Source organism: Halobellus ordinarius (assembly GCF_031823395.1).
Lineage (GTDB): Archaea > Halobacteriota > Halobacteria > Halobacteriales > Haloferacaceae > Haloquadratum > Haloquadratum ordinarius.
Window position 1 is genome coordinate 171,516 of record NZ_JAVQKJ010000006.1, and the last position, 57,523, is coordinate 229,038.

At 58.8% G+C, this 57,523-nt stretch carries 50 protein-coding genes and 8 pseudogenes (2 of these 58 only partly in view); 35 read left to right on the top strand and 23 right to left on the bottom strand.

Going from position 1 to position 57,523, the window contains the following annotated elements; all coding sequences use genetic code 11:
• Positions 1-151, top strand: partial view of a HalOD1 output domain-containing protein gene (locus RJT48_RS20780; RefSeq protein WP_425604711.1) — the 3' portion only. Its footprint begins 107 nt before the window's first position; only the last 151 of its 258 coding nucleotides appear in the window; its start codon lies off the left edge, out of view; it ends in the stop codon at positions 149-151.
• An 18-nt stretch (positions 152-169) separates the two neighbouring features.
• Here RJT48_RS20780 and RJT48_RS09955 read toward each other — a convergent pair whose 3' ends face one another.
• The 6 genes and pseudogenes from RJT48_RS09955 to RJT48_RS09980 all read right to left on the bottom strand — a co-directional run bounded on the left by RJT48_RS09955 (position 170) and on the right by RJT48_RS09980 (position 7,603).
• Positions 170-829 (bottom strand): DUF7344 domain-containing protein, encoded by a 660-nt coding sequence (locus tag RJT48_RS09955; RefSeq protein ID WP_311172131.1) that lies wholly within the window; start codon positions 827-829, stop codon positions 170-172.
• A 70-nt stretch (positions 830-899) separates the two neighbouring features.
• Entirely contained in the window at positions 900-3,878 is a 2,979-nt protein-coding gene (locus RJT48_RS09960; RefSeq protein WP_311172132.1) for a PAS domain S-box protein, read from the bottom strand.
• Between the two features lie 472 nt (positions 3,879-4,350).
• Positions 4,351-4,548: pseudogene (locus RJT48_RS09965) on the bottom strand (P-loop NTPase); the annotation flags it as partial.
• Positions 4,542-6,197, bottom strand: a complete 1,656-nt coding sequence (locus RJT48_RS09970; protein WP_311172133.1) for a GMC family oxidoreductase — start codon at positions 6,195-6,197, stop codon at positions 4,542-4,544. The gene RJT48_RS09970 and the pseudogene RJT48_RS09965, both read right to left, overlap by 7 nt.
• Positions 6,194-6,706 (bottom strand): gluconate 2-dehydrogenase subunit 3 family protein, encoded by a 513-nt coding sequence (locus RJT48_RS09975; RefSeq protein WP_311172134.1) that lies wholly within the window; start codon positions 6,704-6,706, stop codon positions 6,194-6,196. Before RJT48_RS09975 ends, RJT48_RS09970 begins: the two co-directional genes overlap by 4 nt.
• Before the next feature lie 54 nt (positions 6,707-6,760).
• A complete protein-coding gene (locus tag RJT48_RS09980) occupies positions 6,761-7,603 on the bottom strand; it encodes a hypothetical protein (protein WP_311172135.1) in 843 nt (280 codons plus the stop codon).
• A 2,006-nt stretch (positions 7,604-9,609) separates the two neighbouring features.
• Between RJT48_RS09980 and serS the strand changes: the two genes are divergently transcribed.
• Positions 9,610-10,992, top strand: a complete 1,383-nt coding sequence (serS, locus tag RJT48_RS09985; RefSeq protein ID WP_311172136.1) for a serine--tRNA ligase — start codon at positions 9,610-9,612, stop codon at positions 10,990-10,992.
• Between the two features lie 81 nt (positions 10,993-11,073).
• On the opposite strand, the pseudogene RJT48_RS20785 reads toward serS, so the two are convergent.
• Positions 11,074-11,465: pseudogene (locus RJT48_RS20785) on the bottom strand (transposase domain-containing protein); the annotation flags it as partial.
• 531 nt (positions 11,466-11,996) lie between these two features.
• Between RJT48_RS20785 and RJT48_RS09990 the strand changes: the two are divergent.
• A pseudogene (locus RJT48_RS09990) lies at positions 11,997-12,299 on the top strand (threonine synthase); the annotation flags it as partial.
• Here RJT48_RS09990 and RJT48_RS09995 read toward each other — a convergent pair.
• Positions 12,265-12,621, bottom strand: a pseudogene (locus tag RJT48_RS09995) (hypothetical protein); the annotation flags it as partial. The pseudogenes RJT48_RS09990 and RJT48_RS09995 overlap by 35 nt on opposite strands.
• 1,097 nt (positions 12,622-13,718) lie before the next feature.
• On the opposite strand from RJT48_RS09995, the gene RJT48_RS10000 reads away from it, so the two are divergent.
• Positions 13,719-14,594 carry a ParA family protein gene (locus RJT48_RS10000; protein WP_311172137.1) on the top strand — a complete coding sequence of 292 codons (876 nt, stop codon included), beginning with the start codon at positions 13,719-13,721 and terminating at the stop codon, positions 14,592-14,594.
• Entirely contained in the window at positions 14,591-14,992 is a 402-nt protein-coding gene (locus tag RJT48_RS10005; protein ID WP_311172138.1) for a DUF7970 domain-containing protein, read from the top strand. The genes RJT48_RS10000 and RJT48_RS10005 overlap by 4 nt, the downstream gene beginning before the upstream one ends.
• Before the next feature lie 58 nt (positions 14,993-15,050).
• On the opposite strand, the pseudogene RJT48_RS10010 reads toward RJT48_RS10005, so the two are convergent.
• Positions 15,051-15,402 (bottom strand): annotated as a pseudogene (locus RJT48_RS10010) (transposase); the annotation flags it as partial.
• Between the two features lie 271 nt (positions 15,403-15,673).
• Between RJT48_RS10010 and RJT48_RS10015 the strand changes: the two are divergent.
• Positions 15,674-16,999 (top strand): putative ATP-dependent zinc protease, encoded by a 1,326-nt coding sequence (locus RJT48_RS10015; protein WP_311172139.1) that lies wholly within the window; start codon positions 15,674-15,676, stop codon positions 16,997-16,999.
• A gap of 52 nt (positions 17,000-17,051) precedes the next feature.
• Here the strand turns inward: RJT48_RS10015 and RJT48_RS10020 are convergent, their stop codons facing one another.
• The gene (locus RJT48_RS10020; protein ID WP_311172140.1) at positions 17,052-17,510 is read right to left on the bottom strand and encodes a dCTP deaminase/dUTPase family protein; all 459 of its coding nucleotides are present in this window, start codon (positions 17,508-17,510) and stop codon (positions 17,052-17,054) included.
• Between the two features lie 226 nt (positions 17,511-17,736).
• Between RJT48_RS10020 and RJT48_RS10025 the strand changes: the two genes are divergently transcribed.
• A complete protein-coding gene (locus RJT48_RS10025; protein ID WP_311172141.1) occupies positions 17,737-18,675 on the top strand; it encodes a ketopantoate reductase family protein in 939 nt (312 codons plus the stop codon).
• A 548-nt stretch (positions 18,676-19,223) separates the two neighbouring features.
• Here the strand turns inward: RJT48_RS10025 and RJT48_RS10030 are convergent.
• Positions 19,224-20,405, bottom strand: coding sequence for an aminotransferase class I/II-fold pyridoxal phosphate-dependent enzyme (locus RJT48_RS10030; protein ID WP_311172142.1), 1,182 nt, complete (start codon positions 20,403-20,405; stop codon positions 19,224-19,226).
• A 154-nt stretch (positions 20,406-20,559) separates the two neighbouring features.
• Entirely contained in the window at positions 20,560-21,507 is a 948-nt protein-coding gene (locus RJT48_RS10035) for an NAD-dependent epimerase/dehydratase family protein (protein WP_311172143.1), read from the bottom strand.
• A 282-nt stretch (positions 21,508-21,789) separates the two neighbouring features.
• Here RJT48_RS10035 and RJT48_RS10040 point away from each other — a divergent pair, with 282 nt between their 5' ends.
• From RJT48_RS10040 to RJT48_RS10050, 3 genes are all read left to right on the top strand, one after another.
• Positions 21,790-22,155 carry a VOC family protein gene (locus RJT48_RS10040; protein ID WP_311172144.1) on the top strand — a complete coding sequence of 122 codons (366 nt, stop codon included), beginning with the start codon at positions 21,790-21,792 and terminating at the stop codon, positions 22,153-22,155.
• Between the two features lie 92 nt (positions 22,156-22,247).
• Positions 22,248-23,030: an HpcH/HpaI aldolase family protein gene (locus tag RJT48_RS10045; RefSeq protein ID WP_311172145.1), complete on the top strand. Its 783-nt coding sequence runs from the start codon at positions 22,248-22,250 to the stop codon at positions 23,028-23,030.
• A gap of 56 nt (positions 23,031-23,086) precedes the next feature.
• Positions 23,087-24,028 carry a VOC family protein gene (locus tag RJT48_RS10050; RefSeq protein WP_311172146.1) on the top strand — a complete coding sequence of 314 codons (942 nt, stop codon included), beginning with the start codon at positions 23,087-23,089 and terminating at the stop codon, positions 24,026-24,028.
• A gap of 99 nt (positions 24,029-24,127) precedes the next feature.
• Here RJT48_RS10050 and RJT48_RS10055 read toward each other — a convergent pair whose 3' ends face one another.
• From RJT48_RS10055 to RJT48_RS20790, 3 genes and pseudogenes are all read right to left on the bottom strand, one after another.
• Positions 24,128-25,480, bottom strand: coding sequence for a hypothetical protein (locus RJT48_RS10055; RefSeq protein WP_311172147.1), 1,353 nt, complete (start codon positions 25,478-25,480; stop codon positions 24,128-24,130).
• Positions 25,481-26,176: 696 nt separating this feature from the next.
• Positions 26,177-26,704 (bottom strand): IclR family transcriptional regulator, encoded by a 528-nt coding sequence (locus RJT48_RS10060; RefSeq protein WP_311172148.1) that lies wholly within the window; start codon positions 26,702-26,704, stop codon positions 26,177-26,179.
• A gap of 78 nt (positions 26,705-26,782) precedes the next feature.
• A pseudogene (locus RJT48_RS20790) lies at positions 26,783-26,947 on the bottom strand (helix-turn-helix domain-containing protein); the annotation flags it as partial.
• 166 nt (positions 26,948-27,113) lie between these two features.
• Here RJT48_RS20790 and RJT48_RS10065 point away from each other — a divergent pair.
• The 6 genes from RJT48_RS10065 (at position 27,114) to RJT48_RS10090 (ending at position 33,958) form a co-directional block, all read left to right on the top strand.
• Positions 27,114-28,301: an ABC transporter substrate-binding protein gene (locus tag RJT48_RS10065; RefSeq protein WP_311172149.1), complete on the top strand. Its 1,188-nt coding sequence runs from the start codon at positions 27,114-27,116 to the stop codon at positions 28,299-28,301.
• A gap of 238 nt (positions 28,302-28,539) precedes the next feature.
• Positions 28,540-29,589 carry an ABC transporter ATP-binding protein gene (locus tag RJT48_RS10070; protein ID WP_311172150.1) on the top strand — a complete coding sequence of 350 codons (1,050 nt, stop codon included), beginning with the start codon at positions 28,540-28,542 and terminating at the stop codon, positions 29,587-29,589.
• Positions 29,531-30,481: an ABC transporter permease gene (locus RJT48_RS10075; RefSeq protein ID WP_311172151.1), complete on the top strand. Its 951-nt coding sequence runs from the start codon at positions 29,531-29,533 to the stop codon at positions 30,479-30,481. The genes RJT48_RS10070 and RJT48_RS10075 overlap by 59 nt, the downstream gene beginning before the upstream one ends.
• The gene (locus tag RJT48_RS10080) at positions 30,472-31,347 is read left to right on the top strand and encodes an ABC transporter permease (protein WP_311172152.1); all 876 of its coding nucleotides are present in this window, start codon (positions 30,472-30,474) and stop codon (positions 31,345-31,347) included. Before RJT48_RS10075 ends, RJT48_RS10080 begins: the two co-directional genes overlap by 10 nt.
• Positions 31,348-31,519: 172 nt before the next feature.
• Entirely contained in the window at positions 31,520-32,962 is a 1,443-nt protein-coding gene (aldA, locus tag RJT48_RS10085; protein ID WP_311172153.1) for an aldehyde dehydrogenase, read from the top strand.
• A gap of 96 nt (positions 32,963-33,058) precedes the next feature.
• Positions 33,059-33,958 (top strand): NAD(P)-dependent oxidoreductase, encoded by a 900-nt coding sequence (locus RJT48_RS10090; protein ID WP_311172154.1) that lies wholly within the window; start codon positions 33,059-33,061, stop codon positions 33,956-33,958.
• A gap of 114 nt (positions 33,959-34,072) precedes the next feature.
• Here RJT48_RS10090 and RJT48_RS10095 read toward each other — a convergent pair whose 3' ends face one another.
• On the bottom strand, positions 34,073-34,867 hold the full coding sequence (locus RJT48_RS10095; RefSeq protein WP_311172155.1) for an MBL fold metallo-hydrolase: 795 nt from the start codon (positions 34,865-34,867) through the stop codon (positions 34,073-34,075).
• A 181-nt stretch (positions 34,868-35,048) separates the two neighbouring features.
• Between RJT48_RS10095 and RJT48_RS10100 the strand changes: the two genes are divergently transcribed.
• The 5 genes from RJT48_RS10100 (at position 35,049) to RJT48_RS10120 (ending at position 40,400) form a co-directional block, all read left to right on the top strand.
• Positions 35,049-36,050, top strand: coding sequence for an ester cyclase (locus RJT48_RS10100; protein ID WP_311172156.1), 1,002 nt, complete (start codon positions 35,049-35,051; stop codon positions 36,048-36,050).
• A 171-nt stretch (positions 36,051-36,221) separates the two neighbouring features.
• Positions 36,222-37,241, top strand: a complete 1,020-nt coding sequence (locus tag RJT48_RS10105; RefSeq protein ID WP_311172157.1) for an ester cyclase — start codon at positions 36,222-36,224, stop codon at positions 37,239-37,241.
• A 213-nt stretch (positions 37,242-37,454) separates the two neighbouring features.
• Entirely contained in the window at positions 37,455-38,444 is a 990-nt protein-coding gene (locus RJT48_RS10110; RefSeq protein WP_311172158.1) for an ester cyclase, read from the top strand.
• A gap of 203 nt (positions 38,445-38,647) precedes the next feature.
• Positions 38,648-39,127, top strand: a complete 480-nt coding sequence (locus tag RJT48_RS10115) for an ester cyclase (RefSeq protein WP_311172159.1) — start codon at positions 38,648-38,650, stop codon at positions 39,125-39,127.
• A gap of 115 nt (positions 39,128-39,242) precedes the next feature.
• Positions 39,243-40,400, top strand: coding sequence for a cobalamin-independent methionine synthase II family protein (locus RJT48_RS10120; protein WP_311172160.1), 1,158 nt, complete (start codon positions 39,243-39,245; stop codon positions 40,398-40,400).
• Between the two features lie 69 nt (positions 40,401-40,469).
• Here the strand turns inward: RJT48_RS10120 and RJT48_RS10125 are convergent, their stop codons facing one another.
• Entirely contained in the window at positions 40,470-41,216 is a 747-nt protein-coding gene (locus tag RJT48_RS10125) for an IclR family transcriptional regulator (protein WP_311172161.1), read from the bottom strand.
• Positions 41,217-41,681: 465 nt separating this feature from the next.
• On the opposite strand from RJT48_RS10125, the gene gcvT reads away from it, so the two are divergent.
• The 6 genes and pseudogenes from gcvT to RJT48_RS10155 all read left to right on the top strand — a co-directional run.
• Complete coding sequence (gene gcvT / locus RJT48_RS10130) at positions 41,682-42,779, top strand: glycine cleavage system aminomethyltransferase GcvT (RefSeq protein ID WP_311172162.1); 1,098 nt, start codon at positions 41,682-41,684, stop codon at positions 42,777-42,779.
• Between the two features lie 61 nt (positions 42,780-42,840).
• Positions 42,841-43,215, top strand: a complete 375-nt coding sequence (gcvH, locus tag RJT48_RS10135) for a glycine cleavage system protein GcvH (RefSeq protein WP_311172163.1) — start codon at positions 42,841-42,843, stop codon at positions 43,213-43,215.
• 5 nt (positions 43,216-43,220) lie between these two features.
• Positions 43,221-44,588: an aminomethyl-transferring glycine dehydrogenase subunit GcvPA gene (gene gcvPA, locus RJT48_RS10140; protein WP_311172164.1), complete on the top strand. Its 1,368-nt coding sequence runs from the start codon at positions 43,221-43,223 to the stop codon at positions 44,586-44,588.
• Complete coding sequence (gcvPB, locus tag RJT48_RS10145; RefSeq protein ID WP_311172165.1) at positions 44,585-46,027, top strand: aminomethyl-transferring glycine dehydrogenase subunit GcvPB; 1,443 nt, start codon at positions 44,585-44,587, stop codon at positions 46,025-46,027. Before gcvPA ends, gcvPB begins: the two co-directional genes overlap by 4 nt.
• Before the next feature lie 168 nt (positions 46,028-46,195).
• Positions 46,196-46,420, top strand: a complete 225-nt coding sequence (locus tag RJT48_RS10150) for a hypothetical protein (protein ID WP_311172166.1) — start codon at positions 46,196-46,198, stop codon at positions 46,418-46,420.
• A 188-nt stretch (positions 46,421-46,608) separates the two neighbouring features.
• Positions 46,609-47,214, top strand: a pseudogene (locus RJT48_RS10155) (aldehyde ferredoxin oxidoreductase C-terminal domain-containing protein); the annotation flags it as partial.
• Between the two features lie 209 nt (positions 47,215-47,423).
• On the opposite strand, the pseudogene RJT48_RS10160 reads toward RJT48_RS10155, so the two are convergent.
• Positions 47,424-47,643, bottom strand: a pseudogene (locus RJT48_RS10160) (IS5/IS1182 family transposase); the annotation flags it as partial.
• Between the two features lie 113 nt (positions 47,644-47,756).
• Here RJT48_RS10160 and RJT48_RS10165 point away from each other — a divergent pair.
• The 4 genes from RJT48_RS10165 to RJT48_RS10180 all read left to right on the top strand — a co-directional run bounded on the left by RJT48_RS10165 (position 47,757) and on the right by RJT48_RS10180 (position 50,310).
• Positions 47,757-47,960, top strand: coding sequence for a hypothetical protein (locus RJT48_RS10165; protein WP_311172167.1), 204 nt, complete (start codon positions 47,757-47,759; stop codon positions 47,958-47,960).
• A gap of 270 nt (positions 47,961-48,230) precedes the next feature.
• A complete protein-coding gene (locus tag RJT48_RS10170) occupies positions 48,231-48,806 on the top strand; it encodes a TlpA family protein disulfide reductase (protein WP_311172168.1) in 576 nt (191 codons plus the stop codon).
• A 2-nt stretch (positions 48,807-48,808) separates the two neighbouring features.
• The gene (locus RJT48_RS10175; protein ID WP_311172169.1) at positions 48,809-49,573 is read left to right on the top strand and encodes a cytochrome c biogenesis CcdA family protein; all 765 of its coding nucleotides are present in this window, start codon (positions 48,809-48,811) and stop codon (positions 49,571-49,573) included.
• A complete protein-coding gene (locus RJT48_RS10180) occupies positions 49,570-50,310 on the top strand; it encodes a hypothetical protein (RefSeq protein WP_311172170.1) in 741 nt (246 codons plus the stop codon). The genes RJT48_RS10175 and RJT48_RS10180 overlap by 4 nt, the downstream gene beginning before the upstream one ends.
• Before the next feature lie 493 nt (positions 50,311-50,803).
• Here the strand turns inward: RJT48_RS10180 and RJT48_RS10185 are convergent, their stop codons facing one another.
• Positions 50,804-51,151: a DUF5694 domain-containing protein gene (locus RJT48_RS10185; protein WP_311172171.1), complete on the bottom strand. Its 348-nt coding sequence runs from the start codon at positions 51,149-51,151 to the stop codon at positions 50,804-50,806.
• A 514-nt stretch (positions 51,152-51,665) separates the two neighbouring features.
• Between RJT48_RS10185 and RJT48_RS10190 the strand changes: the two genes are divergently transcribed.
• Positions 51,666-52,523: an SDR family oxidoreductase gene (locus RJT48_RS10190; protein ID WP_311172172.1), complete on the top strand. Its 858-nt coding sequence runs from the start codon at positions 51,666-51,668 to the stop codon at positions 52,521-52,523.
• Positions 52,524-52,603: 80 nt separating this feature from the next.
• Here RJT48_RS10190 and RJT48_RS10195 read toward each other — a convergent pair whose 3' ends face one another.
• The 4 genes from RJT48_RS10195 to RJT48_RS10205 form a co-directional block, all read right to left on the bottom strand.
• Complete coding sequence (locus RJT48_RS10195) at positions 52,604-53,887, bottom strand: DUF6498-containing protein (RefSeq protein ID WP_311172173.1); 1,284 nt, start codon at positions 53,885-53,887, stop codon at positions 52,604-52,606.
• 169 nt (positions 53,888-54,056) lie between these two features.
• Positions 54,057-54,353: a DUF7521 family protein gene (locus RJT48_RS20630; protein WP_345784746.1), complete on the bottom strand. Its 297-nt coding sequence runs from the start codon at positions 54,351-54,353 to the stop codon at positions 54,057-54,059.
• The gene (locus tag RJT48_RS10200) at positions 54,350-54,673 is read right to left on the bottom strand and encodes a hypothetical protein (RefSeq protein ID WP_311172174.1); all 324 of its coding nucleotides are present in this window, start codon (positions 54,671-54,673) and stop codon (positions 54,350-54,352) included. The genes RJT48_RS20630 and RJT48_RS10200 overlap by 4 nt, the downstream gene beginning before the upstream one ends.
• Position 54,674: 1 nt before the next feature.
• Complete coding sequence (locus RJT48_RS10205; protein WP_311172175.1) at positions 54,675-55,016, bottom strand: helix-turn-helix domain-containing protein; 342 nt, start codon at positions 55,014-55,016, stop codon at positions 54,675-54,677.
• A gap of 99 nt (positions 55,017-55,115) precedes the next feature.
• On the opposite strand from RJT48_RS10205, the gene RJT48_RS10210 reads away from it, so the two are divergent.
• The 3 genes from RJT48_RS10210 to RJT48_RS10220 form a co-directional block, all read left to right on the top strand.
• The gene (locus tag RJT48_RS10210) at positions 55,116-56,075 is read left to right on the top strand and encodes a CPBP family intramembrane glutamic endopeptidase (protein WP_311172176.1); all 960 of its coding nucleotides are present in this window, start codon (positions 55,116-55,118) and stop codon (positions 56,073-56,075) included.
• A 19-nt stretch (positions 56,076-56,094) separates the two neighbouring features.
• The gene (locus tag RJT48_RS10215; protein WP_311172177.1) at positions 56,095-56,430 is read left to right on the top strand and encodes an ArsR/SmtB family transcription factor; all 336 of its coding nucleotides are present in this window, start codon (positions 56,095-56,097) and stop codon (positions 56,428-56,430) included.
• Positions 56,431-56,723: 293 nt separating this feature from the next.
• A protein-coding gene (locus tag RJT48_RS10220) for a hypothetical protein (protein ID WP_311172178.1) crosses the window boundary here: on the top strand, positions 56,724-57,523 show its 5' portion. Its footprint extends 136 nt past the window's final position; the window shows 800 of its 936 coding nt (coding positions 1-800); it begins with the start codon at positions 56,724-56,726; its stop codon lies off the right edge, out of view.

Sequence of the window (57,523 nt, forward strand, 5' to 3'; positions counted from 1 at the left end):
CGATTTACCGCCATTGCAGGAGTCCATAGACGTAGATTCGTTAGATCGGTTATTCGAGACCTCGGAATCGATCGATCAGCTACAGTTTGAGTATGTGGAATACGAAGTGACGATTGAACCAGAGTCCGTACGGGTCAGTGGACCCTATTAATCGGTATCTCTCTTTTGACTACCCGTCGTTGAGATCACTCTGATTTAGGAGCGTCGTTAGGGTGGGCGTACGGGTGATCGTTTTTTCATCGTGATCATATTCAATCAGTCCAGCCTCCGCTAACTTCGGCAGATCAAGGTGATGAAGCGTACTGAGAAGGGTGGATTCGCTCTCAGGTTGCTCATCTGTCCGAGAGTCAGGGCCCCACTCCTCAAGTTCGGTGGCCAATTCCTCCAGAGAGAGGTTGGGGGGTTGGTCGGCAATGATTGAAACCAATTCCATTCTGCGGGGGCGTGCAAAAAGCGTGCTAACCGCCTCCCAGAACGGATGTTCAGGGTTCTGTAGATCGGGAGCCGACGAGTCTTCATCCCAGGACACAAGCGACTCAGTAGTGATCACTCCTTCCGGAGACCGCTCGATCCACCCGGCAGCCTCTAACTTCGGAAGACACCGGTGATACAGATCTACTTGGATCGTCTCGTGTTCCTCGTCAGCCACCTCCGCCGGTTCCTTACTCGTCTCTTGAGCCGCAACTTGGAGGCTAAGATCACGCTCCGTCAGTGGATGCGTCTGATCCAATAAGATAGAAAGTATCTGTCGCTGGCGCGGATCCGCGAGGACCGAGAAGGGCCCACAATCTTCGTCGCCCTCTGACAGCAGTTGTCCGTCGCTGTCCATAGTTCGAAAAACTCGCGGATGAGTATAATATAGTCGCCGAAAATTTGTGACTGTGTGGTCGCACTCCGGTTCAGGTGAATACCACGTCAAGGAGTTTCTTCTCGGCCTTTCGGATGTGCTGATGGAACGTTGATGCGCCAATGTCGAGCGACTCAGCGACTTCCTCGCCAGATCGGTCACGGGGCCACTCGAAAAAGCCCCCGTGGTACCCTGCTTCGAGTGCCGCCCGCTGGCGCTGGGTCAGCTTTTCGGTGAGGAGACTCAGTGTCTGGTGTGACGAGGAGTCTTCACGAGTCACCTGTCGCTGGCTGAGGGATTCAACACTCGGGTATATCTCCCGAATATCGGCGATAATCTGCCGGACATCAGCCCCCGGTGGGAGATGGACGGTTAGGGTGTACTCCCCGTCTTCGATCCGCCCTTTCTCAAAGTGTCCCCCTTGATCTGCGATAATCGAGGTCACCGGTGGACTTGAGAGCCGCTGTTCGAATCGGACCTCGCCGTCCGTCTCGCCGAACGTACGTACGGATTTCCAGTCCGGGAACCGCTCGCCCATCGCGTGTATCATATCGATAGAATCTGCGGTCGCCGTGCCATATACGAGGTACTCGTCGTCGCCCAGCGGCACCGTCCGCTTGATCGTAACCGCCTCGTCGGCCGCGACTGAAACGTCTCGCGACTCCAGCAATTGTGGAATCCGAAGCTTGAGTTCGATGACCTCGTCGCTCATCAGCGCACGTTTCCTATCGAGTGCGGCGATTGTGTGGCCAATCACCTCACCGAGTTGCCCGAGTACCTCTCGTTCCTCCCTGGCAAACGCATCGGTGCGTTCCGAGTAGACACTGATCACTCCGTACAGTCTGGCCCCGTGAACGATAGGAATCGCCGCCGCCGATTTGAACCCGTACTCATCTGCGTATTGGTGCCACGGTTCGGAGTCCGGGCCCTCGGAGGGGTTCTGTGCGATCTGTATCTCCTGTGTTCGCACGGCTTTCCCGGTCGGTCCCTGACCCGCCTGGTCGTCCGAGCTGAGCGAGAGCGGAATGTCAGCGAACGCAGCAAATTGATACGACTCGGATTCGGCCAGCCGGTCACACACCGCGCGCTCGATCTCTTCTCGGGTCGACTGCTCGATTACTGCCTCGGTGATTTCGCGAACAACTCCGTTGAGGTCGTTGAGGGCCTCGAGTTGCTCCTGCTGCCGTTCCAGTTCCCGTTCGTACTGTCTGTGATCCGAGATGTCGGTGGCCATCAGGATCCCACCGTCGAACTCGCCGCCTCGATACAGCGGGACCCCACGCCCGGTGAAGTATGCCTCTTTGCCATAGATCGATTCGAATGGGAATTCGAATTCGATCGTTTCGCCGTCTTGCAGACGGGCAAATAGATCCGCTTTGCCGGTCTCGACGATCGATGGAAGCTCTCGGATGTCTACTCCGATTGCCGCCGAGGAGTCCCTGTCCTCGGGGAGACCGACGATCTCCTGTGCCCGCGGATTTTCGTACCTGACCTGTAAGTCCTCGTCGAGTCGGAACATCCCGAAGGGAGCGTTTTCGACCAGTTCCTCGTTGAATCGGCGGGCGGCACGGAGTTCCCGTTCGCGCTCCTTACGGCCAGAGATATCACGAACGACACACACAATGCCGTCGTCGTCGGTCACCGACAGCGAGAGTTCCTGCGGGAAGGTCGTACCGTCTTTGCGCTGCCCGCGTACCTCCCCACGCCACGCTCCTTGATCGTAGAGTGTCGGCATTATGTCGGTCTCGAACCTGGCAATTTCATCCTCGTCGTAGCACATCTGCCACGTCTCACCGAGGAATGCATCCTGGTCGTCGTAGCCATAAATATCAATATGGGCCTGGTTTACGAAGGCGTATTCGCCGTTTGCGTCGAGGATTGCCATCCCGTCGATGGACGATTCCATCGCTGTTGAGCGGGCCTGTAATTTCTGCTCGCGATCCTTCCGATCGGTAATGTCGGTCGAGACAGCGCAGACGCCGGCCAGTTCCCCGTCACCGTCGAATAGTGGTGACTTCAGCGTCAGATTGGTCTGTACTCCCTCCGACATCGGGAATGATTCCTCGACTCTGATCGTCTCACCCTGCTCGAGGACGCGCTTGTCGTCCGAGTGATACTGCTCAGCTGTCTTCGGTGGGAACAGATCTTCGTCAGTCAGGCCAACGATGTCCTTCTCTGGGTCAAGCCCAAGCTGTTTTTTACACTCACCGTTCATCAGCTGATATCGTCCCTCAGTATCCTTAATGAAGATCGCCGCCTCGACGGTATCTAGCACCGCCTGCAGCTGCTGATTCGTCTCTTCGCGTTTTCGCTTGCGTTCCTTGCGGTCGGTGATATCGCGGACAACTGCGAGGATTTTCTCCCCATCATCGAGTGTTGTCCGTCGGAGGTGGACCTCAACCGGCAACTGCTCTCCCTCTTTTGTCTGGTCGGGCCACTCGAAAGTTTGGGGGCCGTCAGTTGCCGCCTGTCGGATATATTGATCCGCTTTAGCAGTAGTATATGGCGGCACGTCGGCGTGCGCTCTCTCGAAGTCGGGTGCCAAAAGTTCCTCGCGGCTGTACCCGAGCATCTCGCAATACTGCTGGTTTACGTCAATGAGTGTGCCATCGGATGCATCGCGGAGGGTAACGCCAACGGGAATTGCTTCGAAAATCTCCCGATAGCTCTGAGAGCCGTTCAGCCCCTTGTCCGACTGCGTTGACACTCGGTCGGTTGTGTCGACTTCCGGTGGGGTACTCTCATCAGGAGAATCGCCTTCGGAACGGGGTTTTCGGTCAGTGCTAACGTCAGGGTCCGTCGTAGATGGAGGAGTCGGTGGCCGCCACCAGACCCGAGAATTAGAGCCTGTTTCCTTTGTCTCGAGTTCTCCACGATCGACGAGTTTCTGCAGCCGTTTGTACACAGTCCGACGTTTAGCGCCGAGCACGTCCGCTACTTCCGGGGTGGTGAGCGGTTCGTACTGCTGGTCGTTCTGATCGAAGACAGCCAAGGTTTCGGCGTAAATGTCCTGTGACGGGTGAGAATCCATAGTCGGACATTAATGTCAAGGAGTATAGTTCCGTCGACGGTACCGGGTGCTGTACATATCATCTGTAGCCCGCACGGTGTTCCCGATAAATATCTCGCAGTTCCCGACTTACTTGCTGAACTCAGAGTGCGAATTCATCGGACCAGTGTTCACAGCGGAAGAATTCGTCAGAGGGCAAGAACTGGCCTTTCTCAATGTATCTTCAGCAGCCCTCCCGCTCGCAATCTATCTTGGCGAGTGTGTTAGCTGTGTAAGCGGACACGGCTATAGTAGCGTTTGCAAGTCTTCACTCACACGATCGCATGACTGCGCGCAATCGAATGAGCAATAAGTTGCAAACGCTACTATAATGGTTGTTTCATCGAAGCCCCCTTTGCGCCCAATTTACTACCGCTGGGTCGCCGAAGACCCTGCGAACGACCTCGACTACGAGACCTGCTCGATGCGGTCGGGGCCACGTAACTGTTCCAGTCAGATCTCCCAGGTGGACGTCGTCGTTCCGCCACGCCGTGTTCCCGAAGAGATCAGAGAGCGCGTCGTGAGCCATCGCTCCGCGCCAGGCGAGCGGAGCGCCAGTTTCCATCAGGCCGACGCTCAGTACGTCCATACTACCCGAACGGATCGGTAATGGATCACCCTCCTCGCTGGAGTGTACCGGTCCGCTCACCCGTCGGAGAGTCTCCCGTGGATGTGGTCGGCGAGCCGGAGCGTCAGCGCGGCGATAGTCAGTGTGGGATTGGCCGCGCCGCAGGTGGGGAACACGCCGCTCGAACTCACGAAGAGGTTCGACAGGTCGTGCGTTCGCAGATCCGCGTTCACGACGCTCTCCGCCGGATCACGTCCCATACGGATTCCTCCCATATGGTGGGAGCCGACGAAGGGGTTGTCCGGAGACCTGGTCACACGGATATCTGTGGCCTCGCACTCCTCGAGGATCTTCACAAAGAGGTGCTGGACCCGTTCGAGGACCGCTCTCTCCGGTCCGTCGAATGACAGCGTCAGGTCCGGCACGGGATTACCGTGATCGTCGGTCTTCGAGCGGTCGAGTGAGACCCTGTTCTCCCGACGCGGGGGTTGCTCCACCCAGCCGTTACAGCGGAGATAGCCGCCGTACTCCTCGGAGAGGCGCTCCTGAAGCGCGTCTCCCCACCGGTCTCCCTCGAAGGGAGCGATGACGTCGCCAGCGATGATCCGTCCAGAGTCGGACAGTTGGTCGAGGGCGAGGTCGACCGGTTCCGGCCCGGCGTTGTTGTCGAAATCGATGAGGAACGATCCCTCCGGGCCGCTGTCGTGATCGTAGAACTGCTCGCACATACTCGTCCCGTACCCGACGAGGTGCTGTCGCGTCGGTTCGTCCACTCGTCCTGTCAGGCTGACCCCAGCGTGCTCCATAAAGTACTCGCCCAGCACGCCGCTTGAGTTAGCCAGCCCGTCGGGATACTGTGGCGACGTCGAGAGCAACAGGAGCCTGATCGACTCGACGGCCCCGCAGGCGACGACGAACTGGCGCGCGCGCTGTCGCCGCGTCCCCCCGTCGGGCGTCGCGTGAACGGCCGCGACGACCCGCTCGCCGCTGTCGTCGTGTTCCAGCCGCTGGACCGGCGCCCGGGTGACGACGCGTGCACCCCGCTCTTCGGCCTTGCGAATGTGGACGGATGCGTCGTACTTGGCGCCGGACGGGCAGACCGGGCTACAGGTCCCGTACCCGACACACTGGCTCCGGCCGTCGTAGGGTTCGGTGTTTATTGCGAGCGGCTTCGGAACCAGTTCGATCCCGAGCGAGGAACAGGCCTCCTCGAAGATTTCATCGGAGTAACTTGATTCCGCCGACGCCAGCGGATATGGCCCACTCCGCGGACCACTGAACCGGTTTGGCTCGCCCGCGACACCCATCGCCTCCTCGGCCCGCAGGTAGTACGGTTCGAGATCCTCATAAGAGATGGGCCAGTCCCGCCCGACTCCGTGGCGGGTCTCCATCTCGAAGTCCTCCGGGTGGAGTCGCGGCGTCATTCCGCCCCAGTGCAGTGTCGTCCCACCGATCCCCTTGACGCGAGCGCGGTTGAGGTCGTACTCGTAGGTCCCCGAGGACGTGTACCTGTCCCGCGGTCCACCCATATCCCAGACGTCGAGGTCGTCGTGTTCCGGCCGCAAGGCTCGGTCCATCCGTGCCGTGCGCGACTCGAACGCAAACCGCGGGCCGGCCTCGAGGACGACGACGTCGTGGCCGCGGCCGGCCAGCGACGCGGCGAGGATGGCTCCAGCCGGCCCCGACCCCACGATGCAGACGTCCGCCTCTCCAGCAGTACCAGTCGCCGTCATCGCTCGGCCCCTCGTTGGTACGCTTCGGTCCCGCCCGGGTGTCCGGGTGGGTTCTCGACACCGAGCAACCGCCCGCCCACGGGCGTCGCGTACAGGGCATACAGCAGGTCGTTGACGACGTAGTACCTGAACTGCTGTTCGAAGGTTCCGTCGGGCGCGGACTTCGCGCGGCCCACGCCCATCCGCCGGAGCACCGTCTCCCTGCGCCGGATCGGCAGCGAGCGGAACGCGGACCCGTAGCGGTCCCGTGCGTTCGCGTCCAGGACCGAGCACAGATCGACGACCCGTCGTTCGTAGTTGTCCTGTAATTGCGTCCGCCCGGCAACGTAGTTGCGGACGTACTCGTCGGTGACATCGACGGCCGAGGGGTAGACGACCGACGCCACCGCCGCGACGGTCGGAATGACGTCCTGAAGGTCGCCGTCGGGTTCGCGAACCTCGCCGGCGACTGCGCTACCGACGCCAAGCGTCGCCAGGGCCGCGAGCGCGTCTCTCCGTGTGACCTCCATCGGGACGCGTGTTCGCCAGCGCGAACTATGTTATTGAGGAACTACCCTCGGCTCTCACCGATTAGGATGGCTTTTCTGACGTCGCATCCGCGGTATTCGCTGGCGCCACCAGAGGCAGAGCGTGACCGCGAGCGTCGCGGCGATGAACGAACCCGCCAGCACGAGCCAGTATTCGTCCAGCAACAGTCCGAGCACGATCGGTTCGAGCGAGGACGGGAGAGCCCCAGCGAGAGTCGCACGGGTACTGTCGAACGCGATAATGTCCCCACGGAGGAGACTTAGTGTGAAGGCGCCTCCAGCCCACGCGGCTGTCACGAGACCCACCGCCACCAGCCGGGCTGGACCGACCTGCGGCCCTCGAAGTGGGGGTGCAACCCCGACTCTGGTCGCTCCGAACACTAACACCAGCAGCGGCGGGCCGACGACGACGGCCGGAAAGAGCCGGTCCCCGAGGAGCGCGGGACCCGCCAGCGCGACCGAATACGGCCCGACGAGCGAGCGCAGCGTCGCAAGGGCCGTGCTACCGAAGGCGGTCGCGACGAGAGCGACCGCAGCGGCGGCGACGAGCGTCCCGCCAACGGCGCGGGCGCTGTCGGCCGGTCTCGCGACCCGTCGACCGTTCCAGAGCGCGTAGCAGAGGCCGACGAGAAGCAGGTCAGAGAGACCCCTGGCGACCGCCAAGGCCGGCACATCCCCTGCGAGCAGCGTCTCGACGGCGCCCCCGAGTGCCACGCCGACCGCCCCGACCGGCCCCAGAAAGACTCCCAGCGGGAGCGCGAACCCGTATCCGAGCGGGACTCCGAACAGCCATCCCGCAAAGAGGTTCGCACAGAGCACTGCGAGGCCGACCCCCGGGACGAGGGCGGTTCGTCTGTCCGGGGAGAGTGCGGTGGCCATAACCGAACTTCCCAGGGGCGGGTATATAATTATCCGCGGCTTTATCGGCTCCGGAACTGGATATCACGGTGATGGCCCGTCGTCGGGTCGGTCATCGATCGTTCCTGGAGTTCGCCGAACCGGCCGTAGAGATCCCAGCAACTTGCGACGACCGACGGTATCATCCGGTGCCGTCCGCCGCGAACAGAGTTCCGGACTCGACCATCACTACGAGCGGGTTGTCCGAGATCTCCAGCGTGAGCGAAGCGGCCCTCGGCGTAGCGATGGCCGGCGCGAGAACCGACGTCGCGCTCGACACTGCCGCCACGCAAGTTCGCGGCCAATCGCTATTCCGCGATCAGTCAGTCGGATGCCGGCGTGTTTCGTATAGCCGACGAACCCGCTTGCGTCGAGTCGACCGAACATCTCATACTGATTACTCTCGTTCCTTACCGCCGAGCGCCGCCAACGGGGATGGCGCTCGGCGGTAAACAGTGAGAGTAATCAGTATCAGTGACTGCCGCGGGGGTCACGTCCAAACGGTCGCTGAGCGCACTCGTCGAGATTCGATTTGAATCGTCTGTTGTGAGCCAGTACGCGGCTGTGAGATATCTCCCATCACGGCGGTCTGCACACTCACTCGGGTATGTACATTCGGACTGTGGTCCGGTTGATATTGACGCAGCCATCAACTGTCGTCCCAGGTGGAGATGAGAAAAACAAGCCCCGAACAGGTTCGTCGCCGGTCTGATCAATCATCACGGCGAAAATCACGTATTCCAGCGGATGAGCCGGTGAGAGGACACGCAGCAGTACGGCAACGCCTATAGCGAGGGACATCATCCAGAGGAGGAAGACAACCGTCGTTTCGGTGTACTCCCGCTGTGCTTGTTCTTCGCTGAGATTACGGTTACCGATCTAGCGATACCGAATAGCACGCGACTTTTGGAATACCTCTCGAATCTCCCCGCAGGTCCCCTCGATCAGCGAAATAACCCGGATGAGGTTGCGCCCACTCGTCGAATTAGCCGCACCACCAGTACGCATCCCGAGGCACATAAGCAGTATCGCCGGGAAATTCCAGAGTTGCTCCGATCCGCGGCCGGTCGTGGTCGCTCCGAATCCGGTGTTTGACGTTGCGGAGGCGAACCGGAACAGCATCCGAGATCATCTTGCAGGTATATCATTTCAAGGGGTAAGTAGTTCCTCGATAAGTAAGGGCCGAGCAGATTCACATCGCTATTTATTCCTGGAAGCATATAGCTTATCTACAGCCTATTTCGACGGTGAGTGTGGATCAGCTTGCGGTCGAAAAATGTGACCCGCCCCGACGGCGACGACTACCCACTGGACGGTACGGCCGATCCCGAAACGAACGAAATATTGCAGTACAGACCGTTTTCGACGACAACGAAACAGACGACGCGATGGTCTTTGACCGAACGACATCGCCAATCACAACTCGATAACGTCGAGTTTCTCGTCGAAACCACCGATCACTTAGTGAACGTCCTTGCCGAAGATGGGTCCCGGTTTCGGATGATTCGACACGGGAACCTAAATTTCATCAAATGTGTTTTTTAAAATATTGAAAGACGAACTATCTCCTTCAGGATGATTTTCGGCCACGTCAACCGACGGACAGCGAAATCGTGGCTCCGAGCTCTCGGCGCCCGTCAGAACTACCGCCAAAATCCCCGCGAATTTTGTTAGCTAACGGCTTTGCAACCTGTAGCACCTGTCCCACCCGTGTTCGTAATTGGAACGATTAGAGAGCACGAGTTTTGTATAGAGTCTACCTCCCCTCTTCTCCCGGCTACGAAAATCAATAACGGTGAGTTCTCGAAGTTCAGTGGATACTATACGGAAAATCGGATATATTCGAGTAAATATCATCATTTCCGTGTGAATTTTTTAAGGAGCTGGTGACTGTTCGGTTTTCATTCCGAATTAGAATACTAAGTGGAGATACCAGAGGAACGACGTGAATCGACACGCCTAATTTCTGCCATCAAGAATCCGGAGGTATGTTATCGAGACAGTTTGTCCGTGAGAACCCAGAGACGGTCCGTGACGCTATCGAGCGCAAGGGTGTCACAGGCATCGATTTCGACGAGATTCTGGCGATCGACGAGGAGTGGCGCGAACTGAAGACCACGGGCGACAGCCTGCGACAGAAACGTAACGAGGTGTCCAGCGAGATAGGCAAGCTCAAACAGGAAGGCGAAGAAGAGGCCGCTCAAGCGGCCATTGAGCGGTCTCAGGAACTCAAAGACGAACTCCAAGACGTCGAGGAGCGAGCAGACAAACTGGAGTCCGAACTTGAGAAGGCGTTGCTCAGACTTCCAAACATCCCTCACGAGTCTGTGCCGGATGGCGAGGACGAAAGCGACAACGTCGAGCGTTACCGCGAAGGGTTCGATGACTTGCGTGACCTCCCCGAGGACGTGGTCCCCCACTACGACCTCGGCGAACAACTGGACATTCTGGACTTCGAGCGGGGCGCGAAGGTCACCGGCGGCGGCTTCCAGTTCGTCAAGGGCGAGGGGGCGCGACTGGAACACGCGCTGGTCCAGTTTATGCTCGACGTCCACCGAGAACAGGGGTACTCGGACGTGCTTCCACCCATCCCAGTCAACTCCGCCTCGATGGAGGGGACCGGCCAACTTCCAAAGTTCGCCGAGGACGCCTATCGAGTAGGCGCGCGCCAGGACGATGACATCAACGAGGACGACCTGTGGCTGCTCCCCACCGCGGAGGTCCCCGTGACGAATATGTACCGAGACGAGATACTGCTGGACGACGACCTGCCGGTGAAACACCAGGCGTTCTCGCCGAACTTCCGTCGCGAGGCCGGTGAACACGGCACCGAGACGCGCGGCTACGTCCGTGTCCACCAGTTCCACAAGGTCGAACTCGTGAACTTCGTCCGGCCGGAGGACAGCTACGACCGAATGGAGAGCCTGCTAGAGGAGGCCATCGAAGTACTCGACCGGCTCGAACTCCCGTACCGCGTGCTGGATATGTGTACTGGCGATATGGGATTCACCCAGGCCAAAAAATACGACATAGAGGTGTGGGCACCCGGCGACGATATGGACGACGGTCCCGACGTCGGCGGCCGCTGGCTGGAGGTCTCCTCCGTCTCTAATTTCGAGGACTTTCAGGCCCGGCGTGCCGGCCTGCGCTACCGGCCCGAACGCCACGAGTCCGCGGAGTACCTCCACACGCTCAACGGCTCCGGGCTGGCGGTCCCGCGGGTGATGGTCGCCATCCTTGAGTACTACCAGAACCAAGACGGCACCGTCACGGTTCCTGAAGCCCTCCGCCCGTATATGAGCGGTCAGGAGCGGATCGAGGGGCAGGAACCGCTGGGTGAGAGTGCTGTCGGCGCTGGGAAAAAAGAATAACGGCGATCGTCGTCGCCCGTTCGCTGGCTAACCCGTTATTTATGCTATGTTGTGATTTCTATTGTGGAGCTGGGAAATTACTCAGAGTAGTTGACTGCAGCGGACGGCGAAAGCTTGTAACCACGTTTCTGCTGTGTTCGGATCAGCGTGTCTGAAGTGGTTGGCAATCACTTCAGTTTGACTTTTCAGCTCTTAAAATCGCGTTCGACGGCGTTCCGATTCCTCTGGGGGATGGCGGAGCGAGTGGCGATGGCAGGCCGCTGCAGCCACGGCGCACCGTCGACCAGGAAATCGCGTCGTCGACGAGATGGTTCTCCTGGAGTCCTGCGAGGATCAGGTCGATCAGCGCGTGGTATAGTCGAGAACAGTCGCACGTGCAACAAACGGTTCGTGTCGGGATCGACCGCAGCAAACAGCCAGTAGCGCTGGCAATTCACGCGAGTTACAGTTTCATCAACCTCGGCGTAATTCGGAACACTCTCGCTGCAGAGACTCTCATTCCGGGAAGCCAGTACATTCGGTGAGGCGGCTGATTTCTGGTACAGGTACAAAGCAAATACGACCCCCTCACATTTCGATCCTATCTGCACAGTGCCCACTGTAATTCTCCAAGGTTCGATCTGCTTAGGAACGCTCGTAGTGATATCCTGAATGTATTCGCGATGAGGGTTTTCAAAACATCTACCAGTGTGCTCTAAAAGTACACGCGGAATTTGTTTCCGACACCCCCAGATGCTGAGGGATGTCTTTGTTATAACAACTGTACGTTAGTTACGTAATCAGGGTGAGATCCTATAGTAAAGATCGCACGTAGCAAAATCCCTACGGATCCATTCTGGACTTTCGGGGCGGTGTTCCGCTTCCCTAACTCTCGTCGACCGACTCCCCCGTCTTTGCGGACACGACCGAGTCCTATCGAGAACGACTCGAGTAGCGGTTAGTGCGGGCTGACCGGCCGACCGATGGACAAACAAATATATACTGCGTTCAAAAAACATCCCGCCTTGTCGCTCGACCACATCGAGACGTTGGAGTGCACGCTGTGTTCAGCAGAGTACGACCTCGACCACATCATCGATATATGTCCGAAGCACGAGGGTACCAAGGGTATCTTGGGAGTGAAATACGACTACGACGTCGTCGCAGACCGTTTCGATGCTGACCTCGACGGAAACATCCGGAGTCAATGGAAGTACGAGGCGTTCCTGCCGGTGGACACCAGCGCAGACCGAGTGACGCTGAATGAGGGCAGTACCGACCTTTTCGACGCACCGCGGTCGCGCTCGCCCGCTGGGGGTAATGCGCTTCGAGGTACGCCTCGTTGACACACCAGCCACACCACGCAGAGATATAGCGGTAATAGGTTTGTATAGTATTCTCTTTGAGCCCGTACCGGCGAGGGGCCAGGCAAACTCTCGGCAGACGCGTTCGTCAAGGTCCTCAAAGGGGGGTCGCGGTTGACGTCGTCGGGGACGATCCCGGTCCAGTCTTCATCGCCGTGATCTCCGGCGTCCACTCGGCAAACCGCCTGGGTTCGCGAGCGGCGTTCCGTCGGCAGTTCCCACCGTTGGTAAGCCTTTCGCCCGTCCTGAAGGTACGGTCGATCTCGATTCGACCTCTTCCAACCATCTCGAAGGCGTCCTGTGCACGCTCACGTGCTGCGAGCACTGAACCTGGGTCCCAGCGGCTACTCATAGGCAGCACCTTCCTCCAGAGGAGGATTTTCCGCGGTTTCGAAGTCACTCGTTTTATAGACTGGAATTCCCGAGACGATGAGTTCTAATTTCATCAGTGGAAGCCGGAATCTCCTGGACTGCCTCAACGTCGATATCGTACGCGTACCGGTCACCAACGACTCCTCTCTTCGAGGTCGTTGAAGTATTCGCGCTTCACCCCGGCAGCGGGGTACTTCAAAGTGGTCGTAATTTGCAGAATAATTATAGTAGCGTTTGCAACTGATTACGCATCCGATCGCACGACAGCGTTCGATCGTGTGAGCGAAGACTTGCAAACGCTACTATAGATCCGAGTGAAAAGCCGAGCAGATTCGTCGAATCCAGGAGTTTTCAGACGCCCACCCCCCGAATTACTCAGAATGTGATCGTGTATATGCTATACCGCTATATCAAATCTCCAGAAGAACTTCCAGCTCAGTTGATGCACTATAGTAGCGTTTGCAACTGATTGCACATCCGATCGCACGACTGCGTGCGATCGTGTGAGTGAAGACTTGCAAACGCTACTATAGATAACCACATTCCCTTCACTCAAACTGTGGAGACGGTAATGACAGAGATCCCAGATCCAGTACATCTCCTTGATGAAGCAACGCTCGAAAAACGCGTAGACGATACGTGATTTCGGTCCCGGGGGAATTATCGCCGGAAGCTCACTCACCGCTGTCGTTTCCGGCACCCAAGCAGGCAATAAGACTGATGTCGAGAGTGCGGGTGTTAGCGAGGGTTGCATTCGCTGTGCCAGTAACCGATCCTGACGTTCGATAACTGACCACCGCCCCTGCGCAGTTTTCGAGTCCACTATACGCCGTCGGTATTATTCATCAATACACACCAGGACATACATTCACTAAATTTATTCATCGGATGCATTCATTGGTTATGTTCACTAGTTGAGTTCAACGATGTAACTCAATAGTTCTCATAGTTAACTACAGTAATGAATGAACGTACCGAACTTTCAAGGTGGGTAGTATCTACGGTGTGGGTATGTTAGCGTACTCAACGTACAGTGAAGCAGGTGGAGTGGGGAAGACGACGACAGCCGCAAACCTGGCCGTCGCACACGCGCGAGCAGGCTTGAAACCACTCGTCGTCCCACTCGATCCCCAAGACGGCGATCTCTCCCGACTTTTCGGCGTCGACAGGGATCGAACCGAGTCCGTCGATAATCTCGTTCGGCACATGATTCGCCGACCAAGTGGCGATTTCGACGACCTCGTTCGGACTGTCGAAGGTGTCGACATCGTCCCGGAGCACAATATGCTCTCGGACCTCGCGGAGTACCTCCAGCGTGAGAAAGACCAAGCGGAGGCGATGGGAGAAGCGTTCGGAATGCACGCACAGTTGCTCCGCGTCCTCCGCGAGGCCGGCGTCCCAGACGAATACGACGTTCTCATCTGTGACCCGCCAGCGACCGAGGGGCCGCATCTCTACAACGCAATCCACGCCACACGCTCACTCGTCATTCCTGTTGAACCGAGTGCGAAGGGGCGAGCGGCCGTCGAGGGCCTGGAATCGCTTGTTGCCGGTCTCGAAGGTCAATTGGACGTCGAAGTTGGCGTTCTTGCTGCGATCCCGGTTGGATTCAAGAATACGCGAGACCAGCGGACGATTCTCAACGAAATCGACTACCCGATACCAGAGATCATCGGCGAGCGCGCGTCGCTGATGGAGGGATGTTGGATGCAGCAGTGTTCGGCGTTCGAGTACGTCCGGGAAATCCGCGACCGACGACGGGATTATGAGATCGAAACGCTTGCACAGTTCGATCGAATTGCGCGCCACTTAGAACAGCAAGTCGGGATCGAGGCACCGAATCCGCCGACTCCCGGTGACCTCGACCACGAGGTGCTATCCGTATGACGGGGATGAAGGAGGGTGCTGGCGAGGACCCTTTCGCATCAAGTGATGAGAGTTCGGAGACACCAGGGGAAGCGACAACGACCGAGTCATCCAGAACCGAGACCAAAACGACAGAGGCCGAGTCAACGCAATCGTCTCGAAAGCGGCGCTCGATGCGGATCCCGTACAAATTCCGCCGAGACGGCGTGCAGGATGGCCGTGATCGCGTCCCGTTGTTCCTCCAGAGTGAAACCAAGAGCAGTGAACGCGATGCCCAGCGGGAGCTGGAGGACCGCTTCGACGACGATGTCTCACTGACTGACCTTCGGGAGGCTCTGATGATGGCCGGCCTGAACCACCTCGACGAGGTCGAAGCACATCTCGAAGAGTGGGGCTACGGAATGACATTCGAGGAGTAACTACCGCTCCGGAAAGAGAATATTACTTTGGACGCTCTCGTGTAGCACATTGATGATCTCAGAGCGTTGCTCGGACAGCGTGTTTGAGCGCGTTCCGTCCCGTTTTTCGGGATAATTCTCGTCGGAGTTGGAAGGCTCAGACTACTGTGGCAACTTGTCCTTGGAGGTGCCTCGATGGGGAGAGAGCCGCTGTCGCGTCAGCGACGCGTGGCTTTCGAAGGTGTTGACGTGCACCTCGTCGTCGTCGTATTCGCCGTCGCCGTGGACGAGGTAATTACGGTCGAAATCGTCGTCCTCTTCGAGCGTTCGTACGACCGAAAGCTGTCGGTATAGACAGTCAGCGACTCCCGTTGGCGGTCGGCCAGCAGGAGTCGAATCGTCGATTCGTCCGCGGCTTGCGCCGGAATCACCGAGATACGTCTCGCTTACCGCACAGCGGAGCCCCGCTGTCTCACTGTGTTCGATCCGTCCCCCTCGAACGTGAAGCCTCGGCTTCCTGAGTGGTCGTCGATGCGTTGGCGTACGTTACAATCGGAATAACTCGGTAGGATGGTTGTAACTATCTTGCACACTCTCGGAACGGATAACGTCCGAGCCTGCGAATCTGTAAAGACGCCCGCTCCGATGACCACCTATTCCGACCCGCCACGTACGGGGGGAACGACGGACGTTTCGCGTTCTGTGAGCGCCGACTCTCGGACTGAGTCCGGGACACAGCGGGTCGGCGTGTTGAGTCCGCACAACAGCAAAGAGACGAAGGCGATTCTGAACGCCGTCCGGGCGCTGGGTCACGAGCCGGTCTGGATCCGCGACGAGAACGTGACGTCGTGGATCGAAAACGGGACTGTCGGTGTCTCGCCGCGCATCGACGTACTCGTCAACCGGCTGTTGCTCACGAAGAGCGACCACCGGTTCGAGGATCTCCAGCTCGCCGCGCTCTATGAGTCGACGGCACCGGCCGTGAACCCGTCGGGGATCGTCGCAAGCGCGATCCACAAATATCGGACCGGGGTGACGCTCGCCGCGGCCGACCTGCCCGTTCCGGACGCGTACTTCGGCCGCTCTCCGCGGACGTTCGAGGAGTGGCCCGAGCGGCTCCCCGGCCTCGCCGCACACAAGCAGACCATCGGCACCAACGGAAAACAGATGTCTGTCGTGGGGCCAGCCGATCCCGTGAGTCCGCGGATCGACGACAGACAGGCGTTCGTCCAGGAGTTCCTGACCGACAGCGACGAGCGTCCCTCCGACGTCCGGGTGTACGTCGTCGACGGCGAAATCGTGGGCGCGATGCGGCGTCGTGCCCCCGAGGGCGACTGGCGGACGAACGTCGCGCTCGGCGGCGAGGTCGAGGGGATCACCGACGAACTCGGCGCGGAGCCGCGTCGTCTCGCGGTGGAAGCGACGGCGGTTCTCGGTCTCGATATTTCGGGAGTCGACCTGATGCCGGTCGACGGCGAGTGGTACATCCTCGAGGTCAACGCCACAGCCGGGTTCAGAGGGCTCTACGAAGCGACAGGCGTCTCCGTGGCGCCCCATATCGCGCGCCTGGCGATAGAGCGTGCGGGCAGTAGCGTCGACCCATCCCGAGTGACGGAACTCGATTCGACGCTCGATGATTCGGTTCCCGCGTGCAAGCCGCCGGTGGACGAGGGGGACAGCGACGACGACCTGCTCGGGTACACGACACGAGTCCGGATCTCCGGCCGGGACGACGCGGCGGCGGTGATCGCGAAATCCGACACGGGAGCGAAACGGACCAGCATCGACGTCGAACTCGCGGGGCGCGTCGGCGCCGGGCCGCTCGTGGGGACCACGGAGGTCCGCTCTGGAACCCGGAGCGACACGGAAACGCGCCCGCTCGTCGACGTCCAGTTACGGATAAACGGCAATTGGCGGACCCTCACCGTGAGCCTCACCGATCGGTCCGCGATGAACTATCCCGTGCTTCTCGGCCGCGACGTGCTCGAATCGTACACGCTTGATGTCTCTGTAACCGTCGAAGAATGAGCGACGAGCGCTGGGTTCCCACACTCCGCTGCGACGGCCGGTCGGGAACTCTTTAGCCGAAGTGTCCGTCAACGCCGCCGCAGCCGGGGGTGTCCTCTCGCCTGGGTAGCAGCGTCGAGACTCTGGCGTTCTCTTTGAGGCGAAGCCCCGCCCCCGCAACGGTCAAGGGCACGCGGGGCAGTTCCTCGACGCGGATCGTCGGATGCGTCCCGCCGCGTGCGAGGATCTCGGTCCGTGGCTGGAGCAGCGCAGTCCCCGACAGCGACTCGTTGTACTCGATCAGATAGGTTCCCGATTCGAGGTGCCACCACTGGTAGTCGTCGTCAGGGTTCCGCCAGACCTTGGGATGCGGCTCCAACTCCGCGGGTTCGAGTTCCCCACCGCCGAAGTCCACCCGTCCCGGGGATCGGACTTCGTAAATCTCCGTCACGGTGAGATCGACTCCGCCGTCCTCGTGAACCTGACTGGGTTCGTGGATGATTCCGTCGACCGCGTCGACGAGATCGCTCATACTGATACTGATTACTCTCACTGTTTGCCGCCGAGTGCCACCCCCGTTGACGGCACTCGGGGGTAAGAGACGAGAGTAATCAGTATGAGAGGTGGGTCGTCCAGCGACAAAAATCCCGAGGCACTGGGGGGCTGTTGCAACTATTTCTGGGTCTACTACGGGGAAGATGCCGTGGGTCCGATCTCTGCAACGCAATATTTTAGCGGGATTCCGGCGTGGTTGCGATATGAAGTTCGCGATTTTCGGTGCCGGCGGGATCGGTGCGTACCTCGGTGCTCGACTTGCGGATGTGGGCCACGAGGTACACCTCATCGCTCGGGGCGAGCACCTCGCCGCGTTGCAATCGGAGGGGTTGCGCGTCGAAAGCGTCGCCGGCGACACGATTGTCGATCTCCCGGCGACCGACGATCCCGCCGAGATCGGACCGTGTGATTACGTCCTTTTTTGTGTGAAAGGCTACGATACCCGGGACGCGGCCACTGATCTCGACCCATTGCTCAAAGCGGAGACTGCTGTGGTCTCTTTCCAGAACGGCGTCGACAACGAGCGCTGGCTCGCCGACGCGATCGGCCGAGAGCACGTCGTCGGCGGTGTCGCATACGTCTTCTCGACGATCAAGGAGCCAGGTGTCGTCGAGCACACCGGTGGCCCGGCACGGTTCGTCTACGGCGAATTCGATGGTGAACGGACGGCGCGGATTACAGCACTCGACGATGCGCTGTCCGCGAGCCAGGGAGTCGAAGCGGTGTTAGCGGACGACATCGAAGTCGAACTCTGGCGGAAGTTCGCGTTCATTTGTGCACAGGCGGGGATGACCGCGACCACGCGACTCCCCCTCGGCACCATCCGGGACACGGACGCGACCTGGGAGATGTACCGCCGGATTATCGACGAGGTGACCGCGGTGGCACAGGAGAGAGACGTCGACCTCCCGACGGACGTCGTTGCGGACTGGATGGAGTTCGCTCGCGGTCTCGATCCCGAGAGCTACTCGTCTTTGCACTACGATCTGACCCACGACAAGCGGCTGGAACTGGACGTGCTCCACGGCTCGGTGGTTCGTCACGCGTCTGAGACGGAAGTTGATGTCCCGATGAACGAGGCCGTCTACGCGATGTTGCGCCCGTGGGCGGACCGGGCGGAAGCCTCTGGCGAAAAGTCATAATTGGAATTCCCGGGTCACAGAGCGGAATCCCCGCTGTCGAGTAATCATATCAGTTCGAATCGTTTTCCATTCGAGCGATGCCGTAGGGAAATCTTCCGAACTCGGGTCCGATACCCTAAGAAAATATAAATGAATAAGTATATTTTATACTATATTATATTAAGTAATTAACTACGAAATATATTCAAAAGGACTCTACTGAATAAGCCATTCAGTGGCCTTCAAACGTATTAAATAAATTTGAAGATTATAAGTATGATATGATACGATATCTATAATATATTCAATCGTTCATTCTATTTTGATATACCATTTGCCAGTTGTGTCTCCAGGAAAACAAAGCGAACCAGAAAACAGATTCCGGCACAATCGCTGGTCCAGATAACAAGGCAACGAACCGGACAGCCTTTTCACCGTTCAATTGTGGCTGAGATGGGAAATACAGACGTCTCGCTGACGGAGTCACTGACAAGAGGCTCCTCGAATAGGCCGCCGACTACTCGGATTCACACCCGGTGACGGTGACCTGCTGGAGTCTCACCGCCCAGTCAGATGATATCGAGTTCTCGTCCAACTTCCTCGTACACTCGTAAGGCTTCGTTGAGATCTGTCTCGGTGAGCCCGACATTTATCTGATTACGGATTCGCGCCTCCCCACGTGGAACCATCGGATAGACGATCGAGAGGGCGAAAAGACCCTCCTCGAACAATCGCTCGGCGAACTGCTTGGCCGTGTTGCTGTCTCCGATCATCACCGGAACGATCGGTGTCTCGCTTTGCCCCGTATCGAACCCCAGATCCTCTAGCTCGGATTGGAAGTACTCGCGTTTGTTCCACAGATCCTGGACGCGTTGGGGCTCGTTGTCGATGATTTCGAGGGCACGCTTGTTTGCCGCCGCAACAGCGGGTGGATAGCCGGCGCTCAGCAACCACGTCCGCGATGTGTTGTACGCGAAATCGACGACGTGCTGATCTCCCGCAAGCATCCCACCGAACCCGCCGCAGGCCTTCGAGAAGCTACCCATCTGAAAGTCGATTTCGTCTTCCAGACCGAACTCGGCTGTGATGCCGTGGCCGTCACCCAGAACGCCTTCACCGTGACAGTCGTCGACGTAGGTCATCGCCCCATACTCCTCGGCGAGGCGGTGAATCTCGTCCAGCTTTGCCACGTCGCCGTCCATCGAGAACACCCCGTCGGTCACCACGATGATCCGATTGAATTCGCTGCTCACCGACTGTAGAACCCGCTCAAGATCGGCCATATCTGAGTGATCGTACACGCGAGTGTCAGCCGGTGAGAGTCGAATTCCATCGATGATGCTCCCGTGGTTGTATTCGTCGGAGACGTACACGTCGCCGTCGTCAAGCAACTGCGGGAGCAAGCCGGCGTTCACCGAAAAGCCGGTCTGATACGATAGTCCACCCTCGGTTCCTTTGAATTCGGCGATGGTGTCGTGGAGTTCGTCCTGCAGTTCGGTGTAGCCGGCGATAGACCAGTCTGATCCTGCGCCGACGCCGAACTTCTCGATTGCGTCTACGGCTGCAGTCCGGAGACGGCTGTCGTTTGCCAGGTCGAGGTAATTGTTCGAGGCGAGCATTATCACCTCCCTGCCTTCGACAACTGGCCTCGCCTGGGATGCTGTCTGTAGTTGTTTGAGCGGCCACGTTTCGCCGCGTTCGTCCATCTGTTCGTATTTTTCTCGCAGGTACGCAGTCGTATCTCGTGTCATATATTGATTGGTCCGGTTGTTTGGATCGCCCTCCTCGCCGACGGTCGCTGGATTCTCTCTGGTGAGCTGCGGCCGTGATCAGTACGAGAGGTGTCTCGGTCCCGGCAGCTGATCGGTGGCCGGGTGAGAGTGCACAGTGGAGTTGGGACTCGGATCACGATAGCGCCCTTTCGGCCCTCTGGCGGAGATTGTGAACCATCTCGTCTACCATCTTATCGAGGTCGTACTCGGCTGACCATCCCCAGTCGGACCGTGCGGCCGTATCATCAAGCGTACTCGGCCACGAGTCAGCGATGGATTGCCGTTCGTCGGGATCGTACCGAGGATCGAACTCGTCGATCCGCTCTTCGATACGCTCGCTCAGCTCTTTGGCCGTGAAACTCAAAGCGGATATGTTGTACTCACACTGATACTGTAGGTCCGATTCGTCAGCCTCTGCGAGGGCGATGAGCGCATCGATCGCATCGGACATATACACCATCGGGAGCCGTGTGTCCTCCCGAACGAAGTAGGTGTATTCACCCTCCCAGACTGCCTCGTAGAAGGCATCGACGGCGTAGTCGGTCGTCCCACCGTTCGGTCTGGTTTTGTGGCTCACGATCCCCGGGAGCCTGATCCCCCGCACGTCCAAGTCATATTTTTCGTGGTAGTACGCACCGAGGTTCTCAGCCAGGACCTTCGTGATCCCGTACATCGTCGTCGGGGAACGGATCGTGCGTTCGGACGGGTTGTCCGGAGTCGCTGGCCCGTACACTGCAATCGAACTCGGAATTACGATACGATCGAGTTTGTACTCTCGTCCGACTTCGAGAACGTTGTGCAGCCCCCCGACGTTCACCTCGAAGGCTTTATCAGGGTTCTGCTCGCCGGCGGCGGACAGGAGGGCGGCCAAGTGAAACACGGTATCGACATCGTACTCCTCGATGACTGCCTCGACTTGAGCGCGGTCCGTCACATCCACTGCCTCGTACGCCCCCGATACATCCGGGTCAGGTTCGATGTCACTGCCCACTACCTCCACGTCCTCGTATCGAGTTCGGAGCATCGGCACGAGTTCGGAACCGATCTGACCGAGCGCTCCTGTGACTAATATTGTGTCCATTGCTGCGCATTTGGGTGGACTGCCGGCAACCAGTTATAAATATACTAACCTGCAATAATTGTCTATGACGTTAATATGCATTTTAGTAATTATATTGAGGTTGCCTGCAGACAATCGAACCGAAGAGCCAGCTATCGCCAGCCTCCCTGCACGGCAACTCCGCTGTTGCTCCGGTTCCGGGAGGTCAGATGTAGACTTATTCGCCTCAATGCGAGCTCGTGTTTGGGGGAATCACGACGTGATGCCGATGTTTTTATATACTTGTCTGCAGCAGAGAATCGTGTGATTGGTGAAATCGACCACATCGAGATTGAAGTAAGCGACGCTTCCGAGATGGCGGAGTTCCTCGAGAAGCTCGGGTACGAACAGCACCGCCAGACCGAACACCACGGAGAGTCCTACGAGTACGTCCCCGGTGATGGCGAGGGTCCGCTCTTCGAGATTCACACGGTCTCCGGCGAGGAAACCCCAGGGATCAACCACATCGCCTTCGCCGTCGACGACATCGAGGAGGAGTCTGAACGCCTCGAGGAGGCCGACGTCGATTCGATCGTCGGCCCGTACGACGTCGACAAGACGGGACGGACGATCACGAACTTCCGGGACCCCGACGGGAACCGATTCCAGATCGTCTCGGACGACGACTAAGCGGCACCTCCGGCGGGTCGTTCCCCTCGAGGGCTACTTTTATCGACTCATCGAAATAGTTACTACAGCCCGGTCACGACGCCAAGGTGCGAATGGATCAGAGCAACAGCCTTCGTCGAACCATCGAAGAGGGTGGTGTCGTCTACGGGGCACGAGCATCGACGTTTTCGCCGACCGTAATCGAGGTATTCGGGGAGTTGGGGGTCGATTTCGTCTGGCTCGACTTCGAACATATGGGTCCGAGCCCGTACGACAGTCGACTCTTCGAGGACCTCACACGGGCGGCAGAAGCCGGAAATACGGAACTGTTCGTCCGATTACCGAGTGGCGACCCTCCGCTCGTCAGGAAAGTCCTGGACGCGGGCGTCCGAAACATCCTCATCCCACGTGTCGATTCGGCCGAGGAAGTCCGGGAGGCGGTCGAAGCAACACGGTTCGTGTACGATGGCGAACCCGGCGAACGGGGCAAGGCCAGCGGGCGGTCCAGTAACTGGGGAACCGCTGATGAGTACGTCCAGACGGAGGACAACGAGGTCTGTCTCGGGGTGATGATCGAGAAGACGACCGCAGTCGACGACCTCGACGCGATCTTGGACGTCCCGGACCTTGGATTCGTCTTCATCGGCCCGTCGGATCTCTCGGTTCAGATGGGACACCCGACGAACAAGACTCATCCCGACGTGACGAGCCAAATCGAGGCTATCGAAGACGCCTGTGTGGCTGCAGACGTCCCATTGGGAGGGATTAGAAACGACCCCCAATCCATCGCGGACGCAGAGCAGGACGGATATCAGATCCTCCGAGTCGGTGGCGACCTCAGCTCTATCGAGGCGTCGCTCGGGGAGCGGCTCACGACAATTCGCAACGGCAACTGACCTTGTGACGGGCAGTAGGCGGTCGATTTATGTGGGATGAATTTATCAGACTACATATGGCGCCTGAAGTCGCACGGCTAGGCCACGTCTCGCTCGAAACCCCGAATCTGGAAGATTCGTTGTCGTTCTTCCACGATGCTGTGGGTCTCGAAATAGTTGAGAGAGTCGACGAAACCGTGTTCCTCCGGGCAGTCGACGAGCACGATCACCACTCGCTCAGCCTCACAGCGGGTGATACGGCGCGCATCGATCACATCGGCTGGCAGACCGCCGAGCCGGAAGATGTGGCGGCATTCGCCCAGCGGTTCGAAGAGCAGGGAATGGATATCACGTGGGTCGATGAGGAGACAGAGCCCGGTCAAGGGGAGGCGATCCGATTCGAGATCCCGAACGGCCACCGGTTCGAACTGTACGGAACGATGGAAAAACCCGAGCCACCTGCCGAGCGGCGATCGAAACTCAAAAATCGCGTCTACGATCCGTCAGGTAACAATCCCGTCGCTCCGAACCGCATCGATCACGTACAGATCTGGGATCCCGACGCGCGCGAGTGCGCTGAATGGATCCGTGACGAACTGGGGTACCAGGTGCAGGAGTATTACGACGAAGCCGACGGCTCACGATGGGGGACGTTCCTGAGTGCCTGTGAGGCCAAAATCGACGTCGCCGTTGTCCAGTCCGAAAGCGAGGATGATCTCCCTGCGCTCCACCACGTCGCCTACGCAGTGGACTCGCCGACCGACCTCTTCGCGGCTCACAACGCGATGAACGAACACGGGGTTCCGGTCGACGGAATCGGGCAACACGGGATCTCGCGGGGCGAATTTATGTACGCGCGGGACCCGAATAGCGGCCACCGGATCGAGTTCAATACGGGGAGTTATCTCACGCTCGATCCCCACTGGGAGCCGATCGCGTGGGAGGCAGGCGACATCAGCGACGGCGACGACCACCAGTGGATCGGCGGCATCGACAACCTCGATCGAGTCTACTACTAAGTGATCACACTGGGAGCAGATCGTCCAAAACGGTGAAATCGCGCAGGCGAATCGATAACGAAAAGAACCGACCCGTTCGTTCCAGCCGTCCGATTCGGCTTATCGCGAGTCGTCGAGATACGGACTCGGGGCGACAGTCGCAGAGATCTCTGTCTGTGAGTGCGCCTCGACGGTCGGATTCGGCGAGTGTCCACCTTCCTCGCCCCAGATGAAACTCACTTCCGTTCCGGGCTCGCTGTATTCTCTGTCGATCGAGCAGATGGAGATCATCTCACGATCGCTGTAAGAGTACGCGAAACTCTTCGAGATACCGACGACGTCGCCGTCCTTGAGCACCTTGTCGTGGTGGCCGCCCCATCGATCGCGCGGAAGGTCGATTAATTTGTTCGGGAGTCCATCGTCGTCGAACAGCGACGCGAAGATGCCGATCGCGTCGTCGTCGTCCCAGACGAGTGTCACGCGCGTGCGCTGCGGATCCTCGGCCTCCTGTTTCAGCGTCTCGTCACCGACGAACTCGTGATCGAACTCGATCATATGATCGTAGCCGATGTCGATCGGACTGACGTAGTAATCTCTGATGTCGTCGGAGTGATAGCTCCCGGCGATCGAATACGTGCCTTCGTAGCTGCTGGCGTCCAGCCACTCGCGGTACTCCGCCATCTCCTCACCGGTGTATATCGCGGGGACGTGGGTCGTGACCCAGCCGAGTTTCACGCTCAGCGGTTCGTAGGCACGCGTGCCGAGCCGCTGGATGTCGTACTCGTGACCCGCCTCGAGAATCACGTCCTTGATCAGATCGGCGTGCTCGTAGGGACCCTGCAGCTCGAAGCCTACTTCGCCGGCCATCCCGTGTCGGAGCGCTCGGACCTCTTCGCCGGCGATCGTGACTCGCTTGAAGTTGAAGAAGGGAATGTCGGTCAGCGATTCGTCGACGACCTCCTGCATCACGTCGAGTGCGTTCGGTCCCTGAACCTGGTATGTGTAGAAATGCGGGTCGCCGTCGTTCTTCGAGGACTTGGGGTGGATGGTTTCCTCGACGTCGTACTCGCTCGTCTCAGCGTTGTAGGCGACCCAGTGAGCGGCAGGGACCTTGCCGCTCATCACGAACGTCTGTTCGTCGAGTCGCTGGAGGACGCCGTCCCCGATGAACTTGCCGTCGGGATTGCAGAAAATGGCCTGCTTGGCCTTCCCCACGTCGAACCCCTCGAAACTGTTTGTGCAGAGTCCCTTCAGGAGGTCGAAGGCGTCTGGACCCTCGATCACCTGATCCATCTGATGATGGGAGAGATCCGCCAAGACACACGTTTCGCGTGCGGCGCGGAGTTCGTCCATCCAGTTGGTATACTCGCGTTCGACTTCCTGCGGCCAGACCCACCGACCGCCGGCCTGTTGGAGCATTCCCACTGGGTCCTGAGCCGCATCTAAAGCTGTTTGTAGGCTTCGGTCAGCCATACAACGGTGGATACATTTTTATTATTTAAATTTTTCGCACGGCTTGGATATGCTACGGAGACTTTGGCTCTCATAACACCGATCGAACTACTGGCTGGGTACTTGGGCGACCCTTTAGCCGGGGTTCACACAGTCGTATGGGACCGGAAATCCGTGCATAGTAAAATCAATTCTATTCTTTTGTGGGCGATATCCGGGACAGAGTGGGTGGACCGTCTATATTAGCCATTTCTGCAAAATTTGTTTAATATAGTTGAACGGCATTGGCGATCTCTCAACAGCTACATATCTATGAAAATAACAGACGTACATCTGTGAGTGCTGACCTCGAATCGGAAATTCGAGAGACGAACGAACGCCGAGGGCATTCTCCTAATGTATGTATATATGTTATTTCATAGATATCGTCCGAGGTCTCTCGGGGATGAGTCGATCTCACTCAAATCCTGGTCGGATCACCTTTCATACTGATTACTCTCGTCTCTTACCGCCCAGCGCCGCTAACGGGGGTGTCGCTCGGCGGTAAAACGTGAGAGTAATCATTATCAGACACTATGCGACATCGGATTGAGCTATTACCATACTATAACGTTCGTACATCTGTGATGTTCGTCTCTGAACCGGAGGTGTGATCGGATAGCTAAATATCCAAGAGAGTTCAGTTTGTGCAGAGATCTGCATTCCAGCAGCTTCCGACTACAGGCCACTCTCGGAATACGTCAGTTTCAGTTCGATTTCGTTGGCGGCGCCCTTGACGATGTCCGGGACCTCTTCGGTGAACCGCTCGCCGACGAATCGGTTCGCAGGCCCGGCGAGGCTTATCGAGCAGACGACCTCGCCGTCGAGCAGAATCGGTGCGGCGACCGACCGCATCCCCTCTACTGACTCTTCCCTGGAGTACGCGTGCCCCCGCTCCCGTATCCGTTGCAGTTCGTCCCGCAACTCGTCAGGGTCAGTGATCGTCTGTGGCGTCTTTCGTTCCAGGCTCTGGTGTGACAGAATCTCCTCGATTCGCTCCTCTGGAAGGTGGGCGAAAATCGCCTTTCCGCTTGCCGTGCAGTGGAGACTCGAGCGGTCTCCCATCGTGAGATCCGTCCGGACTGCTTGGTCCCCCTCCGTACCGTACACGTATACGGCATCTCCCAGTTCCTCGACAAAACAGGCCGCCAGTTCTCCCGTCGAATCGGCTAACTCTTCGACTTTCGATTTGACGTTCGGGAACACAGGTTCGCTCCAGAGGGCATACATCCCGTATTGGAGGAATTGCAGACCAATCTGGTACTTCGGGCCGTTTTTGACAACAAATTTGTTTTTCGAGAGGGTATTTAAATAGACCTGAACGGTGCTTTTCGGCATATCTAATTCTTGTGATAATTCTGTAACGGTCTTCCCACCGTTTGTTTTGAGATGTTCAACAATCTTGAACCCTTTATCGAGCGATTTGAGCACGTTGTCTTGTGTATTCATACCACAGAGTAAGTCCTTGACTCATAACAACCTTTTCTTTCACTCCCTGGTCCCGAAAGTGTTCAATTATATCAAACAGATACCATCGAAATGGCGTATCAGATGCGTAATCTATTTATCAAACCCTATGGAAAAGATTTATATTCGTGCTTGGGAATGGGCACCTATGGGTGTCAATAACAGCCCCCTGTCTAGAAGGAAAGTAGTCAAATCGCTGGCCGCAGGCACCGGTATCGCCGCGCTTGCCGGTTGTTCCGGCGGAGGAGGTGGAGGTTCAACCGATGGCGACAGCGGTAGCGGCGACGATAGTTCCGGTGATGGAGACACCACCAGCACCAGCGGCGGCAGCTCCGGTGGCGACAAAGCTGTTGTCCGCGTCGGCGGCGGCGGCGGTAGCTGGGGAGAGGCCCGGCGAAAATCGCTGTTCGAGCCGTTCGCAAACGGCGAACCCCCGTACGAAGAAGAACACAACTACAAATACATCACCTCGTCGTCCGAACAGTATACCGCGGAGCTGAAACGCGATCCGGAGAATCCTGGCTACGAACTCGTCGAACTGGACGCACAGCGCGCCGAACTTCTCGGACAGAACGACGCTCTCATCAAACAGTCGGACTTCGAGAACTACGACGACATCCCGCCGGCGTTCAAAAACGAGTATATGGGCGGGACCGTCTACTTCCCGCGCGGTATCGCCTACCGGGAGGACAAAACCGACAAGGAATTCAATACCTGGGACTCGCTCATCGACCCCGATCTCGAGGGGAAAGTCGGATTCGAGCCCTGGGACAATGCGGGGTCGAAGTACTTCTACGTCATCAACAAGATCCAGGGTGGCGACCTCGACAACATCCAACCCGGGCTGGACTGGCTCCGTGAGTTCGTCGAGACGACCGACCCAATCATTTTCGACCAGATCGACCAGGCTCGGAGCCTCTTTTTGAACGACGAGATGTACGTCGCGCCGTTCCTCTCGGCGCGAACCGAGAATATTGAGATCGATGAGGGTCTCAGTATGGGCTTCTCAGTTCCGGAGGGCGGATGCGTCCAAGACACCTGGGGGTACCCGATCACGAAACACACCGACGAGGACCGCCTCGAGGAGGCCAAAATACTCGGAAACGGCAACCTGGCTCCCGAGCCGCAGGTCCTGTTCGCCGAGACGATGGGATATCCGCCGGCCAACCCGAAGGCGATCGATATGATCTCCGATGAAGCCAAAGAGAAACATCCGATGATGAGCCCCACCGAGGAACAGATGGAACGGTACGACGTCGGTATCGACTGGCTTCAGGTCGAACAGCAGAAACAGGAAGACGGCCAGCGCTTCAAAGAGATTATCGCGAGCGCATAGTATCGTCGCCGACGATCGACGACCATTAACCCGGATCGAGCGATCGTCCGCTTAACGGCGGCTTCTCGTTGGGTGGCCGTCACACCGCTGTTTCGGTCGATCAGTTCTGTGCGAAATACGCACATTACTCGTGCAACAGCTACCGGTCGAGCAACAGTCACGTCGTCGGGACCGTGCGTCGTGCACGCCATTCCCAAAGAATAAATACAAAGAACGGTATCTCAGTTATAGCCGAGATATGTCGTTTGTAAACATCCAGAACCTACGAAAAGAATACGGGGACCTCGTCGCGGTGAACGACGTTTCATTGGACATCAAGGAAGGAGAGTTCGTCTCGATCCTCGGCCCATCGGGATCCGGGAAGACAACGATGCTGAAGTCGATCGCCGGATTCGTCGACCCCACTGCGGGAAGCATCGTCGTCGCCGGAAACGAGATGATCGGGCTTCCGCCGGAGGACCGAAATATGGGGCTCGTGTTCCAGCGCTTGGCTCTCTTCCCGCATATGTCTGTGTTCGACAACGTGGCGTTCGGTCTCCGACATCGGGAGAACCTCACTGAGGGGGAGATCGAAGAGCGCGTCGCCGACATCCTCGAAATCGTGTCACTGCCGGGCTATCAGGATCGTGGCATCCAGAATTTGAGCGGGGGGGAACAACAGCGCGTCGCGCTCGCCCGCGTGCTCGTCTTGGAGCCTGACTTGCTCCTCTACGACGAGCCGCTTTCGGACCTCGACCGCCAGCTCCGCGAGCAGATGCGCCGCGAGATCAAAGACCTCCACGACAGACTCGAGATCACCTCGATTTACGTGACACACAACCAGCGCGAGGCGCTGACGCTGTCGGATCGTGTCCTCGTCCTTCACGAAGGTGAGAAGGTCAGGTACGCGCCGCCGTCGGAGATCTACCAGGACCCACAGTCGAAGTTCGTTGCGAACTTCGTGGGCGACTCGAATTTCGTCCCGAGTTCCTTCGATCACCAGAACAATACGGTGACGTTCGACAACGACGACATCACGCTCCCGATGCACGAGGCCGACGCGGATGCGAACACCGATCTCCTCTATATTCGCCCCGAGGACATTACGATCAACCCGGACGATACTACCGACGGAGAACTCACCTACCCGGGGACTGTCCGCAGCACGGTTCATCTGGGCTCGGTGACCGAGTACAAGATCCAGGTCGGGAACAACGAGCTCCTCGCCACCTCCTTGGGCGCACCGAAGTATGGCAAGGGTGACAACGTCTCCGTCCGATTCGAGACATACGGGCTCGTGGAGGCATAGTATGCTGGGTGCAATTGCGGACCTCAGTCGATCGACCAGGGTGTCAGACTGGATAGATGAGTACCTGCCGGCCGTGCCTCCGGCGGTCTATCTGCTTGTCTTTCTGATCCTGCCAATCCTCTATGCGGCGTATATCAGCTTCTTTGAGTACAGTGCGACGACCATCATCACGTGGAATTTCACACTTGAACACTACGAGAAGCTTCTGCTCAATCCGTTCTACCAGGGGCTGCTCTGGTATACGGTCAAGTTGTCTCTCATCGTGTCCGCATTCTGTGTGCTACTCGGGTACCCACTCGGATACTTTATTGCGACGACCACGCCGCTGCGGCGCCAGCTTGCGCTATTCTCGGTGTTTCTCCCGCTTATGGTCGGGACAGTTGTCCGTGTCTACGGGTGGATCGTGCTGTTTTCCACAAACGGCGTAATCAACACTATCCTCCAGGATCTGGCGGGGTTCAAACTCGCGCTCTTTGGCAATACGCTCTCAGTCACGATCGGTCTGATCGGGGTCTACCTGCCGCTGGTCGTCCTTCCCGTCTACTCGTCGATCGAAGACATCCCGGACTCGCTCGTCCCGGCCGCGCGCAACCTCGGCGCGAACCAGCTTCAAGCGTTCTTCAAGGTGACTTTCCGGCTAAGCCTCCCCGGTCTGCTCACGGGAACGATCTTCGTGTTTGTCCTCACGATGAACTCAATTGTGACCCCTGACCTGCTCGGCGGTCGCACGGATCTGACGATGGGACGATTGATATACGACAGCGCCGTGAGCAGTCTCAACTGGCCCTTCGCGAGCGCCGTCGGGACAGTCCTGACACTCACGACGACAGCTCTTGTGTACGTCTACTTTACATTCGTCCGCGACCGAATGGGGGTGTCAGGATGGGACTGATGGTCATCCTGAGCGCCCTCTCGAGCGTGCTGACCGGCCGGGACTCGCGGTCGCTCTCGGCCCCAGCAGTCGTCGCTGGACGGGTGCTCTACTATGGGCTGCTCGGACTGGCGGTCGCCACGCTGATCCTGCCGATCATCATCGTGATCGGGATCTCTCTCAGCCCGACCCAATCTCAGGCGTTTCCCCCGTCAGGGATCTCGCTGCGCTGGTACCAGGAGTTCCTCGTGAGTTCGTTCTTCGACCCGTTCTTTTTCGTGAGCCTGCCGATCGCAGTCGCCACAGCCACCGTATCGACGATCCTCGGCATTCTCGCCGCGTACGTCGTCGTTCGCCGTGACGTCCCGTTCGAGAACGAAGTCGTTATGTACTTTATTTCTCCGCTCATCATCCCGCCGGCGATCATCGCGCTGGCGCTGATGATAACGCTCAATTTCAACTTCCTGGGCTTCGTTCCGACGTTCGCAAAGCTCGTCGTGGGCCACATCGTCATCACGATTCCCTACACGTTCCTCACGTCGATGACGGCGATCGAGTCTGTCGACACCGAACTCGTCGAGGGGGCGCGAAACCTCGGCGCGTCCAAGTTCCAGGCCTTCCGGAAGGTGACGCTTCCGTTGATGAAAAGCGGAGTCGTCTCCGGGTTCCTCCTGGCGTTCATTCTCTCGTTCACGGACTCGCTGATTGCGCTGTTCCTGTCGAGTGGGACCTCGACGACGCTACCGGTCGAGATGTTCCTCTTCCTACAGTACGAATCGTCGCCGCTAGTCGCGGCCACTGCGACGGTCCAGATCCTCCTAGTACTGGTCCTCGTGTTGCTGATCGGCCGCCTGGTCGGCTTCAAGGCCGTCACGGTCGACACCTGAGACACGTCCGATTCACCGCCACGTTTTGTTCCCCGTTCTTCGAGGCTGCAATCGGATCGATAGTACCGTTCGGGCGACAAAGCCGACGTTCGGACGCTCTGTTCCCGAAACTGACCTGACCGCCGGCTCCCAGTAGCTACTTATTTATTCTTTCGTCCCAATCCTCGTTCGAATGCCTGTAGACAAGAGACCTCTATACATCGACGGCGACTGGATGGAGTCAGGCGGCAGCGAGTCGATCCCGGTCTCCGACCCGACGACCGGAACCGAGATCCGATCGGTCCCCTCCGCGACCGAGAGCGACGTCGAGCGAGCGACGGAGGCCGCCAGGAACGCCCAGGACGACTGGGAACGACGCCCGGCGAAGGAACGGGGGGACCTGCTCCGTGAGGTCGCAGACGTGATCGAAGCTCACGCCGAACAGCTGGCGGAGACGCTCGTCGCCGAGCAGGGAAAGACGTCCTCGGTTGCGGAGTACGAGATCCGCGCGGGCGCCGACATCGCGCGGTATATGTCGGAGTGGGATCGTCGGATCGAAGGCGACGTCGTGCCGGGGAGCGAACCGCGCCAGTCGATCAGTCTGCTGCGGAAGCCCTACGGCGTGGTCGCAGGGATCATCCCCTGGAACTTCCCGATCTCGGTGTTCGTGCGGAAGTTCGCACCCGCGCTCGTCACGGGCAATACAACGGTTCTGAAACCCAGTGAAATGACGCCGCTGACGACACTCGAACTCGTCGACGTCGTCGACCGCGAGGTCGATCTTCCACCAGGGGTACTCAACGTCGTGACCGGCGGTGGGGCGGTCGGAGCCGGACTCGTCAGTGACGACGAGGTCGACTACGTGACGATGACCGGAAACGTCGATACCGGAAAGGCGATTATGCGCAACGCCGCCGACGACCTCACGCGGGTTTCGCTGGAACTCGGCGGCAAGGCACCGGCGATCGTCTGCGCGGATGCCGACATCGAACTCGCTGTCGAGAACATCGTCGCCTCCCGGACGATCAACGCCGGACAGGCCTGTACGTGCGTCGAGCGAGTGTACGTCCACTCCGACGTCCGCGAGGAGTTCGAAGCGCAGTTCGTCGCGGCGATGGACGCACTCGAGATCGGCGACCCGAGAGACGACCTCGATATGGGGCCGCAGGTGAGTGCGGCAGAACAAGAGAAGACCCAGGAGGCGATCGAGCGGGCAGTCGAGCAGGGAGCGACGGTGCTCACCGGCGGCGCCACGGTGCAGGACCCGCCGACTGACGACGGACACTGGGTGCAGCCGACCGTCCTCGCCGACGTCGACCAGGGGATGGACGTCGTCAGCGAGGAGGTCTTCGGCCCGGTGGCTCCCATCATCGAGGTGGATTCCGTGGCTCAGGCCGTCGAATACGCCAACGACTCCCATTACGGGCTGTCCTCGTACGTGTTCACCGAGAGCTACCGGGACGCGATGCAGATCGCGGAGGACCTCGACTTCGGCGAGACGTTTATCAACGGAAGCGGCGGCGCTCAGCAGGGCCACCACATCGGCTGGAAGGAGTCCGGTCTGGGCGGTGAGGACGGCAAACACGGCGCGCTGAAGTACACGCAGATCAAGTCGGTCTACCACAACTTCCAGTGAGAGAGCACGGTTGATACCGGGAACTCTCTGCTTCCATCGAACGATCACCCTCCCTGTAGTCGGTAGATATAATAAACGGTAGTTTGAGTTTTTGCTATGGTTGAGACCACTGCCGGAGTCGTCGGACTCGGCAAAATGGGCGGTAATATGGCGAAGCACCTGCTCGATGAGGGCTTCGAGGTGTACGGACACGACCTCCAGCCGGAGGCCCGCGAAGCGTTCGCGGACTACGGCGGGATCGTCGCCGACAGCGGCCGTGACGTCGCCCGACAGAGTGACGTCACCATCACGAGCCTCCCGAACTCCGAGATCGTGAAGGGTGTCTACACCGGCGAGGGCGGACTGGCACACGAGTCCGTCGAAACGACCTTCCTGGAGATGAGCACGATCGCGCCGCCGACGACCGAAGTCGTGGCAGACGCCATCGAGGAGACGCCGGCGGAGATTCTGGACGCGCCTATCACGGGCGGTCCGGAAAACTCGCGTGACGGGACCCTCACGGGTCTGGTGGGTGGGAAGGAAACCGTCTTCGAGTCCGAGCACGCACAGGACGTCTTGCAGGCGCTCTGTGCGGAACTCCACTACGCTGGGTCCTCCGGGGCCGGACACGCGATGAAACTGCTGAACAACACGATGTCGATGGGGAACCTGCTTTTGGCGATGGAGACTGTCGCGCTCGGCGCACGGTACGGTATCGACAGCGATCGGCTCTGGGAGATCCTCGGGAACGCAAGCGCCACCTCGGTGGCGTTCGAGAGCCGGATGCCGCGCGTGCTCGAACGCGACTTCGAGGCGGGATTCAGTGTCGACTTCGCCCGGAAGGACGTCGGCCTCGCCGTCGATATGGCTGATTCGGAGGATTTCCCGATGGTAATGGGGAGCCTGGTTCACCGCCTCTACACGCAGGCCAGCGACGAGGGCTTCGGTGAGGAAGACGTGGGTGCGGTCGTGAAGATGTTCGAGCAGGAACTGGAAGACCGGGTCGGCGGCGAGTAACGTTACTCGTCGAGGCGGCTGTAGGCGACCTTACTCGTCGAGGCGGCTGTAGGCGACCTTACTCGTCGAGGCGGCTGTAGGCGACCTTACTCGTCGAGGCGGCTGTAGGCGACCTTACTCGTCGAGGCGGCTGTACAGTTCGTCCGCTTCGATCGTCTTTCGATCGTTGGCGTGGATCGACTGCCCGTCGCCGCTGAAGTTCGACTCGAAGTCGACGTATCGTTCGAGTTTCTTCGAGGCGTCTTCGAACACCGGCGTCCCGTGGTTGAGGAGGGCGACATCGAAGTCGTAGCCCAGCAGTTTTTCGAGGTTTTTCTCCGCTGCGACGGCGGCCTCAGGTGGCTGGTTCGTGTGCGTCGCCTGCGGCGGATGGAGGAGATATCCGGGCGGGAGGCCGCGGCGGTCCGAGCCGCAAACCGTGTCGGCACAGTGGGCAATCCCCGCCTCCTCGTCGACGAGGACGGAGTTTCCGGGCGAGTGACCGGGGACGTGTACGGTCTCGAACCGACCGATCTGTTCTTTATCCCCGAAGAGGTGATCAGGCTCGGTCCGGATGTCGATCCCGTAGTCGTCGATCTCGACCACGTTGTCGTCCTCAGGAACCCACGTTTCCACGTCGTAGCGGTCGACGACCTCGTCGAACGCCCCCACGTGATCCAGATGCCGGTGAGTGATGATCAGCCGTTCGGGCTCGACGCCGATCTGTTCGATCCCCTCGAAGAGGTACTCGACACGATTCTGAAAGCAGGTGTCCACGAGAGTCGGCACGTCACCCGGAAGATCGAAATAGTAGGTGCGGTGGCGCTCGCCCTGGGTGATTTCGGGCCCTTCGTCCGCGGCCTGCCAGGTGATATCGTACACGGTATCGGCGATGTCGAGCGTTCTCACCACTGGAGCGGTCTCTGACATACGAAGAGAGATTCCGTCGAGATACAAATAGTCATCGCCACTCGACCGTCTCGACGACGAGGAAACCGAATCGGTGACGGCTTCGGGCGGCTCATCCGTTGTCGGTAGGATCCCCGGTTGTCGATAGGATCCTCGAATCGTTTTTGTAACCGTGTTACGAACTCCGAGACGGGTGTTATAGATGAGCAGAACACGGAGACAGTGCACGCAGCGAGTTCACGATTTCGCGGAGTCGGTACACAGTACGGGGACCGACGGTATCGCGGACGTGCTAGAAGAACACTATCATCCCGACGCGAACTGGCAGGGCCCGGCTCCCTTCGACGAGTTGAACGGGCGGGCGGAGATCCGTGAAGGCTACTGGGAGCCACTTCTCGACTCCTTTCCGGATCTCGAACAGAACGACTACATCCTCTTCGGCGGTGAGTTTCGGGACAACACGTGGGTCTGTGCTGCAGGCAACTTCGTCGGAACCTTCGAGAATGACTGGCTCGACATTCCCGCCACAGGGCACGCGACGTGGCTCAGACACGGGACGTTCCACCGGTTCGAGGATGGGAAGATCGCGGAGACACGACTCTTCGTCGACGTTCTGGACGTGATGCGGCAGGCCGGCTTTCGCTTTGTGCCCGCACTTGCCCCCGAGGTCGTTGCGCCGGCGCCTGCGACGGCCGACGGGATTCTCCTGGACGATGCGGACGCCGGCGAGACCGAGCAGACGCAGGAGCTCGTGGAGGGGATGATTTTCGAGGGCCTGGAATCGTACGAGGACGAGGGACTCGAGGGGATGGGGATGGAGGAGTACTGGCACGAGGACTTTATGTGGTACGGGCCGGCCGGCATCGGTTCGACCCGCGGTATCGACGGGTTTCAGGCGTACCATCAGCAGCCGTTCTTGGAGGCGTTCCCCGATCGGGGGGCTGACAGCGACGACATCCGGGTGGCCGAGGGAACGTACGCTGCGTGGACCGGATGGCCGAGTCTGAAGGCGACACACCTGGGCGACGGATGGCTGGGACTTCCTGCGACGGGAGAGTCAGTCGAGATGCGGGTGATGGACTTCTGGCGACGGGAGGGCGACCTCCTCGCGGAGAACTGGGTGTTCATCGATATGATCGACCTGCTCGAACAACTCGGCGTCGACGTCTTCGAGCGACTGCGGAACGACCAGCAGTACTTCTGACGGACGCCAGGCCATCGGTGACCGGCGGATCAGCGGTCACTTTCACGTGCTCCTGACAGTGGATGGGAAGGCGATTGGCTATCGAGCCGACATCTGGAACGCTCCATCTGTTCGGGCCTCCGACAGTGTTTTATTCTTTTCGCGAGGAGAAAGACGCAACCGGTGAGAGATATGACAACACAGAGAACGGAAAACAAACAGTCAGTAGACGAATTTTCCAGTCGTGTTTGCGAGACGACTGCGGACAGCGTCGAGGATCTGCTTGCCGAATACGTCCACGAGAACGTCGAGTGGCACGGTCCGGCCCCGATCGACGAACTCGCAGGCAGGACCGAACTAGTCGAAGAGTTCTGGCGGCCGTTACTGCGTGCGTTCCCGGATCTGGAAAAGAACGATTACGTCCTGTTCGGCGGTGAGTTCGAGGGCGACGAATGGGTCTGTGCGACGGGCACTTTCGTCGGGACCTTCGAGAACGACTGGCTCGATATTCCTGCGACGGGACACGCGACGTGGCTTCGATACGGCGAGTTCCACCGGTTCGAAGACGGGAAGATCGTCGAAACCCGCACCATCATCGACGTACTGGACGTGCTTCGACAGGCGGGATACCGGTTCGTTCCGTCGCTCGCCTCGGAAGTGATCATTCCCGGTCCGTCAACCCAGGACGGAGTGCTCCTCGAACCACAAGACGAGGAAGACTCACGACAGACGATGGAACTGGTCGAGGGAATGCTGTTCGACGGACTGAATTCCTACGAAGAACAGGGACTCGAAAATATGGGGATGGAACAGTACTGGCACGAGGACTTTATGTGGTACGGCCCGGCCGGCATCGGCAGTACCAGGGGTATCGAGGGGTTCCAGGAGTTTCATCAGAATCCGTTCCTGGAGGCGTTCCCTGACCGGGAAGTTGGACACCACGACGCCCGCCTTGCCGAAGGAAACTACTGCGCTTCGACGGGGTGGCCGGCGGTTGTGGGAACACACCTGGGTGACGGGTTTCTCGGACTGCCGGCGACTGGAAATTCTGCGGATATGCGGGTCATCGACGTCTGGCGTCGGGAGGGCGACCTCCTCGCGGAGAACTGGGTGTTCATCGATCTGATCGATCTCCTGGATCAACTCGGCGTGGACGTCTTCGAGCGACTTCGAAACAATCCCGAATCAGTCCGCTGGACCGGGACGTCGTAACGTGTCGGACGGTGCTGCGCTACTGCGGTTCAGACAGATCCTGACCGCCCTCTCGTCGATGAGAGCCGCCGGAGTGCTCACCGCCATCCGGCGTGGGAGTTCACGCATACCGGATAGCAGCCTTCCCGTCGGATCAGAGTCTGTTCACCCCGACAGGAAACGCCAACCGATACTTACTTTATCGCATTACCCACCAACCTAGGTGAGAGTCATATGACGAGCGAACGCAAGCGGCTGGTCCACGAGTTTTCACAGGCGATTCACGACGCGACGGCAGCGACCGTCGGAGAGCTCCTCACCGAGTATTATCACCCTGACGCGGAGTGGCACGGCCCCGAACCGATCAACGCGGTCGAAGGCACCGACGCGATAGCCGACGCCTACTGGGAACCGCTCCTCGAGTCGTTCCCCGACCTCGAAAAGAACGATTACATCCTGTTCGCCGGTGAGTTCGAGGGCGGCGAATGGGTCTGTGCGACGGGTAATCTCGTGGGGACGTTCGAGAACGACTGGCTCGATATTCCCGCCACCGGGCACGCGACGTGGCTTCGATACGGCGAGTTCCACCGGGTCGAAGACGGACAGATCGCCGAAACCCGACTGCTCGTCGACGTTCTGGACGTGATGCGCCAGGCCGGCTATCGGTTCGTTCCGGCGCTCGCTCCGGAAGTCGTGATTCCCGGACCGACGACGCAGGACGGCGTCCTCCTCGACGAACAGGACGACGGGGAGTCCCAAAAGACGCTCGACGTGGTCGAGGGGATGATCGACGGGCTTCACGATTACGAGGAGGAGGGACTGGACGGAATGGGTCTCGAGAAGTTCTGGCACGAGGACTTTATGTGGTACGGACCGGGGGGAACCGGCACGACCCGCGGCATCGATGGATTCCAGGAGTACCACCAGGCGCCGTTTCTCAACGCGTTCCCCGACCGTGAGGGCGGAGACCACGTCGCCCGGTTCGCCGAGGGCCACTACTGTGCTTCGACGGGCTGGCCGTCAGTCAGGGCGACGCACCTGGGCGACGGGTGGATGGGTCTCCCGGCGACCGACGATCCGGTCGAGATGCGGGTGATGGACTTCTGGCGGCGGGAGGGCGATCGCCTCGCCGAAAACTGGGTCTTCATCGACAAGATCGATCTGCTCCAGCAGATTGGCGTCGACGTCTTCCAGCGGCTTCGCGACGACCGACAGCACTTCTGAACGTCGGCGGATTACGACACCTCGCTGGATCCATTCGGTTCGGACGCCACGAGACTCGATACAGGATCAGCGCAATCTTTAAGAACCAAGATGCAGACCAGAAAGTAGGGTTCAGTAGTGACACAATCAGTTCTCAGCGCTGTAACAGGTTCTAAGACCGGCATCGATCACCGGATAGCGTACGCTGCCACGGGAGGGTGGCAATGACAGAAGACTGGCGCACGGCGGACGAACTCGACGTCGAGCGGATGATCCGACAGAGCACCCGAGAGATCTGGGACGAGAAGCTCGTCGGGAAGATATACGAGTACTACGCCGACGACGTGGTCGTCCACGGCGGCGGCGGAGATATCGTCGGCTCCGAGGCGCTCGTCGAAGACACCTTGGCCCGCCTGAACGCCTTTCCCGAGACGGAGATGAACATCGAGAAGATCATCTGGGAGGGGAATCCCGAAGACGGATACTACACGTCGATGGTGCGGACGATCACCGCCGAGAACGTCGGCCCGACCGAGTACGGACCGCCGACCGGGAAGACGATGGAGGACAATCTCGGCATCGCGAACTGTCTCATCCAGAAAGTCGACGGCGAGTGGAAATACGTCGAAGAGTGGATCGCATACGACAAACTGGGGTACATCAAGGCCGTCACTCCGGACGACGATCCCATCCACGACTACTGAGCGGACTCGCGAACTAAATGGTATCAAACGTTTGTCGGATCAGGGCCTCCGACACCTCCGCAGTTATCCGGGTGCACGGGAACCCGTGCAATTTCACGACGAGTCCTCACAGCGTATGAAGCAAAGCGACGAGCGTATTCTGACGACTCACGTCGGGAGCCTCCCCCGGACGGAGCAGTTGATCGAGTTACTGCATCGACGAGGGGAAGGAAACGAGATCGATCGAAACGAACTCGACGACGCGATCAGGGATGCGACGATGCGAGCTGTCGAAAAGCAGGCCGAAGTCGGCATCGACATCGCCAACGACGGGGAGCAGTCTCGTCCGGGCTTTCACATCTACGTCGCCGAGCGTCTGGAGGGCTTTAGCGAGCAGACGATTCCCCGTCCGCTATGGGCGGACGTCGAAGACTTCCCCACCTATGCCGGCAAAGCGTTCCCGGATATCGTCTCCGAGGCTCAAACCAGGCCGGTAGCCGTCGACGATCTCCGGTACGTCGATGAGTCGTTCGTCGATACGGAGATCGAACGGTATCGACAGACGCTCGAACGTACCGACGTGGAGTTTGCGGAGGCGTTTGTGACCGCCGCATCACCGGGAGTCATCGCTTCTTCAGTGGGGAACGAGTACTACGACTCGAACGACGAGTTCACCTTCGCGCTGGCCAGAGAGATGCGAAACGAGTACGAACGGATCGCCGACGAGGGGATGGTCTTACAGATCGACGCCCCGGACCTGCTTTCCGAGCGGCACCGGAAGTTCACGGACCTCTCTCTCGAGGAATTCAAAGCCACTGCCCGTCGGCGTATCCAGGCGATCAACGAAGCCACGCGGGACATTCCCGGGGAGCAGATCCGGTTGCACACCTGTTGGGGCAACTACGAAGGGCCGCATCACAGAGACGTCCCTCTCGAAGACGTCCTCCCGATTCTCTACGAGGCCGACGTCGGGGGGTTGTTGATCGAGTATGCCAACCCCAGACACCACCACGAGTGGCGGGCGTTCGAGGAACATCCACTCCCGGACGACTGGCGATTGGCTCCGGGCGTCGTCGACGTCAAGACGAACATCATCGAGCACCCACAGACGGTCGCAGACCGTCTCTGCAAGTGGGCAGAGGTGGTGGGGGACCCCACACGGATACTCGCGGCTCCCGACTGCGGTCTCGCGACGCTGGCAGGTCACCACGTGGTCGACCCGGAGATAGCCTGGGCCAAATTAGAGACGCTCTCGCAGGGCGCTGACAACGCGAGCCAGCGACTGTTCTCTTGATTTCCCCTGACCGAGAGGAGTTCTCGCCGCCGATACCGATGAGAACCGAGACGCGGGCGATAGCAGTCCCTATTGCGATGCGATTTCGGTTTCGATCCGTGAGACAGTCTCGCGTAACTCCGGGACGATCTGTTCTTCCGAGAGTCGATAGGGCGGACCCGACACGTCGAGCGAACCCAGTACACTCCCGTCGGGGTTTGTGATTGCCGTCCCAATAGCCATCAGTCCCTCGAGCGCCTCCTGTCGGTTGACTGCGTAGCCTCGTTCGCGTGTCCGTTCTAGTTCCGCGTACAGTTCCTCTCGGCACCCTATCGTATTCTCGGTTTCCTCGGGGAGCCCCCAGCGATCGATCACCCTATCGACACGCTCACGCGACCACTCTGCGAGCATCGCTTTGCCGCTCGCAGAGTTGTGCATATGGAAGTATCTCCCCACTTGGAAGCCCTCTTTTGCAGCGTCGTTGTTTTCGTCGAATATGATGACCGAACGGCCGTGCTCGGTTATGGCGAATGCGACCTCTTCGTTGAGTTGGTTGCTCAGTTTGTGGGCGTGCCGTCGAACGATTCCGTACTCGGGCTTTCGCTGCCGCGCCTGCTCTCCCAGGTGAAAGAACTTGATTCCCAGATGGAATTCGTTGCCCTCCTTCACGAGGAGTTCGTGGTTACGAAGGGTCGTCAGGTGGGCGTGGATGGTGCTGTTGGCCAGATCCAGTTCTGCGGCAATCTCATTCATCCGGGCACCATCCAAACGGTTGATCACATCAATCACCCGGAGTGAGGTAGCAGTCGTCGTTAGTTCACGTCCGTGGTCCAGCATAGTAGATTGTTGATCGGAAGAGTATATAAACGTTCACGAGAACCGAATATTTCGGGGATTCGCACTGTGTACGTTCCGTGGCGAGCGCCGTTCCGGGAGCGGATACTTGGATGTGAATTGTAGGACGGAGAGTAAATGCACGATTGCGGACAAAATCTCACAAAAACAGCTACCTGTACAGTTGCTGTTTTCGGCAAGCGTGAATCTGCCGGCAGTCTCGATCGAACCGCGAGCAACGTACGAACCTCCGCACATATCTGTGAGTCTCCAGATTCGCCGTAGACAGGCTGGAAACGCGGAATTTGATTCGAATCGTGGTGCAGACAGACCTGGACTGGATCCGGAGTCTCAACCTGATCGAGGGAAATATTCACACATAGTGATAGACCAGGGCGACAAAATGAAATAAAAATAAATTATTCGAGTCAAAAACGCATATATACTTGAAGATTCGTAGTATTTGCTGTGTCACCTAACCAACCGCCGCTGTACGAAGCTCACCTCCGAGCGGGCGCGGACTTCACAGACTTCGGAGGGTGGGAGATGCCCGTTTCGTTTGACTCGATCCGCGCGGAACACCGGGCTGTTCGAGAAGACGTCGGGCTGTTCGACGTGAGTCATATGGGGCAGCTGGTCGTCGATGGGCCGGGGGCGGAGATGTTGTTGCACCGGCTCACCCCAAGCGATGTTCGAGGTGTCGAGCCGGGCGAGGCGGTATACACGTGTTTCCTCCGGTCAGATGGTATCATCATCGACGACATCGTCGTCTATGACCATCCGGAAGAAAGTGAGTACGTCGTTGTTCCGAACGCCGGACACGACGAGCACCTATTCGGTCGGCTGCGTGAGCACGCTGCTCGTTGGGATCTGGACGTAACGATCGCGAACCGAACCGCCGAAACCGGAATGATCGCCGTACAGGGCCCCGAAGCAATCGACCGGGTCAATACGGAGGCAAATGGGCGGATCGACGAGTTGGATCCGTTCACATCGATGGCAACAAATTTAGGGGACGTCGAGTGTCTCGTGGCTCGAACGGGATACACCGGCGAAGATGGCGTCGAGATTCTCTTCCCAGCCGAGGAGGCAACGGCGGTCGATCGGCTGTTCGAGGACACCAAGCGCTGCGGACTCGGGGCGCGAGACACCCTCAGACTCGAAACTGGCCTGCTGCTCTCCGGACAGGACTTTCACCCCGAAGAGGAACCGCACGACCCGTTCGAGGCAGGTATCGGATTCGTCGTCGACTTTGACGATCGAGACTTCGTCGGTCGGTCGGCGCTGGAAGGAGCCACGGACGGTGAGATCACCGAACAACTCGTCGGGCTGCGCCTCGATGAGCGAGCGATCGCCCGTCACGGACACCAGATCTCCGCCGATGGCGACCAGATCGGTCGGGTGACCAGTGGGACGATGAGTCCCACGCTGGAGATTCCTATCGCCCTCGGGTACGTGGATTCTGATTTTGCAACTGTCGGAACCGATCTGGCCGTAAGGATCCGTGATCGGACCGTCGAGGCGACCGTCGTCGACACACCGTTCCTCGAATCGTGTACAGAGTAATGATAGTTGAACACACACCCGATCCAGAAATGAACGACAGCGTTCAGGAACCGCAAAGACGATGACGTACGAAACACCCGCCGATTTACAGTATACCGACTCACACGAGTGGATCGACGACCGCGAAGAGGCCCTGCGAATCGGGATCAGTGACTTCGCACAGGACGAACTCGGTGACGTCGTGTTCGTCGAACTCCCGGCGGAGGGAGACACCCTACAGGAAGGTGAGGCCTGTGCCGTCGTAGAGAGTATCAAGGCCGTCTCGGACATCTACACACCAGTTTCAGGGACTGTAACTGCGACGAACGATGCTGTCCGCGACCGACCGGAACTACTCAACAGCGATCCGTACGGCGATGGCTGGCTCTTCGAGGTCGACGGACAGGCTCCCGACGACGCGCTCGATGCAGACGACTACCGCAAACAGATCGAATAACGCCAATGCAACAGACACAGGACGACAGAACGGATCAGCCGTATAATCCGGACGAATCGAGCCCCTTCGCTCCACAGACGCCCCAGGACGTGGAAGCGATGCTCTCGGCGATCGGTACCGACAGCGTCGAAGAACTGTTCGACGTCCCGGAGGCGGTCGCGTTCCGGGGGAGCTTCGATATCGAGGCGAAATCGGAGTACGAGGTCAGAAGCGAAATCGAGGGCCTGCTCGGACGGAACGCGGACCGGACGGAGTTCCTCGGGCGCGGCCACTACGATCATTACGTGCCGTCGGTCGTCGACTACCTCTCGCTGCGTTCGGAATTTCTGACCTCCTACACGCAGTACCAGCCGGAGACCTCTCAGGGGTTCCTCCAGGCGCTCTTCGAGTTCCAGTCGATGATCGTCGAACTGACCGGACTGGACGTCGCCAACTGCTCGATGTACGACGCCGCGACCGCGCTCGGCGAGGCGGCTATGCTCGCCGCGCGCGTCCGAGAGACCAGCGGGTCGCGCGTACTCGTCCCCGAGACGGTCCGTTCGGAGCGACAAAGCGTGTTAGAAAACTACGCCGACGGTGCGGAGTTGACGGTGGAGACGTATCCGCTGGACGCGGGGAACACCGACCTGGACGCGCTTTCGGAACAGATCGACGAGGACGTCGTGATGGTGTACGCCGAATCACCGACGGCCCGGGGAGCGATCGAGGAGCAACTGTCGGCGGTCGCGGCTCTCGCGGACGACCACGAGGCGGCCTTCTGCCTCGGATCGGATCCGGTCGCACTGGCGCTTTTGAAGGAGCCGGTTGCTGTCGGTGCGGACATCGTCATCGGCGATGCGAGCGTCCTCGGCCTCTCGGCCAGCCACGGAATGGGGCTCGGCCTGTTCGCCGTCAAAGAGGCGTATCTCCGACAGGTCCCCGGACGACTCGTCGGCATAAGCGAGACGGACGACGGGCGGCGTGCATATACCCTGACGCTCCAAACTCGGGAACAGCACATCCGGAAGGAGCGTGCGACCTCGAACATCTGTACGAACCAGGCGTGGGTCGCGCTGCGAACGGCAATTCACATCGCCTCGCTCGGCGCGTCCGGCCTCGCTGAGCTCGCCGAGCAGTGCGTGATAAATGCGTCCGAGGCCGCCGCTCGACTCGATGCCGTCGATGGCGTCTCGGCGCCGGTCGACGACCGTCACCATTTCCGTGAGTTCGTCGCACGGACGGACCGTCCCGCCACCGAGGTGGTATCGGAACTGGCCGATCAGGGCTTCCTCGTCCACGAGGTCAGCGAGTTCGAAATCCAGGTATGCGTGACAGAGACCAACAGCGGTGAGTTGGACGATCTGGTCGCGGCCGTTCGGGAGGTGCTCGGATGAACTACCGACAGGCCACCTGGGAGCGAGAGACCGACAGCGGCGAGGCGGTCAACGAACCGCTCCTGTCGGAAAAGCGGATGCAGACCGTTTCCTACGACGACGTCGACCTCCCCGACGAGCTGGTCCGCGAGGAACTGACCCTCCCCGAACCGGCCGAACCCGAGGTCGCGAGCCACTACACCCGGCTCTCGCAGATGAACTACTCGGTCGAACACGGCCCCTATCCGCTGGGCAGTTGTACGATGAAGTACAACCCCAAGTTCATCGAGGACGTCGCCGCGTTGGAGGACGGTGCGATTCACCCCGACCGTCCCGACGAGTACGCACAGGGAACCCTCGCGGTCCTCCACGGACTCCAGGAGTATCTGGCGGAGATCGGGGGAATGGAAACCGTCACCCTGCAACCGCCCGCCGGGGCGGCGGGGGAGTTCACCGGTCTCCTCGTGGCGCGCGCGTATCACCGGTCGAACAACGAAGACGACGAGCGTCGAGAGGTGATCGTGCCCGCATCGGCACACGGCACGAACTTCGCCAGTGCGGCGATGGCCGGCTACGACGTCGTCGAACTCCCGAGCAACGAGGACGGTCGGGTGCCCGTCGAAGTACTCGAAGAGGCCGTGGACGATTCGACAGCAGCGCTGATGCTGACGAACCCGAACACGCTCGGCCTCTTCGAGCGCGATATCTCCGAGATCGCCGACACTGTCCACGAGGCGGGCGGCTTACTGTACTACGACGGCGCGAACCTCAACGCGTTGCTCGGGCGTGCTCGCCCCGGCGATATGGGGTTCGATATTATGCACTACAACGTACACAAGACGTTCGCATCGCCTCACGGCGGTGGTGGTCCGGGAGCGGGACCGATCGGAGTTGTCGAAGAACTCACCGAGTTCCTCCCCGACCCCCACGTTCGCGAGACCGACGAGGGGTCCTTCGAGTTCTACGAGCCCGATGAGAGCATCGGAAAGGTCCACGGTTTCAACGGCAACTGGCTAGTGCTGTTGAAGACCTACGCGTACATTTCGCGACTCGGCGATGGCGGATTGAAAGACACCTCCGCGATGGCCGTCCTGAACGCCAACTATCTGGCCTCTCAGATCGACATCGACATCCCGTACGGGCCGTTCCACCACGAGTTCGTCGCCAGTGCCGGTGACGTCGACGCGGCGGAGTTTGCGAAAGGAATGCTCGACGAGGGAGTCCACCCACCGACGACCAAGTGGCCGGAGATTGTCGAGGAGGCGTTGATGACCGAACCGACGGAGGCGTTGAACAAGGAAGACCTCGACGTGTTGGCGGAGGCGTTCACCGCGACCAGTCGAAAAACGCCGGAAGAGCTCTCGGAGGCACCCACGACGACTGCGGCCGCACGTATCGATCAGACGAGTGCCGCGCGGAATCCGCGACTCTCTTGGCGGCACGTAGAGGACGACGACTGAGCGCTGCGACACTGATACTGATTACTCTCACTTGTTACCGCCGAGCGCCGTCCCCGTTGGCGGCGCTCGGCGGTAAGAGACGAGAGTAATCAGTATGAGGCTATAGTCGTGGGCGGCGGTTCGGCCGGGAACGCCGCTGCGGTCCGAGCGGCCTGATATGACCTTGAGGTGACGCTCGTCGAGATGGATGTGCTCTCCGTGACCCGTCTCAACCGCGGCTGCACCCCTTCGAGGGCGCTGATTGCGGCGGCGAACGTCGCCTACGACGCCCCGACCGGGTCAGAGACGGGAATAGCGGCCGAAATCGACGTCGACTCCCACCGAATGGCTGACAACGGGCGGACTTTCGGACGCGATACACTCTCACCCGACGCTGTCGGAAGCAATTCGTGATGCCCCAGCCAACGAACGGGAGCTGGATATCCATACGCTCAATTGATGAAACGCCTCTGCGCTGTTGTATGGGCCGCGTTAAGTTAGAGGAGGAGGCGGAGGAATTCTGAGTGTTTATATTATAATTCAGTCATTTTAGTTATTATATAGGCTAGTCGACTTGTCGTCCGTCGAGCGAACACGGCGACGCGGGACTCGTGCACGATACGGTCCGCAAGATCGCTTATCGTGAGGGGATCGGCGACGTACTCGCCGAGGGCATCGCGCGGAGTCACGAGGAGCTCGGAGTAGCGAACTGGACCTCAAAGGGACTGGAGTTCCCGGCGCACGAGGGGAGGGTCTGTAACGGACAAGCTCTGTCGTACGCGACGTCAAACCACGGTGCAGACCACAACTATTCGGCCTTTTTCGTTCGGGAGTACCCGCTCGTCTCCAGCGACCAAGCGCTCCCACCGCAAGGGTTCAAGAACGACAAACCCGCCGAAGTCATCAAACACGAGAACCTCAGGGCGCTTATGGACTCAGGAATAATTTGTCAGTTCTCCAGGAGTATGATGAATAGTGATAGGTACGAGCGCTTGTTCCGCGAGGCTTACACGAACCTTTTGCAGATCGGTGCGAAGGTCGTGGAACTGGAACGCCACTTCAACAACGAACGGGGGTTCACCCGAAGCGATGATACGCTGCCCTACGAGATCGACGGAATGGAGAGTGCGCTCGCCGAATATTACGATCTCCGCGGGTGGAACGCTGACGGGACTGTCCCGAAGGGCGGCACCGTAACATCGCTGTAGCCGCAAATCAACTTGCAATTGCAGGAGACGATGACCTTACTCGGTGAACACCTCTGACTATCTCAATCAGGGCTCACAGTCGGATCGACACCGCTCACTCAGTTCGGCGACCGAATAACTTGCTCCACAGTCATCAAACGGGACCTAGATATCGAGCAGGACGTTGAAATCCCCTAATTCGTGCTCTAGTGAATAGATTTTCACTACTCTGGCGCAATCTGGGCATCGGCTTTCGTGTCGTCGTCACGTGAATGTCGAGAACGGCGTTGGTCGCTGTATCGACCAACAGCGTTGTCTTCAACTGCTGGATGTGAGATTCGTTCGCTTCGTGTAGTGAGTTGGTGCCTACGCCCGCTCAAACCCGGACGCATCGGTACCGGTGACACCGGTCAGCGGCAAATCTCCGAGCGAGACGTTTAACAGAACCCGTGAATGTATCTGTACTTCGTGGCACCCAGTGGAGCGTCTCCTCAGGAAGCCTTCCTACAACAGCTCTTTGAGTTTTGAGTGGGTTCTTGCCCTTGACGTTCCTATAACGGCGTATGGTGTCGCAGTTGAGTATTCCGCTCTATCCGATCTTTATCGTGGCCGCCGACATCGGACTTGCTGGAGTACTTTTTGTGGTTGCCCCACTGCTCGGAGTACTGATGGCTACCGCTGCTCTGTTAGTTCTCGCGGCAGTGGCATTTCAAGCGCAGAGACTCGACTCGTTTTGGCTACAGCCGGAAATCCCTCGTAATGGCTGATGTATCGTACCGCAAGCAATCTTCCCGTGGTTTCATTGGTAATGTATCGGTGTGGAATTCGCTGAATCTCGGCACCCAGCTATAGTAGCGTTTGCAACTGATTACTCATTCGATCGCACGGCGTCGAGCGATCGTGTGAGCGAAGACTTCCAAACGCTACTATAAGAAGAGATATTTCGATACCGCCCACGGAAATGTTTCTATGAATTAAATCGGTATTGCAGCCTTCAGTCGAATGATTAAGCCCGGCTCGCTATCTCACCGATGACTATGCCCTCCAGTCAGCGTCGATCATTCCTCGGGACAGTGAGTACTGCGATTGGACTCAGCCTCGCCGGGTGTGCTGGCTTGCAGTCCTCCGGTGCGGACACACCTAGCAAAAAGACAGAGTCTCCGGCCGAGACACCTACTGAGTCCGACCCGCTTGCGTTGCCGTCCGTCGTCACGCGGGACGGGTTCCCTGATGGGGACGTGGTTCTCAAACCGGATGGGAAAATCGTCCTGTTGAATTTCTTCACAACGTGGTGCCGGCCGTGTCAGGAAGAGATGCCAGCATTTCGGCAGTTACGTGCGGAATACGATTCATCGAAACTACATATGGTCTCGATCACGCCGGAAGTGGATGAGATGTTGATCCGGGAGTTTTGGCGCGAGTACGAGGGGACGTGGCCGGTTGTCACCGATCCAGCGTTAGCTGCGACCGACCGGTGGAACGCAAACAGCTACCCAACTAATCTCGTGTTCGAAAGGGACGGATCCCCCGCGACAGGAGACAGTCCGACGGTCCGGGCACGTACGTACGAGGAGTTCGCGTCGATCATCGATCCGCTCCTCACGGAGTCCTAACGATGACCGGCCTCGCACCTTCCGCGTTGTTCGGATTGTCGTTTTCGGCGGGCGTCGCTACATTCTTCGCCCCGTGTGCATTTCCGCTGCTCCCTGGCTACCTCTCGTATTTCTTGAGTGATACGGTGTCCAAACCGGACGGCGGTCTGTCGACAGCCAGCACCACCCATCCGACAGCGGGGTCTGAGCTGAACGGGCTCGTCTCGTGGATCCGTCGGCCGCTTGCTCGTGCAGCGCTGTTGAGCGCGCTTGCGGGTCTCGGAATGACGGTCGTGTACGTTGGGTTGGCAGGGACGACAGCGTTTCTCGGCGCCCAGGCACTTGCGGACATCGCCATTCTCGAAGTGGTCGTCGGCAGTGTGTTCCTGATCACTGGCGGGGCGATGGCTGCCGGCTGGAAGCCTTCCTGGTCGACCGTCCAGTTACCCGCGCGAGAACGGTCGCTCGCGGGGTTCTTTTTGTTCGGCGTGCTGTACGCGGCGGCCGCAGCCGGGTGTACCGCGCCGTTGTTCATCGCGGTTGTCCTGCAGGGTATTGCTGCCGGACCAGCTCTCGGCATCGGTGCCGCGGTCTCCTATGCGCTCGGGATGAGTGCGATCTTAGCCGTTGTAACTGGCGTGACGGCGCTCGGCGGTGCCTCGATAACCACCACACTGAGTGCATATACAGCCCGGATTTATCGGATCGCAGGCGGGTTGCTTGCGGTATCAGGCGCCGCTGAAATCTATTATTTCTTCTATGGATTCCCCGAGGTGATCCCGCAGTGATCAACCGTCGTCTCATCCTCACGCTTGCTGTGTCAGCACTGCTTCTCACTGCAGGATGCGCGGGTACCCTCACCGCCGACTCGGACTCAAACGCAGCTGAACTCTCCGCCGACGATGTGACCGACACGTCTGTCCTGATCAAAGCACACACGGAGACGCTTCGGATGAACTCGTTCACCGTCCACGCCACCACGACAACGCGAGATCAAAACCGGACGTTCCGAATAAGGACCGAGCGAACCTGGCGCGTCGATCCGAGGCCGCCGGTTCGGGCGTGGACAACCAGTCAGTCAACGATTACCGGCAACGCGCCGGAGCGGTATGAACAGGCACCTGAGAGAATCTCGGCGTGGCGGCAGGGAAACACAACGACTGTTCGCGTCCAGTCAGGTGACGAGACTCGGACTCGAAACGCGGATCTGCTCAATACGTCGGTGCGGCTCAACCGCGCTCTGCACCGGCAGTTGCTTTTGCGAGTCAGCGAACGACAGAACACGACCGTTGAAACGGTAACGCGAAACGGCACTCGACTGTACCGAGTTCACGCCGACCTGAATGACACACACGTCACCTCGAACGGATCACTGACGCTGTTTGTCAACCCGAAAGGGTACGTCCAGCGTATCGAGACCACACAAACGGTTGAATACCGATCCGGGGCACGCATCGTTACTCGGACCGTCCGGTTCACTCAAGTTGGTGAGACTACAGTCGAGTCACCGGAGTGGGTAAACTGATCGCGTCTCTAGATGTTTCATACTATGGACTGTGACTATTTCAAGAAATTCGCGACCCCGGGATCGCGAAATGCTTCAGGGACTCACAGCCGACAGTATCAGTAGCACTGACGAGTCATACTACGAAGTCGAGGATACACTTAGCGGAAGACCCGCTCCGTATGCGGGATTCTATCTCAGTTCCTGACAGCGAAGTCGCCTCGCCGTATCCTCCCTGACTTCTCACGGCAGATATGTTGCCAGGAAATTAATGGCCCGGTCAAGTGTTTCATTGATTTTACTCTCCTCGCTGTCCGCATCTGTCTCGTCTTCAGAAGGTGACTGGCTCATATCTCGTTCTTTGAGTGACAGCGTCCTGTATCTTCGCCCGGAATGGCGTGAATAGTCTGATTAGCGATCGTTCCTTGAGAATATCACGTACTGGTTGCTGACGACATCTCAACAGAGTCGTTGAGTTTGGAAGAGAATTGTCCAATGCAGGGGCACGGACCCATTAGGCATCGAGATACGGACGAGGGTTCACAGGAGCCATCATCGGTGTGCCGGTCAGTATTTGTTTCAGTCCGGGAACGTGTGATGCGCCATACACAACTAATACCCGCTCGTCGTCTTCCTTCGGGACGCTCCAGAGATTCGAGGCGATACGCAGGTTTCGCTGGAACCACGCGCTCATAAGTTTCACCATCGCATACTCCCCCGAGTCGCTATGTTCAAACGCTGTCGCGTAGAGTGCCCGGTCGTTCATCCACGCGAACGATCCGGGGGCAGGTGCGTTCAGCCGCTTATAGTGATCCAAAAGCGATCCCTCGTCCAGCCGTTGTTGCTTTTCTTCGTCGGTCATCAGCGCGGTCAGGGCTCTCTTGTGGTCAACGGCAGCGATTGATTCGTGGTTGAGTTTATCAGCGAGTCGGAACCCGACCTGGACTATTGGTGACCTGGTTTGCGGTCACTGGCAATCTCGTCTTGACGCCCGTCTACCTCGTGGGCTTCGGGATGTACCTCTTCTCCTGTTGACGGTAGGAGTGCCGTATGGAACGTACCACTACGCGATTCGACGATATCGACGCTATCCGTTCGATTATAGTAGCGTTTGCAACTGATTACTCATCCGATCGCACGCTGTCGTGCGATCGTGTGAGCGAAGACTTGCAAACGCTACTATAATTGGCTCGTTGACGGCAACAGTCGTTCGTGAGACATCTTGTTCCGGTGGTTCCCAGAAAATCATAAGACAACAATGGCGTTGTGACAGAACCACCGCCTGTAGTCGCCTCCGCTCCTGAGTCGATCCCACTTTCGACCGAAATTCACACGGGTCTGCCGTTTGAATCCTGTAACGAGACGTGACAGCCAGCGTGGATACCCAGGTTGTGGTGCTGACAGGCGGGACGAGCGGCATCGGTCGCATCGCCGCGACAGAGCTTGCTGCACAAGGAATGATCGTTGCGGTTATCGGGCGCGACCAGACGCGCGGAGACACACTCGTCGCAGAGACGAATACGCTCGACGGCGATGTTCGATTTCATCAGTCGGACCTCGCATCGCAAGCAACGGTTCGGTCTCTTGCTGCGGAACTCCGCGAGACGTATGACCGGATTGACGCCCTCGTGCACAACGCTGGGCTCTCGTCTCGCCACCGATCGGAAACCGAGGACGGAGTCGAACTCACGTTCGCCGTGAATCACCTCGCTCCGTACCTACTGACACACGAACTACTCGATCGAATTCGAACCTCAGAACCAGCTAGAGTTGTCGTCACCGCCTCCGACATCCATCGCCGCGCGACGCTCGACTTCGACGATCTCGAATTCACCAACGGCTACGATTCGCTCCAAGCGTACGCCCGGTCGAAACTGGCTACCATCGCGTTCACGTTCGAGCTGGCCGAGCGACTCGAAGAAACCGAAATCACGGCGAACTGCTTTCACCCCGGCTTCGTCCCGTCGACGAACCTGTTCCGCGACGCCCCGATCTGGACACGAGCGATGATCCGAGCGGCAGCTATCATCCCCGGTATCGGCACCACTCAACAGGAAGGCGCACAGCGACTGCGTACCCTCGTCACAGCCCCGGAGTTCAGTGAACAAACCGGTACGTACGTCACCGGAGATGGGGTTTCGTCTCCCTCGTCAGAAGCATCCGATCCAGAGAATCGAGAGCGGCTCTGGGACATTAGCGCTGACCTCACAGGCGTCGATCCTCACTGGCCGTAGTCCGGAGATCGACGAATCCGAAGCGTGATCAATCAGAGATAGATCTCCGCTGGATCATTCTCAGTACCAGACTGCCCTCCCTACGTACTGTCCATTCGCTGAACACCGTCGGCACGACGGTCGAACACGTTGAGGATTGGTTCAGGGTCCTGTAAGTGTGGGAGCCGGAATTCCCGATCCGGACACTTGACGACGACTGTCGACGTATCGAGCCATCGGTGGAGCCGATCACATTCGACGGATAGTCCGGTTTCGTCCCACGGTTCGATTCGCCACAGGCGCGTCCGGAAGAGCTGATCGTACGCGACGATCGCCTCGTCGGACACGCGGTACTCGACGCCGCCGTGCCGTAAGCCGTAGTCGATTGTGAGGAGTCCCATTGAAACGAGGAGACTGGCGCCGACAAAGGCGAGAACGATGTCCCAGGCGCCTCCGAGCGCAAAGAGGATCGAAATGAGAAGGAGAGATCCGCCGGTGGCCAACGCACCGGGATGGCGTCGGACGTTCGTCGTCGACATCCCGCCGAACAGCCTCCCACGGAGAGTCGGTCGGAGTCGCTCGTCGACAGCACTCACGGGTTCGATCGGTTCGTCGGATGGTGGCTCGTACGCCCAGCCAAGTTCGAGCGCAGACGCTTCGTCGAAGGCAGTGAGCCGCTCGCGGTACAGTCCACCGAGGTCGAAGCTGAACTTCACGAGGACGATCCCGACGAGGATCGGCAAACCGACGAGTGCCGGATCGACGGCCGTGATCGGATCGTCGGATGCGACCGAGTCCGCGGCGAGCCCAACGAACGTCGCCGTGAGCAGCCCGCCGACTCCGATCACCGCGCCGCGGACGAAAATCCCCTGAATTGCCGTTTGGGCGCTGTGATCGCGGTATCCGTGTCGGTGGAAATACTCGATGAGCGTTGAGGCACCCTCGCTGAGAAAGATGCCGAACGAGGAGAGCACCACCATCTCCAGCGCATCCGATGCAAGCGTCTCGGGGCCGATTACTCCCACAGTCGTGAAACCAGCAAAGAACCAGACGAGCACGAAGATGGGAACGGCAACGGCGAGGACGGGCAGCGTTGAGAGCTGGATGCCGAGATCGGTGAACGGGATCGGGAGTGCGGTTCGCTTGCTCGCCAGCGCGCCGCCGATCAACGGATCGGAGTCGAACTCCGACGGCCGACCCGCAAACAGCGCTTTAATCACTGCCCAAAACGAGAGGATCCCGAGTTCGAACCAGTAGAGGAACACGAGCGCAGCGAGATCCCACCCCAGGGCAACAACGCCTACGAGCGGAAGCGCATTCGCAACGATAACGCCGATTGTCTCGGATGAAGGAGTGGCGTATTGTCTACCTTCGAGGGGGACCATCCTTCGAACGATCCGATTGACCGAGGCAAATATGTGGTGAAAGCCGTATCGTCTGCGATGGTTGTGAGATATTCTCGAATCGAATATAGTAGCGTTTGCAAGTCTTCACTCACACGATCGCACGACAGCGTGCGATCGGATGAGTAATCAGTTGCAAACGATACTATAACTATGCGACGATGATAGCGTACAACACGACACACAGGCCGATAACTGTCACGAGACCCCGTGCGAGCAAGACGACGCCGTTTCCGGCGCCGGTCATATCAGCGAGTAAAACCGCCACGTAAACGCCTGTCGTTAGCAGACCGATGCCGACAGCAAGCGCCCGCATCTTTGTAGAGCCATTTCGTCGGTACCCACGATAGGCCAGCGTAGCGACAAACAGGCCGACTACGGCAGTCATCCCACGGGCTACCGATACCACACTGAGCGGTTCCACGAAAAGCAAACTCTCTACTATCATCGCGTCTCACCGCCGTACACGGTCCATAGGATGGTTCCGAGGCCGAGTAGCTCACAGCCACTGACAAGTATCGAGCGTCCAACGGTCCCGATGTCGGTCGCTGTCGGCAATCCGACGCGAAGCAACTCAGGGACCGTGATCAAGAAGATGAGACCGACTGCGAGCCAAAGCATCCCGCGGCGAGCCGGTCCTCGACGGTAGCCACGAACCAGAACCACGGCGATAGTCAGCGAAAGCACTACCGAGATCACCGAGAGGACGAGTACCCCGAGTGCTACCAGCGGGTCAGTCCCAGTCGCCTCCAACTGTAATGAAAACATCTCAGGACAACCCCTCGAACAGATCTGTGAACCGGTCGGCAGGGTCGGTTGTCGAGCGCGTCACTGCTATTTCGTAGGTCCCATCAGCGAACGTGACGGAGACAGTCTCGACAGTGGCCGCATACCGTTTGTAGTGGTGGCCATCGGGGTCAAGTTCCTGCTTCTCAGTCACGAGGTCTGCCTCCTGCAACCGGCCGAGACGCCGATACGCCGTCGCATCGGACATCTCGCAGGCTGTACAAAGTTCATCGACTGACATCGGTTCGATTGTGAGGTGAACGAGGATCGCTCGGGCGTACTCGTCGTCGAGTAACGCCAAGATGGTATCCTCCTCCTCGTCCATACGTATTCCAGACTCGGGTGACAGTAAAAAACCCGTCACAGCTTCTGGGTCGGAAGTTGTGCCTGGGGTGCTACTTGTACCCGCCTCCTCGTGTCGTGTATGTCGTTACAATCGACTGTTGACCGCATACGACCGACCACCGTACGTGACGGAGTCCGTCGACTCCTCTGGCCGGTCTGGAACACTGAGCAACGTCGACTGCGTGCACCGCTCCGCGCGCTGCTGCCGACGGTACTAACGTTCGCTCTGCTCGCGGTACTTCAGACCGCGATCAGATCTAGGTTCGACCATCCAGTACGGGAATCCCTCGAATTGACGAGTATCGCCGTTATCCTAGTCGGAGCTGTGCTTCTCACTGCACGAGTCGTTGACCGGCGGCCCGTGAGTGGATTCGGCCTCTCGTTCGATAGAGAGTGGTGGCACTCGTTTGCCGTTGGGGGGCTCGTCGCCACAGCAATCAACGGCGGTGCACTGATTGTTTCTCTCGGTGCTGGCTGGGCCACGTTCACCGGGGTTATGCGCGGCTCTGGTGATCTCCCATTCGTGCCTGCGATGGCGCTCGTATTCGTGTATATCGCTCTCGCAGCCGCGTGGGAAGAGTTCGTCATCCGCGGAGCGATGTTGACGAATCTGGCCGAGGGGGCAAGTGGGCTCATTCCCCGGTGGATGGCCGTTGGACTCGCAGTGACGGTCAGCACGCTCGTGTTTGGGGTTCTGCACGGCGCGAAAGTAACACATTTCAGCCAGTATGGGTACTACCTCGTCGCAGGGCTGGTACTGAGTGGGGCCTACGTTCTGACCGGGGAGCTCGCTCTCAGTATCGGGTTTCACGTCTTCTATAATTTCACACAGAGCGCGATATTCGGGCTGGGACATTCACAGCGGACACCGGAGCTTCTAGCCGTTGATATCGTCGGCCCAGCGCGGTGGGTCGGAGAAGAAGGCCTCGTTTTCGTCGGCTTCGCCATCCTCGGCGGCTTACTCCTGATTGCGTATATCCGCTGGCGTAATGGATCGCTCGCACTCGACAACCGCATCCCCACCTATACAGGCCGGTAATTCACTTCAGGTGATACTTATGCCAACTGCATTTCCCTACCACACCCCCGTTGATCACACGCCGCGCAAACAGACGAACGTCATCGTCGACGACGAGACACAGACTGACGTGCTTCAAACGGTCTCCTCGGAAACGGCACAGCAGATACTAGCCACGCTTGACGAGGACCCAGCGACTACCTCGGATATTGCCGAGGCTATCGACACGTCCATCCAAAACGCCAAGTACCACCTCAAGCACCTCTGTGAAGCGGATCTCGTGGAAGCAGTAGACACGTGGTACTCCAAGCGGGGCGTCGAGATGACCGTCTACGCTCTCTCCGTCGAGGAGCTTGTCATTCAGTTAAAACAGTAGCGCGTGGTGTGCTTCCTGAGACGGAAATAGAGATTTTTGAGTTCGATTGTTGAGCACCGACGGAGAACTTGTTCTTGACTGAAACCCGAGTGAGACCTCTCGCTGACGTCGATCTGATATTCGAGGTTCTCGCCCCGTAAATTGTTCTCAATACATCAACACACACTCATACTCTCTCCACCATCCTCTCAAATCGTTTGTACTGTAGACACGTGAGGCGATCTTCACTGACGATGACAGCCGGAGACGACTCCAGACGACAGATTGACACCGGACGATTTGGAACGTCGAATATGGTCCTTAGCCGACGAACGGCTCTCCACCTCGCCGGAACGACCGCAGCTACGGCTCTCGCGGGCTGTGCATCGCTTACACCTGGTTCCTCTACGAATCAAAAGAACGAGTACAGACTCTCAGTCAATCCGGTCAACCAACCGCTTGTCGAATACGTTCTCTATCAACCGGGTGAAAGCGTATATGACCAGCCCGCTCACCGTGCTTTATCAGCGATCCTTCCAGATGGTCGACATACGACCTACGGCTACGAACCACTTCCCGAAGATGCGTACGTCGCTCACAGCGGACGGTACTACCAGACGAAAACCGTCGTTACCGGCGAACAGCGAATGGAACGGCCGTTCGTTCGGGTCACTCCAATACCTGAAGATCAAGTCCCCGAGAACGCCCCTGTCGTCGATTCTCTCGCTCGGCCCGTCGGCCGCGTGATCAAAATCCTCCACAGTTACGCCGTCACAAATGGGGAAAGCGGGAGTGCCGATCTGCTTCGTGATGATGCGTACGTGCTGCGGCGCCCGTACGAACTGGACAGTCGGTTGACCGGCGATCTCGATGGGCAAATCGTAACGATGGACTCGGACGGCCACTGGGCGTACCGGATCAACGTCGCTACTGAGCGCCTCTACGAACCAGCGTACACGACACTCGCACTTGAAGTCGCTGCCACGACGGACGCATTCCGTGATATCGCATTCGCTGCCAAAGTTGATATTCGACTCGATCCAGCCGAACTCGGCACATCCGTTCAACAGTTGCTAAATCAAGCCATCGCTCGAGATACGTATCGAGAAACGAC

Excerpts from the sequence above, each read along its gene's own strand:
- RJT48_RS09955 (WP_311172131.1), bottom strand. The coding sequence starts at position 829 with ATGGACAGCGACGGACAACTGCTGTCAGAGGGCGACGAAGATTGTGGG.
- RJT48_RS09960 (WP_311172132.1), bottom strand. The coding sequence starts at position 3,878 with ATGGATTCTCACCCGTCACAGGACATTTACGCCGAAACCTTGGCTGTC.
- RJT48_RS09970 (WP_311172133.1), bottom strand. The coding sequence starts at position 6,197 with ATGACGGCGACTGGTACTGCTGGAGAGGCGGACGTCTGCATCGTGGGG.
- RJT48_RS09975 (WP_311172134.1), bottom strand. The coding sequence starts at position 6,706 with ATGGAGGTCACACGGAGAGACGCGCTCGCGGCCCTGGCGACGCTTGGC.
- RJT48_RS09980 (WP_311172135.1), bottom strand. The coding sequence starts at position 7,603 with ATGGCCACCGCACTCTCCCCGGACAGACGAACCGCCCTCGTCCCGGGG.
- serS (WP_311172136.1), top strand. The coding sequence starts at position 9,610 with ATGTTATCGAGACAGTTTGTCCGTGAGAACCCAGAGACGGTCCGTGAC.
- RJT48_RS10000 (WP_311172137.1), top strand. The coding sequence starts at position 13,719 with ATGTTAGCGTACTCAACGTACAGTGAAGCAGGTGGAGTGGGGAAGACG.
- RJT48_RS10005 (WP_311172138.1), top strand. The coding sequence starts at position 14,591 with ATGACGGGGATGAAGGAGGGTGCTGGCGAGGACCCTTTCGCATCAAGT.
- RJT48_RS10020 (WP_311172140.1), bottom strand. The coding sequence starts at position 17,510 with ATGAGCGATCTCGTCGACGCGGTCGACGGAATCATCCACGAACCCAGT.
- RJT48_RS10025 (WP_311172141.1), top strand. The coding sequence starts at position 17,737 with ATGAAGTTCGCGATTTTCGGTGCCGGCGGGATCGGTGCGTACCTCGGT.
- RJT48_RS10030 (WP_311172142.1), bottom strand. The coding sequence starts at position 20,405 with ATGACACGAGATACGACTGCGTACCTGCGAGAAAAATACGAACAGATG.
- RJT48_RS10035 (WP_311172143.1), bottom strand. The coding sequence starts at position 21,507 with ATGGACACAATATTAGTCACAGGAGCGCTCGGTCAGATCGGTTCCGAA.
- RJT48_RS10045 (WP_311172145.1), top strand. The coding sequence starts at position 22,248 with ATGGATCAGAGCAACAGCCTTCGTCGAACCATCGAAGAGGGTGGTGTC.
- RJT48_RS10050 (WP_311172146.1), top strand. The coding sequence starts at position 23,087 with ATGGCGCCTGAAGTCGCACGGCTAGGCCACGTCTCGCTCGAAACCCCG.
- RJT48_RS10055 (WP_311172147.1), bottom strand. The coding sequence starts at position 25,480 with ATGGCTGACCGAAGCCTACAAACAGCTTTAGATGCGGCTCAGGACCCA.
- RJT48_RS10065 (WP_311172149.1), top strand. The coding sequence starts at position 27,114 with ATGGGTGTCAATAACAGCCCCCTGTCTAGAAGGAAAGTAGTCAAATCG.
- RJT48_RS10070 (WP_311172150.1), top strand. The coding sequence starts at position 28,540 with ATGTCGTTTGTAAACATCCAGAACCTACGAAAAGAATACGGGGACCTC.
- RJT48_RS10075 (WP_311172151.1), top strand. The coding sequence starts at position 29,531 with ATGGCAAGGGTGACAACGTCTCCGTCCGATTCGAGACATACGGGCTCG.
- RJT48_RS10080 (WP_311172152.1), top strand. The coding sequence starts at position 30,472 with ATGGGACTGATGGTCATCCTGAGCGCCCTCTCGAGCGTGCTGACCGGC.
- aldA (WP_311172153.1), top strand. The coding sequence starts at position 31,520 with ATGCCTGTAGACAAGAGACCTCTATACATCGACGGCGACTGGATGGAG.
- RJT48_RS10090 (WP_311172154.1), top strand. The coding sequence starts at position 33,059 with ATGGTTGAGACCACTGCCGGAGTCGTCGGACTCGGCAAAATGGGCGGT.
- RJT48_RS10095 (WP_311172155.1), bottom strand. The coding sequence starts at position 34,867 with ATGTCAGAGACCGCTCCAGTGGTGAGAACGCTCGACATCGCCGATACC.
- RJT48_RS10100 (WP_311172156.1), top strand. The coding sequence starts at position 35,049 with ATGAGCAGAACACGGAGACAGTGCACGCAGCGAGTTCACGATTTCGCG.
- RJT48_RS10105 (WP_311172157.1), top strand. The coding sequence starts at position 36,222 with ATGACAACACAGAGAACGGAAAACAAACAGTCAGTAGACGAATTTTCC.
- RJT48_RS10110 (WP_311172158.1), top strand. The coding sequence starts at position 37,455 with ATGACGAGCGAACGCAAGCGGCTGGTCCACGAGTTTTCACAGGCGATT.
- RJT48_RS10115 (WP_311172159.1), top strand. The coding sequence starts at position 38,648 with ATGACAGAAGACTGGCGCACGGCGGACGAACTCGACGTCGAGCGGATG.
- RJT48_RS10120 (WP_311172160.1), top strand. The coding sequence starts at position 39,243 with ATGAAGCAAAGCGACGAGCGTATTCTGACGACTCACGTCGGGAGCCTC.
- RJT48_RS10125 (WP_311172161.1), bottom strand. The coding sequence starts at position 41,216 with ATGCTGGACCACGGACGTGAACTAACGACGACTGCTACCTCACTCCGG.
- gcvH (WP_311172163.1), top strand. The coding sequence starts at position 42,841 with ATGACGTACGAAACACCCGCCGATTTACAGTATACCGACTCACACGAG.
- gcvPA (WP_311172164.1), top strand. The coding sequence starts at position 43,221 with ATGCAACAGACACAGGACGACAGAACGGATCAGCCGTATAATCCGGAC.
- gcvPB (WP_311172165.1), top strand. The coding sequence starts at position 44,585 with ATGAACTACCGACAGGCCACCTGGGAGCGAGAGACCGACAGCGGCGAG.
- RJT48_RS10165 (WP_311172167.1), top strand. The coding sequence starts at position 47,757 with ATGGTGTCGCAGTTGAGTATTCCGCTCTATCCGATCTTTATCGTGGCC.
- RJT48_RS10170 (WP_311172168.1), top strand. The coding sequence starts at position 48,231 with ATGCCCTCCAGTCAGCGTCGATCATTCCTCGGGACAGTGAGTACTGCG.
- RJT48_RS10175 (WP_311172169.1), top strand. The coding sequence starts at position 48,809 with ATGACCGGCCTCGCACCTTCCGCGTTGTTCGGATTGTCGTTTTCGGCG.
- RJT48_RS10185 (WP_311172171.1), bottom strand. The coding sequence starts at position 51,151 with ATGACCGACGAAGAAAAGCAACAACGGCTGGACGAGGGATCGCTTTTG.
- RJT48_RS10195 (WP_311172173.1), bottom strand. The coding sequence starts at position 53,887 with ATGGTCCCCCTCGAAGGTAGACAATACGCCACTCCTTCATCCGAGACA.
- RJT48_RS20630 (WP_345784746.1), bottom strand. The coding sequence starts at position 54,353 with ATGATAGTAGAGAGTTTGCTTTTCGTGGAACCGCTCAGTGTGGTATCG.
- RJT48_RS10200 (WP_311172174.1), bottom strand. The coding sequence starts at position 54,673 with ATGTTTTCATTACAGTTGGAGGCGACTGGGACTGACCCGCTGGTAGCA.
- RJT48_RS10205 (WP_311172175.1), bottom strand. The coding sequence starts at position 55,016 with ATGGACGAGGAGGAGGATACCATCTTGGCGTTACTCGACGACGAGTAC.
- RJT48_RS10210 (WP_311172176.1), top strand. The coding sequence starts at position 55,116 with ATGTCGTTACAATCGACTGTTGACCGCATACGACCGACCACCGTACGT.
- RJT48_RS10215 (WP_311172177.1), top strand. The coding sequence starts at position 56,095 with ATGCCAACTGCATTTCCCTACCACACCCCCGTTGATCACACGCCGCGC.